A 43,325-nucleotide genomic window follows, 5' to 3' on the forward strand; every position below is an offset into this window, starting at 1 on the left:
CACCTCGAACTTCCTTCGGATGTGCTTCGCCGTCCCGTGCGAAGAGTACAAGGTCAACCCGGTCCTCTCGCGAGCGCTCGACCGGATCTTCATCCTCCACGCTGACCACGAGCAGAACGCCTCGACCTCGACGGTGCGGCTGGCCGGTTCCTCGGGTGCCAATCCGTTCGCCTGCATCGCGGCCGGCATCGCCTGCCTGTGGGGGCCCGCCCATGGCGGCGCCAACGAGGCGGCCCTGAAGATGCTGGCGGAGATCGGCCGGCCTGAAAACGTCGCCAAATACGTCGCCAAGGCCAAGGACAAGAACGACCCGTTCCGTCTCATGGGCTTCGGCCACCGGGTCTACAAGAACTACGATCCCCGCGCTCGCATCATGCAAAGGACGACGCATGAAGTGCTGTCGGAGCTCGGCATCAAGGACGACCCGCTGCTCGACGTCGCGCTCGAGCTGGAGCAGCTCGCCTTGAGGGACGACTACTTCATCGAGAAGAAGCTTTATCCGAACATCGACTTCTATTCGGGCATCACCCTGAAGGCGATGGGCTTCCCGACCTCCATGTTCACCGTGCTGTTCGCGCTCGCCCGCACCGTGGGCTGGATCGCGCAGTGGATGGAGATGATCGAGGATCCGTCGCAAAAGATCGGTCGGCCGCGGCAGCTCTATGTCGGGGCGCCGCGCCGCGACTACCCGACCATGACGAACCGCGCCTAAATCCGTCTTGGTCGAGCCGGGAGAGCCCGGTTCGACCCGGCCCCGGCGGAGACGGCTCCGGCCGGGATCGCGGCCCTGGTCTGGTCGCTCAGACCTGACCGCCCTTCTGCAGGGCGGGCTCAGCTGAGCCGCTTGCCGCCCTGCCAGTCCCGCACGACCTGGAGCACGAGCGCGGCGGCCCGCTCGCTCGGCGTGGTCGGCGCGCCGGCCTCCAGGATCTCCGGCAGGCGCGCGAAGGCGTCGACCTGCCGCCGCCGCTCGGGCGTGTCGGAGAGAAGCGGCATCAAAGCGGCGGCGAGCCTCTCGGGCGTGCAATCCTCCTGCGTGAATTCCGGCACCACGTTCTCCTCGACCACGAGGTTGGCCAGGACGATCGTCGAGGTGGTGATCAGGAACCGGAACAGACCCTCGAGGCGTGACACCTGGTAGGCCACCACCATGGGCACGCCGGCCAGCGCGAGTTCCAGGGTCACGGTGCCAGACGCGGCAAGCGCCGCATGGGCCTCCCGCATGGCGGCGTATTTCGCCGCCTCCCCGTCCACGATGCGCGGCCGCACCGGCCAGGTCTCGGTGAGCCGGCGAATCTCCGGGGCGAGATGGGCCACGGCCGGAAGGGTCGCCTCGATGGGCCGTTCGCTCGCCTGGACGAGCCGGCGCAGCGTCTCGCCGAAATGCGGCAGGAGGCGCGCGATCTCGCCTCGCCGGCTGCCCGGCAGGATGACCAGGCGCAGCGGATCCCGGCCGAGCGGGCTGCGCTCGCCCGGGCCGGGGCTGAGATCGTCCAGCCGCTCGATCAGCGGGTGGCCGACATAGGTGCAGGGCGGACCGCCGAGCCTCAGATGGGCAGCGGGCTCGAACGGCTTCAGCGCCAGCACATGCGCGACGTAGCGGCGCATCTTGGCCGCGCGGCCGGGGCGCCAGGCCCAGACGGTCGGGCTCACGTAGTTGACGATCGGCAGGTCCGGCAGGCGGCGCGCGATCCGGCGCGCGACCGGGTGCGTGAAATCGGGGCTGTCGATGATCACGAGCACATCGGGCCGCGCCGCCACCGCGGCCGCGACGACATCGGATGCGCGCCGCAGGATCAGCGGCAGCTTGCGGACGACCTGAGCAACTCCCATCGCCGTGACATCGGCGAGGGGGAAGATGCTGCGCAGCCCTTCCCGTTGCATGGCCTCTCCGCCCACCCCGGAGAGTTGGACCTCCCCGTGAAGGCGGCGAAGCGCCCGGATCAGGGCGGCCCCGAGCTGGTCGCCGGACAATTCCCCGGCCACCATGAACACCCGCAGCGGCTCAGCCATCCTGCGCTGCGCTCCCCGGCGCGAGGCGGGCGGGATCCACCCCCACCAGAAACAATCCATGCCGATCCAGCCGGGCGATCGTCTCACGTCGGTTCAAGACAAGCGTCAGCCCGCTCGCGACAGCGATCCCGTCGAGCCCGGCCGCCGCAGCGTTCACCACCGTGCGGGGGCCGATGGCCGGCAGATCGACCCGCAGGTCCTGGCCGCGCTTCGGAGCCTTCACGAGGACGCCGCCGGACGTGGCGCGTTTGAACAGGCGGCGGCCGCGCAGGGCCTGCGCCCGGGCCAGCGTCCGATCGGTGCCCTCGGGCCCCTCGATGGCCAGAACACGCTCGTCGGACACCACCACGGCCTGGCCAATATCGAAGGGCGACATGGCATCGAGCACCCGCAGGCCACAGGCGATCGCAGCCTCGTCCTTGGAATCGGGGCCCCTCGCGCCATAGACGATCTGCTCGGCCAGGAGTTCGGGCGCCAGCTCACGGACCCCGAGCACCGGAAATCCGCGGTCCTCGATGAGCTCGACCACCCCGCGCATCAGCGTGTCGTCGCCTCGGGCCACCAGGCGGGCGATCTCGTCCCGGTTGCGGACCAGGGAGAAGGCGCCAGCGAGCGCTGCCGCGGATGGCCGGCTCAATCCCCCGGCCAGCGTCACGGCAGCCGGCTTCCACTCGTCCAGGCAGGCGAAGGCGCGCTGGATGTCGAGCAGGGCCACCACGGCGTCAGCCCGGCCCCGGGTGGCCCGGTCGGAGAAGCCCCGGATGGCCAGGATCCGACACGGACGCCCGGTCGCGGCGAGCCGGTCGGCCAAGAGCAGCGGAAGCTCGCCGCCGCCGGCCAGAATGGCGATCGGCCCGGCGCTCACGAGCCGGGCGGCGACGCTTCGCGCGGCGTGCAGATGGAGCGGTCGTTGCCGTCGCGGATGAAGTCCAGGATCTCGTGCACGGTCGGGTGCTTGGCGAATTCCTCGGCCACGTCCTCGACCCGCTCCGCGAGTGTGCCCTCGTCGGCGAAGAGCAGCCGGTAGGCACGGCGCAGGTCGTGGATCTGCTCGCGCGAAAAGCCGCGGCGGCGCAGCCCGATGATGTTCAGGCCGTGCAGATAGGCCCGGTTGCCGAGCACCATCCCGTAGGGGATCACGTCCTGCAGCACGGCCGAGAGCCCGCCCACGAAGGCGTGCGGTCCGATGCGGACGAATTGGTGCACGCCGGCGCCGCCGCCGATGATGGCGAAATCGCCGATCTTGCAATGCCCGGCCAGCATCACGTTCGACGTCAGGATGACGTTTGAGCCGACCCGGCAATCATGGGCCACGTGCGACTGGGCCAGGAGGAAGCAGCGGTCGCCGACGATGGTGCTGCCGGAGCCTGTGGCTGTGCCGACATTCATCGTCACGCCTTCGCGGATGATGCATTCCTCGCCGATCCGCAGCGTGGTCGGTTCGCCCTTGTAGCGCAGGTCCTGCGGCGCGTGCCCGATGGAGGCGAACGGGAAGATGCGCGTGCGCGGGCCGACCGTCGTGTGACCGGCCACCACGACATGGCTCAGGAGTTCGCAGCCGTCACCGAGCTCCACATCCGGCCCGACCGTGCAGTACGGGCCGATGCTGACGCCGGCGCCAAGGCGCGCGGCGGGGTCAACGATGGCGGTGGGGTGAATTCCGCGCCGGGGTTCGACGGGAACGTTCATTCCGAAACCAGCATCGCGCTCACCTCGGCCTCGGCCACCAGCGCGCCCTCGACCCTGGCCTCGCCGCGATACCACCACATATTGCGGCGGGAGCTGAGCTTGGTCATGTGGTACCGCACCACGTCCCCGGGCTGGACGGGCTTGCGAAACTTGGCCTTGTCGATGGTCATGAAGAAGACTTTGCTCGGCGGCTTGTTCTCGGACAGCTTGGACGCGATGCAGATCGCACCCGCCGTCTGCGCCATGCCCTCGATCAGCAGAACCCCCGGGAAGACCGGCGCCTGGGGGAAGTGGCCCATGAACGGGGACTCGTTGTAGGTCACGTTCTTGATGCCGATGCAGGACTTGTCGCCGTCGATCTCGACGATCCGGTCCACCAGAAGGAACGGGTAGCGGTGCGGAAGCAGTTCCAGGATGCGGCCGATATCAGCCGACTCGAGCTTCGCGATCTCCTCTGACATCCTCATCCTCCGGCCGGGCCCCGGCCCGGCACACGCTTAGGTCGTTTCACGCGCCGGGTGAATGGCCCGTCGTCAGGATGCGTCCGGCTCTCCGCCCTGCCCGCCGCGGCGTGCCGCCAGCGTCTTCAGCGTGGTCATCTCGCGGAACCATTCCCGCACCGGCTTGGCCGGCGTTCCGCCCCACCGCGACCCGGGCGGTACGTCCTTGTTGACGTTGCTGGATCCCGCGATCTGCGAGCCCGCGCCGATCCTGAGATGCCCCACAACGCCCACCTGTCCGGCAAGCACCACGTAGTCTTCCAGTGTCGCCGAGCCCGAAATGCCGGTCTGGGAGACGATGATGCAATGGCGGCCGATCACGACGTTGTGCGCAATCTGGACCAGGTTGTCGATCTTGGTGCCCTCGCCGATCACCGTGTCGCGCGTGGCGCCCCGGTCCACCGTCGTGTTGGCGCCGATCTCGACATCGTCCTGAATCACGACGCGTCCGATCTGCGCCACCTTGAGGTGGCGCCCGCGCCCCAGCGCATAGCCGAAGCCGTCCTGGCCGATCCGCACCCCGGGATGCAGCGTGACCCGGTCGCCGATCAGGGCGTTGAGCACGCTCACCTGTGGGCCGATCGAACAGTCGCGGCCGATGCGGCAGCCCGGGCCGACCACGGCTCCGGCCCCGATCACGCTTCCGCGGCCGATCTCCGTACCGGGCCCGATCACGGCGCCCGGATCCACCGTCACGCCGCTCTCGAGTCGGGCCGAGGGGTGGACCGAACTGCCGGGGCTGATGCCTGAGGCACCGAAGACGGAGCCGGGCCGCAGGGCATCGGGATGGAACCGTCCGAGGACGGCGGCATAGGTCCGATAAGGCTCCGGTACGACCAACGCCACGGTCCCGGACGGGACCTTTGGCGCGAAGCGGGCCGAGACGAGGCACAGCCCCGCCCGCGTCGCGGCGAGCGCGCCGAGGTAGCGCGCATTGTCCATGTAGGAGAGGTCGCGGGGACCGGCCTCCTCGAGGGAGGCAACCCCGTCAACCGAGATCGAGAGCTCGGTGACGGGGGGCTCAATTCCGGCCAGGGCCGCGATTTCGGCGAGCCCCATGGGCCCGCCGCGAGGGGGAAAAAAGAGCGGATCCAAACGCTTGATACCAGCCCGCGCCGACCCGCGACGCGGGTCAGGCGATCAGAACCGGGTGCCGCCCGAGAAGCGGAACGCCTGCGTCTGGTCCTCGCCCACGCGCTGACGCCCGAGCCCGTTGCCGTAATCGACGAACGTGCCGTTGTCCTTGGTGAGGGCGTAGGCGTAATCGAACCGCAGCGGACCGAGCGGCGAGTTCCACAGAATGGAGGCGCCGATCGAGGACCGAATGGTGTTGCGGTCCCGCACCGAGATGCATTCCGGCTGAACGTTCAGGGCCGAGAAGCCGCCATACGCCGCACAGCTCTGCCCGAAGCCCTCGAACCGGCCGTTGCCGTTCACATCCAGCGCCCGCGGACCGCGATAGCCGAACAGCGTACCGGCATCGGCGAACACGGCGCCCTTCAGCCCCAGATCGCGCGGGATCAGCGGGATCGGGAACTGCGCCTCGGCCGAGATGCCGAGATACGTGGTGCCGCCGAGCGCGTTCTGGCTCGCATCCGGGCTCGAGATGTCCCGCGGGCCGATGCCGGCCGGCGCGAAGCCGCGAACCAGCGTCGGTCCAAGGAAGTAGTGGTCGACGAGGCGCAGATCGCCGCCCGCGCTGCGCAGGCCACTGCTGGACCGCGAATTGCCGAGCCCCTCGGTGTGACCGCCCTGGATTTTCAGGACGCCGACGAGATCCTCGACGAACAGCTCGTGATAGGCGCGCGCCTCACCGGACACCCGGAAGTACTTCGAGTCCCCGCCGACACCCGCATAATCCGGCTTGATCTCGGCATAGATGCCGCTGCGCGGGTTCTTGAGGTTGTCGACCGTGTTGTAGGCCAGCGTGAGCCCGACCAGCGAGGTGACTGTGGAACCACGCGATTCCTTCACGGCGATGGAGGCTTCGCCGTCATAGGCGCAGTTCGGATAGGCCGCGGTCACCCCGTCCGGATTGAGCCGCGTGTAGCCGGGCAGCGGCACCGTGCAGTCGTTGAACGGCTGCTTCAGCGTGTTCGGGATCTTGAGATTCTGCTCGTACAGCGAATACCGCAGCGTCAGACCCGACTCCTCCGTCAACGGCAGGCCGAGGCGAAGCTGCCCACCCGTCGTGCGGTTCTCGTAGCGCGAGTACTGGGTCTGGTCCGAGTACTTGGTGAAGATGTCGAAGCCGGCCGCCAGCCGATACCCAAGGAAGTAGGGCTCGGTGAAGCTGAAATCGATGCCGTTCGAGCGCTGGCCGACCTGACCCGCAAGGCGGACGAACTGACCGCGGCCGAGGAAGTTCGACTCGGAGATCGAGACCTCGCCGATGGCGCCGTCGGCCGTGGAATAGCCGCCCGCAATCGAGAAGGCGCCGGTCGCCTGATCCTCGACGTCGATGTTCACGACGACCCGATCAGCGGCGGTGCCGGGCTCGGTCGAGACCCGAACCTTCTTGAAGTAGCCGAGGTTGTTCAGGCGCCGTTCGCCGCGGTCGATCAGGACCTTGTTGAAGGGATCCCCTTCTTCAATGTCGAGCTCGCGCCGGACCACGTAGTCGCGGGTACGGGTGTTGCCCCGCACGATGATGCGCTCGACATAGACCCGCGGACCCTCGTCGACGACGAAGCCGAGATTGACGGTCGAGGTGGCCTGATCCCGGGCGCCGGTCGGCCGCACCTGGACAAAGGGATGCCCGCGGCGGACCGCCGCCTGCGTCATGCCCGTGAGGGTCTTCTCGATCGCCTCGGCGTTGTAGACGTCGCCCGGATCGGTCTGGATCTCGCCGCGCAGGATCTCGGGATCGAGCGACGGCACCCGGGAGTCGAAGCCGACCGCACCGACGCGATACTGCGCGCCCTCGTTGACCGCGATGGTGATGACGTAGCCGCCGCGCTGCGCGTCGAAGCGCACGTCCGTGCCGGTCACCTGGAAGTCGGCATAGCCGTTCTTCAGGTAGTAGCGGCGAATGATCTCCTGGTCGGCGGCGAGCCGGTCCTCGTCATAGACGTCGTTCGTCTTGAGGAAGCTCAGCAGGTTCATCTCGCCCGTCTGCATGAGGTTGCGCAGACGCGTGGACGAGACGGCGGAGTTGCCCGTGAAGTTGATTTCGAGGACGCCGGTCTTGCCGCCCTCCTCGACCGTGAACACGACGTCGACACGGCCGTTCGGCAGGTCGACCACCCGCGACGTCACCGTCGCGTTGCCGCGGCCGATGCGGCGGTAGAATTCACGCAGGCGCTCCGCATCGGCCTCGACGAGGCGGCGATCCAGCGGCCGGCGGGCCTTGGTCTGCAACTCGGAGTCGAGCTGCTCGCGCTTGAACTTGCGATTTCCCTCGATCACGACACGGCTGATCGTGGTGTTCTCGTTGACCGTGACGACGATCTGGGCGCCCTGCCGAACGATGTTGACGCTCGAGAACAGCCCCGTCTGGAGCATGTTGCGGCGGGCCTCTTCGAGGGAGCCCGAACCGGAGATGTAGGAGCGCACGGTCTCAACATCGACGCGGCCATTGCCCCGAACCACGATCTCCTGCGCGGCGGCAGGCCCGCCGACCGCGACTGCGGCCAGCGCGGCGCCCAGCAGGGCTGCGTGAGAACGGGCCGGTCGGAACCGGCGCAACCTCTTCGTCGACATCATTCGCTTTTGCCCGTCTCGTTTCTTGCTTCTTGCGAAGCCAGTTCCCGATCCGGCGGCTACCTCCAGCCGGCCAAATACAGTGTCTGGCTTCCCCTAATCCCGGCCGTCACGCAACCGGGTTAAGCTTAATCAGCCCTCATTCTCGGGCTGCGTGGCGTCCGTGTCACGTCCCGCGGGCTGTAAAAGCTGCGCCAAGGTGAACAATGTCATTCCAGGTCGCGAACAGCATCAGCATCACCACCAGGGCCAGCCCGATTCGGAAGCCGATCTCCTGGGCACGGTCGCTCAGAGGCCGTCCCCTCACCGCCTCCACTCCGTAGAACAGGAGGTGGCCGCCGTCGAGCAGCGGCACCGGAAAGAGGTTCAGCAGCCCGATGGAGACGGACAGGATCGCGATCAGGCCGACCAGCGAGCCAAGTCCGCCCATCGAGGCGACGTCGCCCGAAACCCGCATGATGCCGATGGGGCCCGAGAGCTGCTGCGGCGATTCCCGGCCGACCACGAGCTTGCCGAGGTAGTTGAACGTCCGGTCGATCACGTTCCAGGTTTCGGCGACGCCGGCCCCCAGCGAATCAGCAAGCCCGTAGCTGACATGGACGACGTCGGCGGGATTGCGCGAGCCCTGCAGGCCGAGCTGCCCGATTCGCTGCTTGCCGAATCCCGGCACCTCGACCTCACGGACGGCCGGAACCGCCTCGATCGTGATCCGGCGACCGCCGCGATCGACCACGAATTGCAGCCGGTCGCCGCCGCTTGTGGTGACGAGCCGCTGCATGTCGGCGAAGCTGGTGATCTGCCGGCCGTCGATGGACACGATGACGTCCCCGGCCAGGAACCCGGCGGCCTCGGCCGGGCTGGCGGGCTGCACGGCCTCAATTCGGGCCGGCAGCACGGCGCGGCCGTTGACGTAGGTCATGGCCGCGAAGACGGCGATGGCCAGGAGGAAGTTGGCAATCGGGCCCGCGGCCACGATGGCGGCGCGCTTCCAGAGCGCCTGGTGGTGGAAGCTCACCGCCCGTTCCGAGGGGCTCATCGCGGCCAGGCTCTCGTCGTCCGGCACGCTGGCGCCGTTCATGTCACCCACGAACTTGACGTAGCCGCCCAGCGGGATGGCCGAAATCTTCCAGCGCGTGCCGTGGCGGTCGTACCAGCCCACCAACTCGCGCCCGAAGCCGATCGAGAACGCCTTGACGCCCACGCCGCACAGCCGCCCGACCCAGAAGTGGCCGAGCTCATGGATGAACACCACGATCGTCAGGACGAACAGGAAGGCGGCCGGATAGATCAACATCCCGCCGAGCTTGCCCAGCAACTCCATCACACTCTCCTCGGCGGGCGGCGCTCACCGGAGCGGCTCGCGCCCGCGGCGATTTTCAGCTGCGAGGGCTCACGCCGCTGCAGAAGCTCTGCGGCAAGCGCCCTCGCCTCCCCGTCCAGTGCGAGTGCCTCCTCGATCGTGGCGGGGGCGGCGGCGCCCTGTCCGCTTCTCCGCCGGCAGGTCTCTTCAACCACCGCCGGGATGTCGAGAAAGCCGATCCGGCCGTCGAGGAATGCCTGCACCGCGATCTCGTTGGCGCCGTTCAGGACCGCCGGCATGGCGCCTCCGGCAGCAAGCGCCTCGCGGGCGAGCCGCAGGCAGGGGAAGCGCTCCTCGTCGGGAGCCTCAAAGGTAAAGCTGCCGATCGCGGCGAGATCGAGACGGGGCACCTCGATCGTGAGGCGTCTCTCGACGCCCAGGCAATGCGCGATCGGAATGCGCATGTCCGGCACGGCCATGCCGGCCGTCACGCCCCCGTCGCGCCACTGCACCAGGCCGTGGATGATGGATTGGGGATGCACCACGACGCCCAGCCGATCCGGGCCGACGCCGAACAGGTGGTGCGCCTCGATCAGCTCGAGGCCCTTGTTCATCAGGCTGGCCGAATCGACGTTGATCTTGGCGCCCATCGAATAGGTCGGGTGCTTGGCCGTGTGCGCCGGCGTGGCGCCGGCCATCCTGTCCGACGACCAGGTCCGGAAGGGCCCGCCGGACGCGGTCAGAATCAGGGTCTCGACATCCTCGATGCAGCCGGCCGCCAGGGCCTGCGTCAGGGCATTGTGCTCCGAATCCATGGCCAGAATGGGCACGCCCTGCCGTTTGGCTTCGGCCATGAAGGCCTGGCCGGCCGAAACGAGACTTTCCTTGTTGGCCAAGGCGACGCGCCGGCCGGGTTTCAGTGCGTCCCGGGTCGGGACGAGACCCGCGGTGCCGGAGATGGCCGCCACGACGAGATCGGCGTCGCGGCTGCACGCCTCGTGCACGGCGGAGGGCCCTGCCCCGCAGGCGATCCCCGAGCCCGACAGCTCGGCCCGCAATTCCGCATGCCGCGAGCGGTCCGCCAGGGCCGCGTATTCGGCCCCGAGCTCGCGCGCCATGCGGGCGAGACCGGCCGCATCCTGCCCGGCCACCAGGGCTGAGACACGGAAGCGGTCACGGTGTTGCGACAGGACGTCGGCGGTGGAGCGGCCGATTGAACCGGTCGCGCCGAGAACGGTGATGCGGTCCGTCACGGCAGCGCCCGCCCGGTCGCGAGCTGGAGGCCCGCCAGAACGAGGCCGATCGCGATGGCGACCGCGGCGAAACCGTCCAGTCGATCCATGAAGCCCCCATGGCCCGGGATGAGCGAGCCCGAATCCTTGACCCCGAAACGCCGTTTCATGGCCGATTCTCCGAGGTCCCCGGCCTGGCTGACCATGGAGGCGAGCGCGGACAGGACCGCGACGGCCGGCAGCTCGACCGGAAGAACCACGCCCGCGTTCCGAGCCAGGATGGCGACGGCAAGGCCCGCGAGCGTGGCGCCGGCGACGCCGCCCGCGAATCCCGACCAGGTCTTGCGGGGGCTCACCGCCGGCCAGAGCTTGGGACCTCCAAACCTCCGGCCCGCGAAATACGCCGCGACGTCGGTGGTCCAAACCACCGCAAACAGCCACAGGAGGGCGGCCGTGCCCCCGCTCGGCCGGAAGCGCAGCATCAAGGGCACGAGCACGATGGCGGCAGCGTAGCCGAACCCCGCCAGCATCCAGGCCCGGTCCTGCCCCGAGCGGCCGAGGACCAGGGCTGCCGCGGCCACGACGGCGACGGCGACGGCGCCGACGAGGGTCGAACCCGCCCCATAGGCGAGCAGCAGGGCCGCGAGGCCCGCTGTCGCCACGGCACCGAGAGGCCGGGCGGGCTGCACCCCGGTCATCGCCAACCACTCCGTCAGCACGGCCATCCCGGCGCAGAACCAGAGCGCGGCCAGGATCCAGCCCCCGGTCCAGGCGGTCAGCACGGCCAGAGCCGCGAGCACGAGGGAGGAGGTCGTGCGGAGCCGTAACTCGGATTTGCCCGGACCTGATCCGCCCTGTCCGGTGGCGGTCATATCAGACAGCTTCTGCGCCCCGCCCACCGAACCGGCGATCCCGGCTCATGAACTGGCTGACGGCGGACCTGAACGCCCGGTCGTCGAAATCGGGCCAGAGGTCGGGCAGGAAGACGAACTCCGAATAGGCCGTCTGCCACGGGAGGAAGTTCGACACGCGCATCTCGCCCGACGTCCGGATGACGAGGTCGGGATCGGGAATCTCGGAGGTGTCCAGCGCGGCCGTGATGGCGGCGACATCGATCGCGTCCGGATCGAGCTGGCCGGCCCGGACGAGCCGCGCCAGGGCCCGCATGGCGCGGGCGATCTCCTGCCGCCCCCCGTAATTGAACGCCACCGTGAGCGTGAGCCCGGTGTTGCGGCGCGTAAGGTCCTGCGCCTCATCCAGGAGCGCCAACACGTCGGCCGAGAGGCCGGTGCGATCGCCGATCACGAGGACCCGCACATTGCTGTCGTGCAGTTCGGCGAGGTCGTTGCGAATGAAGCGCTTCAGAAGGCCGAACAGATCGGCGACCTCGGCCGGAGGCCGGCGCCAATTCTCGGTCGAGAAGCCGTACACGGTCAGGTAGCGGATCCCGAGCGCGGCTGCGCACCTCACGGCCCGCCGCACCGCGTCCACGCCGCGGCGGTGCCCCTCGATCCGGGGAAGTCCGCGTCGGGCCGCCCACCGGCCGTTCCCGTCCATGATGATCGCGACATGAGCCGGCGGCGTCCCGGCACAGGGATCGACGCTCGCGCCCAGGTCCGCGAGGGACGTGTCCAGGGCCGTGGAGGGGGGTGACATGCGTGTTGTTCGTCCGCCGCTCAGCCAGACCTTAAACCTGCATGATTTCCTTTTCCTTTGCGGCCACCAGGTTGTCCACCTCCGCAATCGCCTGATCGGTCGCCTTCTGCACCTCGGTGCCGTGCCGCTTGCCGTCGTCCTCGCTGATGTGGGAATCCTTCTCGAGGCGTTTCAACACGTCGAGGCCGTCCCGGCGGACGTGGCGGACGGCCACCCGCGCCTCCTCGGCGTATTTGTGAGCCACCTTCACCATCTCCTTGCGGCGCTGTTCGTTCATCTCGGGAACACGCAGCCGGATCACCTGGCCCTCTGTCTGCGGATTGAGGCCCAGGTCGGACTCCCGGATGGCCTTCTCGACGGCGGACACCATGCCCCGGTCCCACACCTGAACGGACAGGAGTCGCGGCTCGGGCACCGACACGGTCGCGACCTGGTTCATCGCCAGCGATTGCCCGTAGGCATTCACGTGGATGGGCTCCACCAGACTCGGCGTTGCCCGACCCGTGCGCAGGCCGCCGAGGTCCTGCTTCAGGGAGGCGACCGCCCCCTGCATGCGTCGTTTCAGGTCGCTGACGTCAAAGGTCGGGACGGCCATGGCATTGATCCTGATCGGGAATGGCCCGGATTACGCGCGCGCCGGCCCCTCATCAAGAGCCGCCGCCCCGCCGGGCCGGGGCATGTTCAGGGGGCGACGATGGTGGACCGCGCCTCACCGGCCAGGATCGCCGCCACCGAGCTCGGGGCGTGGATCGAGCCCACGATCACCGTGAGGCGGTTCTCGCGGGCGAGTGCGAAGGCGGCCGTGTCCATCACCTTGAGGTCGCGGGCGATCGCCTCGTCATGCGTCAAGCGGTCGTAGCGGGTGGCCGTGGCGTCCTGCTTCGGGTCCGCCGAATAGACGCCGTCGACCTGTGTCGCCTTGAGCACCGCGTGGCAGCGCAGCTCGGCCGCGCGCAGCACGGCGGCCGTGTCGGTCGTGAAGAAGGGATTTCCGGTGCCGCCGGCGATGAGCACGATCTGGCCACGCTGCAGGTGGTGCAGCGCGGGCTGGCGCGCGTAGGTCTCGCAGATGGTCGGCATGGACACGGCGGACATGGTGCGGGCCGTGACCCCGGCGGCGTTCAGCGCCGTTTCCAGGGCCAGTGAATTCATCACCGTGGCCAGCATGCCCATCGAATCGGCCGTCGGGCGGTCGATCCATCCGGCCTGGCTCATCCGGGCGCCCCGGATGATGTTGCCGCCGCCGATCACGATGGCGAGTTCGACCCCGGCGGCCGCCGTGCGGGCGAGATCGTCGGCCAAGGCGGCGAGCGTCTTCGGATAGAGCCAGTACCCATCGGGGGCGACCAGCGCCTCGCCCGAGAGCTTCACGAGAACCCGCCTGCGCCCGTCCGTCAAACCGCCTCTCCCTTGCCTCGCGGCGCATGTTCCGGCTGGGCGGGGCCGGTCAGGACGTCATGTCGCCCGTCACATGGCAACAGGGCGGCCCGTGAGCCGCCCTGCACCGTCTCAGCCGGCCGAGGCGCTGTCGCCGTCCGCCTTCTTGCCGATGCCCGACTGCGCGGCCACCTCGGCGGCGAAGTCGGTCTCCTCGCGGGCGATGCCTTCGCCCAGCGCGTAGCGGACGAAACCCTTGATCGCGACAGGCTTGCCGAGCCGGCCTTCGGCCTCCTTCAGCAGCTGCGTGAAGGTCTTGCCCGCATGGTCCGGGATCACGGAGGGCTGATCGAGCAGCGTGTTCTCCTTGTAGAACGACCGGAGCCCGCTTTCGACGATCTTCGCCAGCACGTTGTCGGGCTTGCCGGCGTTCTTGTCGCGCAGGATGGCGCTTTCCCGCTCAACCGTTGCCGGATCCACGCCCGAGGCGTCGACCGCCACCGGGTTCATGGCCGCGACGTGCTTGGCGATCTGGTTGCCGAGGGTGGCGAGCTGGGCGACGTCGCCTTCGGATTCGAGCGCCACCAGAACGCCGATCTTGCCGAGCCCCTCAGACACGGGGTTGTGGACGTAGTTCGCCACATAGCCGTGCTGCACTTCGAGTCGCACCACGCGGCGCAGCGACATGTTCTCGCCGATGGTGGCGATGAGCTCCTGGAGCTTGTCCTTCACCGTGAGCTGGGAGCCGGGCAGATGCGCGGCCTCCAGCGCGGCCAGGGAGCCGTCGGTCATGAGCGCGATCTTGGCCGCCTCGCGGGCAAACGCCTGGAAGGCGTCGTTGCGGGCCACGAAGTCGGTCTCGGAATTCACCTCCACCATGGCCGCCGAGCGGCCGGGGCTCTCGACGGCGACGAGGCCCTCGGCAGCGGTGCGGCCGGCCTTCTTGGCAGCCTTGGCGAGCCCCTTCTTGCGCAGCCAGTCGACCGCGGCCTCGATGTCGCCGTCGACCTCGTTGAGCGCGCCCTTGCAATCCATCATGCCCGCGCCGGTCTTCTCGCGCAGCTCCTTCACCAACGCGGCGGTGATCGTCGCCATCTCGTTCGTCCTTTCATGAATGAGGAAGCCGGCGGGTTGGCGCCGGCTTCGATCTGTTCAGGCGGTTCGGCCGTCCGGCCCGGGTCAGGCCGCGTCGATGAGCCTGCGCGCCTGGTCGATCCAGCCGTCGCGGCCGATGCGGCCGTTCAGCTTGAGGTCCGAGTCGAGCTTGACCACGTCCTCGGGCTTCATCGCGGCCACCTGCCAGTAGTGGAAGATGCCGGCGTCGTTCAGCTTCTTGTCGAGCTGCGGGCCGACGCCGGACAGCTTGGTGAGGTCGTCCGGGGCGCCGCGGGGCGCCGTCAGAAGCTCGAAGTTCTCGGCCGGGATCTCGATCTCCGGCTCGGCAGGGCTTTCCGCAGCGGCCGCGCCGCCGGCCGCCGAGAGATCTTCCGCCATCGGCTCTTCCGAGGCGCCGACATCGATGCCCTGGAAGCCCTGGCTGCGGCCGATGCCGTCCAGCGCCGCCCGGGCGATGAGGTCGCAATAGAGCGCGATGGCGCGACCGGCGTCGTCATTGGCCGGAACCGGGAAGGCAATGCCTTCGGGATCGCAATTCGTGTCCACGATCGCGGCGACCGGGATGCCGAGGCGCTGGGCCTCCTTGATGGCCAGCGATTCCTTGTTCGTGTCGATCACGAAGATGAGGCTGGGGACGCCGCCCATGTCCTTGATGCCGCCGAGCGCCTTGTCGAGCTTCTCCTTCTCGCGCGACAGCATCAGGCGCTCTTTCTTGGTGAGGCCCGGCCCGCCCGTGGTGAGCGTCTCGTCCAGGGTGCGCAGACGGTTGATCGATCCGGAGATCGTCTTCCAGTTGGTCAGCATGCCGCCGAGCCAGCGCGAATTCACATAGTACTGCGCCGACCGCTTGGCCGCCTCGGCGACCGCGTCGGAGGCCTGGCGCTTGGTGCCGACGAAAAGCACCCGGCCGCCCTTGGCCACCGTGTCGGACACGGCCTGCAGCGCGCGGTGCAGCATCGGCACCGTCTGGGCGAGGTCGATGATGTGGATGTTGTTGCGGGTGCCGAAGATGTAGGTCGACATCTTCGGGTTCCAGCGATGCGCCTGGTGACCGAAATGCGAGCCGGCTTCGAGCAGCTGGCGCATGGAGAAATCGGGAAGAGCCATTGAACACTATCTCCGGTTATGCCGCCGCGGAGCGATGGTCCGGCGAGGGCCGGACACCGGGACGCCTCATTGAATCATGAGGCCAGCTCCGCGTGTGGAATGCGCGGCCATATACGGTCCGGGCCACCGGAAGGCAAGACGCGGGCCGGGTCCCCGGCGAGGTCCCGCCCCCCGCATGCACCTGCCCGAAGGGCCGCCGGGACCTAGGCCCGGGCGACCTCCCAGGTTGTGGTGCCGTCCTTGTTGTCCTTGAGCTGAACGCCCCTCGCCTTGAGCTCGTCGCGGATGCGGTCCGACTCGGCCCAGTTCTTGTCCGCCCGGGCCGCGAGGCGACGGTCGATCGCGGCGGCGATCTCGGCCGGATCGACGGCCGGATCGGGCGCGCCGACATCGCCGGAGAAGCCGAGCGCCCGCAGCGTCCCGGCCAGGGCCTGCCGGTTGCCGGCGCGGGCGAGCCCGTGCAGTTCGGCGAGGGCCTTGGGGGTGTTCAGATCGTCGAGCAGGGCGTCCAGGACCGGCCGGGCGAATTCCGCCGGCGCCTCCCGGAAACCCGGCTCCCGCACCCAGCCGTCCAGCGTGCGGGCGCTTTCCTCGAGCCCCCTCACCGTCCAGTCGATGGGCTGCCGGTAATGGGTCTTGAGCATGTTGAGCCGGACCACCTCGCCCGGCCAGTCGGCCAGCACGTCGCGAATCGTGATGAAGTTGCCGAGCGATTTCGACATCTTCTCCCCCTCGACCTGCAGGAAGCCGTTGTGCAGCCAGTAGGTGGCCATCGCCGGCCTGCCGAAGCAGCAGCGCGACTGGGCGATCTCGTTTTCGTGGTGGGGGAAGATCAGGTCGAGCCCGCCGGCGTGGATGTCGAAGCTCTCGCCGAGATGCTTCCAGGCCATGGCGGAGCACTCGATGTGCCAGCCGGGGCGGCCCTCCGCGGCGATCCCGGCCGGGGACGGCCAGGACGGCTCCCCCGGCTTGGACGGCTTCCACAGCACAAAATCGAGCGGGGAGCGCTTGTAGGGCGCGACATCGACCCGCGCGCCCGCCTCCATCTCCTCCAGCGGCCGCCGCGAAAGGGAGCCGTAATCGGGCATCGACGGCACATGGAACAGAACGTGCCCTTCGGCCGCGTAGGCATGGCCCTGCGCCACCAGCCGGTCGATCAGCCGGCGCATCTCCTCGATATGTTCGGTGGCGCGCGGCTCGATCAGCGCGAGCCGCCCGCCCGGCCGGTTCACATCCTCCGGCATCAGAACCCCGAGGGCGCGGATGTCCTCATGAAACTGCCGTTCCGTCTCGGCCGTCACCCGCCGGATCGCGTCGTTCAGCGGCACGCCGGGAAAATCCCGCGCCGCCCGCGCATTGATCTTGTCGTCCACGTCCGTGATGTTGCGGACATAGGTGACGTGATCGGCACCGTAGAGGTGGCGCAGCAGGCGGAACAGGAGGTCGAAAACGATCACCGGCCGGGCGTTGCCGATATGGGCGAAATCGTAGACCGTGGGCCCGCAGGCATACATCCTGACATGGGCCGGATCCGCCGGAGCAAACGGCTCCTTGCGTCGGGTCAGCGTGTTGGTGAGCCGCAAGCCTTCCGGCATGGCGATCGATCCTCAGCCCCGAGCGGGGCGTCTCTGTCCACGGTGCAAGGCCGCCACACCCCCTCACCAAACCGAGCGGGACCGGCGGGCGCGATTGCCCCACACCCCTGAATCCGTCAAGACGCGCTCGCCTTGCCGACATGACGCTGCAACAAAAATCATCCCGGTGGAAACATTCGGGAAGCTCGGCGGTTTAAGGCTTTGTTGAGGCGTGGGAGACAACAGTCTGCCACATTCGGGGATTGGGTTCAGGATTGGTGATGATGCGCCGAAAGCTTGCCATTCTCGGCTTTGCGACCGCCCTCCTGGGTGGCGCGATCGGTGCGACAGCGCTCCTGACCGATCAGACGCAGGCCGCCACGGCCGCGGCGACGTCCTTTATTATTCCGCTGAACGACGGTTACGGCGTCGCCGATTGCGTCGGCTCGGGCTCGAGCTGCGGCCAGGTGGTGGCCGACGCGTGGTGCGAGGCGCAAGGCTTTGCCCGTTCGGCGTCGTTCGGCCCGGCCGATGTCGAGGTGACCGGCTCCATCGCGCCCGGAAGCAGCCGGCCCATTTCCGTCACCTGCGCCAACTGACGGGCGGGCCGCAGCCGCGCCCTCCCCGAGCGGTCAGTTCTTCACCCACTCCGCGCAGCGCGGCGCGGCGGCCTCCGGCCCCCACGGCATGATCGGCACGCTCGAGGTCGAGTTCTTGGGCGAGCCTTCCACCACCCGGTCCGAATAGACGAGATACACCAGCACGTTGCGCTTGGCGTCGCAGCCGCGCACGATCTGCATCGTCTTGAACAGGAGCGAGCGGCGCTCCTTGATCATCACCTCGCCCTGCTCGAACTTCGCCTTGAACTGGATCGGCCCGATCTGCCGGCAGGCGAGCGAGATGTCCGAGACCTCCTCGGCAAGGCCGAGGCCCCCCTTGATGCCGCCCTTCTCGGGGACCGTGTAGTGGCAGGCCACGCCGCCCACGGCCGGGTCGTCAACGCCGTAGACCGCGAGCTTGTCGTTCGGGGTCAGCGGGCGCCAGACGGTGGACTTCTTGAAGATCGGGTCGGGATCGTCGGCCAGGGCGGGTGAGACCCCGCCGAGACATGCCGCCGCCGCCAGCACAAACCGCATCCGCACCATCACCGCTCTCCCGACCGCACCCTATGTGGGGACTCGGGGGCCCGACGGAAATGGGCGGTCAGGCCGCCTCGCCGCGAAGACGCCGCAGGCTGCGGTCGCGCCCGATCAGTGGCAGAAGCTGCGCCAGTTCGGGCCCGTGATCGCGCCCGGTCAGAGCGAGACGGAGCGGGTGAAACAGGGCCCGGCCCTTGCGGCCAGTGGCCTCGCGCACGGCTGCGGTCCAGTCCCGCCAGGTCTCCTGGCTCCAGGGCTCCTCGGGCAGCAGGTCGGAGGCGGCCGCGGTCAGCGCGGCGTCCTCGATCACGGGCTCGACCGGCCCCTCGATCACCTGCCACCAGCCCGTCACGTCCATGAAGCGGGTGAGATTGCCCCTGACCGCCAGCCAGAAGGCCTCGCCGCCACCGACCTCGAGGGCGCGCAGCCGCTCCTCGGCTTCGGTCCAGGCCAGGCCGTGCAGCACGCGGGCGTTGAGGCTGTCGAGGTCGCTCTCGAGAAACTGCGCCGGCGCCCGCGACACGTGGGCGAGATCGACGAGGCCGCCGAGTTCGGCGAGGTCCGCCACCGGGCGCACGGGCTCGGGCGAGCCCACAAGCACCGCCAGGGCCGCAACCGCCATGGGTTCGAGCCCGCTTTCCCGGAGGCTGCGGAGCGACAGCGCACCCGAGCGTTTGGAGAGCCCCTCCCCGCCCGCGGTGGTCAGCAGATTGTGGTGGCCGAAGGCCGGGATCGACGCGCCGAGGGCCTCCAGGATCTGGATCTGCACGGCCGTGTTGGTGACGTGGTCTTCGCCGCGGATCACGTGCGTGACCCCGAGGTCGGCATCGTCGGCCACAGAGGGCAGCGTGTAGAGATAGCTTCCGTCCTGGCGCACGAGCACCGGATCGGACAGCGAGCCGGTCTCGACGTGGGACGGCCCCCGCACGAGATCGTCCCAACCCACGCGGCGGTCTTCCAGACGGAAGCGCCAATGCGGGCGCCGGCCCTCGGCTTCGAACTGCGCGCGCTCGGCGCCGGAGAGCTCCAGCGCGGCGCGGTCGTAGACGGGGGGCCGCCCTCGGACAAGCTGGATGCGGCGGCGTCGGTCGAGTTCCTCCGCGGTCTCATAGCAGGGATAGAGCCGGCCGAGATCACGCAGCCGCCGGGCTGCTTCGTCGTAGGTGGCGAGCCGCTCGGATTGGCGCACCACGCGGTCCGGCGGGATGCCGAGCCAGCGCAGGTCCACCTCGATCGCATCCGCGTATTCGCGGCGCGACCGCTCGAGGTCGGTGTCGTCGAAGCGCAGAATGAAGGTGCCGCCCTCCCGCCGCGCGAACAGCGCGTTGAGGAGGGCCGTGCGGGCGTTCCCGATATGGATGAATCCTGTCGGGGACGGCGCAAAGCGGACGATCGGGCTCATGGGAAGCCTGTAGCCGGTCGGGGCCGGACTGTCGCCCTTGGCCGGCCTGTGCCCCACACCCTCCTGCAGCCGCGGCGGGAACGATCCCTCCGTCCGGATGGGAACCGCTCAAGCTTGACGCCGTTGTGAAGCTACATACGGTTGGAGGGTTTACATCATGATGAAGGGCGGTCTTCTCTGGCTGATCGGCATCCCGCTGCCGATCATTCTTATCCTGTTCTTCATGGGATACCTGAGCTGAGCCCTCGGAGCTGAGATCAGCAAAGAAGGAGGGGCGGACTTCCGCCCCTTTTTCTATTCCGCCGCCGCCGGGATGGTGACACCGCGCGAGACCCGCTCGCGCTTGATCAGTTCCGCCGTCATGAAGGCGATCTCGAGCGCCTGGTCGGCGTTGAGACGCGGGTCGCAATAGGTGTGATAGCGGTCCTGCAGATCCGCATCGGACACGGCCCGCGCTCCGCCGCCGGTGCATTCGGTGACGTCCTTGCCGGTCATCTCGAGATGCAGCCCGCCGGCATGCGTGCCCTCGGCCTGGTGCACGGCGAAGAAGCTCTCGACCTCCTGAACGATCATCTCGTAGGGCCGCGTCTTGTAGTTGCCCGACTTCACCGTGTTGCCGTGCATCGGGTCGCAGGACCACACCACCGTGCGGCCTTCCCGGACCATGGCCCGGATCAGGCCCGGCAGGTGCTCGCCGACTTTGCGCGCGCCGAATCGGCAGATCAGCGTCAGCCGGCCGGGCTCCCGCTCGGGATCCAGGATGTCGGCGAGGCGGAGCAGCCCGTCCGGCGTCAGCGACGGCCCGCATTTCAGCCCGATCGGGTTGCGGACGCCGCGGGCGTATTCGACATGGGCGTGATCGGGCTGCCGCGTGCGGTCACCGATCCACAGCATGTGGCCCGACGTGGCGTAGGGATCGCCCGTGGTCGAATCGATCCGCGTCAGCGCCTCCTCGAAGCCCAGCAACAGGGCCTCATGGCTGGTGTAGAAGTCGGTGGTCCGCATCTCCTGGTGCATCTCGGGATTGATCCCGATGGCCCGCATGAAGGAGAGCGTTTCCGTGATGCGGTCGGCGAGTTCTACGTAGCGCGAGGCCTGATCGGGATCCCGCGCATAGCCGAGCATCCAGCGGTGCACGTTGTCGAGGTTGGCATAGCCGCCGGTCGCGAAGGCCCGGAGCAGGTTCAGGGTCGCGGCCGATTGCCGGTAGGCCTCGATCTGCCGCCTCGGGTCAGGCCGGCGCGAGGCCTCGTCGAAGCTGATGTCGTTGACGATGTCGCCGCGATAGCTCGGCCATTCCGCGTCGCCGATCCGTTCCGTCGGCGTGGAGCGCGGCTTGGCGAACTGCCCGGCGATGCGGCCGACCTTCACCACGGGCGAGGCGCCCGCGAAGGTCAGCACCACGGCCATCTGCAGGAAGACGCGGAAGAAGTCGCGGATGTTGTCGGCGGAATGCTCGGCAAAGCTTTCGGCGCAGTCGCCGCCCTGGAGGAGGAAGGCCTCGCCCGCCGCCACCTTGCCGAGCGCCGCCTTCAGCTTGCGGGCCTCGCCCGCGAAGACCAGCGGCGGAAATCCGGCAAGCTGTTTCTCGACGGCGGCCAATGCCTCGGCCGGCTCGTAGACCGGCACCTGCTGGACGGGCTTCGACCGCCAGCTTCCGGGACTCCACCGCTCACCCATGACCCTGCCCGTGCATCCTGCCGTATGAACCGGCGGGCGTTATAGGCAGCCCGTCCCGGGAAGGCGAGCGCCGAGGCGTCCTCTCCGGCTCAGGTGCCCGCCGTCACCGCCTCGGTGTGGGCGGCCTGGACGATCAGCCTGCGGTATTCGGCCTCGGGCACGCCGTAGATTCCGGCGCAGAGCTCCACCAGACCCGCGCGGTCGCGGATGATGACGAGGCCGCGCCGCGACCGGATCAGGCCGCAGCCTTCGAGTTCGTGCAGCGCGACGGTGACCCCCGGACGGCGGACCGCCAGCATCATGGCCATGAAGTCGTGCGTGAGCTGCAGCTCGTCGCCGTCAATGCGGTCGTGCAGCATCAGAAGCCAGCGCGCCAGCCGCTGCTGCACGATCGCGACTCCGGCCGCCAGGGCGGTGTGGCTGACCTGGATCGAGAAGGCCTGCACGTAGCGCAGCAGCGCGCGGTGCAGGTCGGGGGAGCGGCGCAGCGCCCCGTTGAGGGCGGCCGCGGAGACGCGTGAGGCAGTTCCGGGCACCTGGACCACCGTTTCGTGCGGGGATCGCCCGGCATCGGTCAGCACCGCGACACCGGACATGCCGTCCCGGCCGAACGGTCCCGCCTCCATGCGCCGGCCGGCCGGGTCCATCACCACAACCGAGGCAATGCCGGATTCGGGAAAGTAGACGGCACCGATCTCGGTGTTCGGCGCCTCCAGCACCTGCCCCTGCAGCAGGGTCACGGAGTCGAGAAGGGGCGCGAGGGCGGCGAGTTCCTCCCCCGGCAGCGAGGCGAGCAACTGGTTGCGGAACGCCGGTCTCGGACTCGTCATGGAGGTCATTCCCGCCTTGGGGCGACATGCTCCGCGCCCGGCAAACTTGAGTATCAGGTCAAGCTTCCGCCGCGGCAATGCGAGAGCGACTTCCGCGCGGATGCGCGAGCCTCTACAGACCGGCCTTCGGGGAGGACGACAATGAGCGAGCAGCACAAGGTAGCCCTGGTCACGGGAGCCGGCACCGGAGTCGGCAAGGCGGCGGTCCTGTCGCTGCTGCGGGACGGCTTCTCGGTCGTTCTGTCCGGGCGGCGGCGCGAGCCCCTGGAGGAGGTCGCGGCGGCAGCCGAGCGGGGCCGCACGCTGGTGGTCCCGGGCGACGTGACCAAGCCCGAGGACGTCGCCGCGCTGTTCGGCCAGACCCAGCAGACCTACGGTCGGCTGGACGTGCTGTTCAACAATGCCGGCCGCGGCGCACCGGCGGTTCCCATCGAGGACCTGCCCCTCGAGACCTGGCGTGAGGTGGTCGACACCAACCTGACCGGCATGTTCCTGTGCATCCAGCACGCGTTCCGGATCATGAAGGACCAGACCCCGCGCGGCGGCCGCATCATCAACAACGGCTCCATCTCGGCCCACGCCCCGCGGCCGTTCTCGATCGCCTACACGGCGACGAAACACGCGGTGACGGGGCTGACCAAGTCGTGCTCGCTCGACGGCCGCGCCTACGACATCGCCTGCGGCCAGATCGACATCGGCAATGCCGATACCGCCATGGGCGGCCGCATGAAGGCCGGCGTGCCTCAGGCCAACGGCCAGATCGCCGCCGAGGCCGTGATGGACCCGGCCGTCGTGGGCGACGCCGTGGCGCACATGGCCTCCCTGCCGCTGGCCGCGAACGTGCAGTTCATGACCGTCATGGCGACCAAGATGCCGTTCGTCGGCCGGGGCTGAGCCGAGGCGGCCCCGGCCTCCGGGCCGCCCCCCTCCGCGGCCGCCTACCCGACCGCGACCGACTTCTTGGTCACGAACGGCGTCCGCATCGTGACGAACTCTTCCGCCGCGGTCGGATGGACCGCGACGGTGCGGTCGAAATCGGCCTTGGTCGCGCCCATGCCGACCGCCACGGCCGCGAGCTGGATCATCTCGCCCGCGTCGTGGCCGAGCACGTGCACGCCGAGCACGCGGTCGGTGGAGCCGTGCACGACGATCTTCATCAGCGTCCGCTCGTCCCGGCCGCTGATCGTGGCCTTCATCGGCCGAAAGCTCGCCTTGAAGATCACCACGTCGCCGCCGTGCCGGGATCGCGCCGTGCTTTCGCTCATGCCTACCGTGCCGATCTCCGGGGTTGAGAAGACGCCCGTCGGGATCAGGCCGTGGTCCACGGCGGTCGGCCTGCCGCCGAAGACGGTGTCGGCGAAGGCATGGCCTTCCCGGATGGCAATCGGCGTCAGGTTCGCCCGGTTGGTCACGTCGCCCACCGCCCAGATCGACGGCACGGCGCTGCGCGAGTGCAGGTCGACCGGGATGGCGCCGATCTCGTCGGTTGCCACGCCCACACCTTCGAGGCCGAGTCCGGCCGTGTGCGGCCGCCGCCCCGTCGCGACCAGGATCGCGTCGAACGGCAGCGTACGGCCATCGGACAGGGTCGCCTGGAGCACGCGGCCGTCGCGCGCGATCCGCTCCAGCGTGGTGCCGAGCGCCAGGCCGATGCCACGCTTCGCATAGGCCTCGCCCAGCCCATCGCGCAGATCCTCGTCGAAGCCGCGCAGCAGCTTGTCGCCGCGGTGGAGTAGCGTGGTTTCCGACCCGAGACCGGCGAAGATGCCGGCGAACTCGACCGCGATGTAGCCGCCGCCGATGATCAGGATCCTGTCCGGCCGGCTCTCGAGGTCGAACACCTCGTTCGAGGTGATGGCGAGCTCCCCGCCGGGAATCGGCGGGTCGAGCGACGGCGTCGCCCCGACCGCGACAAGGATGTGGCGGGCCCGGATGCGCCGCCCGGAGGCGAGCGCCACCGTGTTGGCATCTGCGATGGTGGCCCGCTCCTCATGGATCTCGACGCCGCTCGTCTGCAGGAGGGAGCGGTAGATCCCCTCGAGGCGCCGGATCTCCGTGTCCCTGTTGCGCTTCAGAACCGACCAGTCGAAGCGGGGCTCCCCGACATCCCAGCCGAACCCGCGCGCATCCTCGAACTCGTCCCGAAAGCGGCTGGCATAAACCATCAGCTTTTTCGGAACGCAGCCGCGGATCACGCAGGTTCCGCCCAGCCGGTATTCCTCGGCCAGCGCGACGCTCGCGCCGTGGCCGGCCGCGATTCGGGCGGCCCGCACCCCGCCCGAGCCGCCGCCGATCACGAACAGATCGACCTCGTCCTTCGCCATGTCGCGCCATTCCTCTGGCCAGAAGCGGGCCGCTTAGCGGCTCCCGGGAAGGATGAACAGCGAGGGCGGGCGCCGCGAGTTGCGCACAGGCTCCCCCGCAATCCGCGCCCGCCGCCGTATGGTTCATCGATTGTTAGCGGTTCCGCCTCATGCTTACCGGACTCCTACTCCTGCGCCCGGTGTCCCGCATGCGTGTCCTGCTGATCGAAGACGATGCGATGGTCTCCCGCAGCGTCGAACTCATGCTCCGGGCCGAGAGTTTCAGCGTGTTCGCGACCGACCTCGGCGAGGAAGGCATCGATCTCGGCAAGCTGTACGATTACGACATCATCCTGCTCGACCTGAACCTCCCCGACATGTCGGGCTACGACGTGCTGAAGCAGCTGCGGGTGGCCAAGGTCAGGACCCCGGTGCTCATTCTGTCCGGCATGGCCGGAACGCAGGAGAAGGTGAAGGGACTCGGCTTTGGAGCCGACGACTACCTGACCAAGCCCTTCCACAAGGACGAGCTGGTCGCCCGCATCCACGCCATCGTGCGCCGCTCGCAGGGCCACGCCGAGGCGGCGGTCCATTGCGGCGACCTGACCATCAAGGTCGAGGCCAAGCAGGCGGAGATCGCCGGCAAGGTCGTCAACCTGACGGGCAAGGAGTACCAGATGCTGGATCTCCTCGCCACGCGCCAGGGCTCGACGATCACCAAGGAGATGTTCCTCAACCACCTCTATGGCGGCATGGACGAGCCGGAGATGAAGATCATCGACGTCTTCATCTGCAAGCTGCGCAAGAAGCTCGCGGACGCCTCCGGCGGCAAGAACTATATCGAGACGGTCTGGGGCCGCGGCTATACCCTGCGCGAGCCAGTTCCGCAGAAGCTCGCCGGCTAGTTTCCGGGCGCCCGTCTCCGCCCCGGCGGCAAGCGGGCCGGACGGCGCAAACCCCACCATTCCGGCCACGCCTCGGCGTCGCCCGGCCTCAGCCCCGGTCCCATCAGGAGCCGGGGCTTTACGCATGTGGGCTCTGGATTCCCTTCGCTAACGATGTCCGACATCCCCGTGGAACATTCGCGCCAGGGCGGCATTCGTGACCTGAACGCGCACCCGTGCGGTCGCGCACAGATATCCGACAGTGACGGCCCTACGGCTGTTCCGTCGATCAGGGGAATAAGATGAGCAGATTGCCAGAAGTTGTCGTGCTGATGCTTGGCTCGGCGCTCCTGACGGTCGGCCTCGCCGCGGCGGAAGCCCGGGACGGTCGCGCGGAGCAGGGTGCGGGGCCGGTGATCGAGACCCGCCTCCAGGTCTCTCCCGCCGAAAAGGCCCAGGCCGTTCAGGCCATCGCCGAGCAGATCGTGGACGGCCCCGCCTGCGGCCGCAAGGTCAAGGTCGTCTATGCCGGCTACGGCGAGGGCAACCGCGCGCCCTGCCCGCAGCCGGCCCGCTAAGAAAGCTCGGTTTCGGGCCCTCGGGCCGGACCGGCCCGAAGAACCAGTGCGGGCGCGATCCTGAGCGGCGCGCGCCCGCCCTTCACCGCCGAGACAAGGATGCGGACGGCGTCCCGCTCCGGATCGGACCGGACCGGAACCACGACGGTCGAGCCGAAGGCGGGCGCGAGCGCCGCGAGGCAGGTCTCGAGCGCGTCCGCCCGGTGCACGAGCGTGAGCCGGCCGCGTGGCTTCAGCAGCCAGGCGGCCACGCCGAGCCAGCCGTTCAGACCGCCCCCGCTGAACACATGCGCCGCCCGCCGGCCCGGATCGGGCGAGGGTGGGCTCCCCCCCTCGAAGAAGGGCGGATTGGTCAGCACCGCGTCGGCCATGCCGGCTGACAGGCCGGCCGCCCTCAGCGTGCGGCGGTCCGCGAACAGGTCGACATTCCGCACCTCGGCCTCGGCCTGCCCGTTGCGAACAAGATTTTCGCGCGCCAGCGCGGCGAGCAACGGGTCCCGCTCCACCAGCGTGAGCCGGATCCCGGGCACCCGCGCACCCGCCATCAGGCCCACTGCCCCGCTGGCGCTGCCAAGGTCGACCACGTGGTCGCCCGGCCGGAGATCGGCCTGCCCGGCCAGGAGCACGGCATCCGTTCCGGCCCGGTGACCCCTTCGCGGCTGGAGCAGCCGGACCCGGCCCTCGAGGAGCCGGTCGTCGGTGATCTCCGGCGCGTCGCAAGCCTCACGTGTCACGCAATTCGGCCCCGAGTCCCGCTTCGATCACCAGCCTGCGCGCCTCGTCGGCCCAATCCGCCGGCACCAGGAGGCGCCGCTGAAACGCGCCGATGGACCCTTCCAGCACGCTGATGTGCGCGTCCGCGACCAGGACCGGGATGTCGTCCCCTTCCAGCAGGCGCCGCACGACGTCGAGGAGGACGACGTCGTTGGTGCGGATCAATTCGAGCATGGGCCGAGAAGGATCCCGTGTTGCGGCAAGGCGCACGTTGCGGTGCACCGCGATGACATGCGAGGGAGCATCATCCGGCTGGAGCATCGATCCGGCAACCGGGGACCGTACGTGGGCGTGGTGCTATCGTTCGAGGACAGGACGCAAGGGGCCGCGAGCCTGGACGATCTCGTCGCGCTGGTCCGCGACGACATGGAGCGGGTGAACCGCCTCATCGTCGCCCGGACCGGATCCCGCGTGACGATGATTCCGGAGGTCGCGAACCACCTGATTTCATCTGGCGGAAAGCGCCTGCGCCCCATGCTGACGCTCGCGACCGCATCGCTCGCCGGCTACCAGGGCGACGGCCATGTCGGCCTGGCCGCGGCGGTCGAGTTCATGCACACGGCGACGCTGCTGCACGACGACGTCGTCGACGCTTCGACCATGCGGCGCGGCAAGATCGCGGCCCGGCTGAAATGGGGCAACGAGGCGAGCGTTCTGGTCGGCGACTTCCTGCTCGGCCAGGCCTTCAAGATGATGGTCGAGACGGGCTCGCTTCCGGCGCTGGCCATCCTGTCCGCCGCGGCTTCCACCATCGCCGAAGGCGAGGTGCTGCAGCTCGCGGCCGCGAAGCATGTCGAGACCAACGAGGACGAGTACCTGGCGGTGATCCGGGGCAAGACCGCGGAGCTGTTCGCGGCCGCCTGTGAGGTCGGGCCGGTGATCGCCGGCCGGCCCAAGGCCGAGCTGGCCGCCTGCCGCTCCTACGGCATGAATCTCGGCATCGCCTTCCAGCTCGTCGACGACGCGCTGGATTACGGCGGCACCGCCGCCGCGCTCGGCAAGAACGTCGGGGACGACTTCCGCGAGGGTAAGATCACCCTGCCGATCGTGCTCTCCTACCGCCGCGGCGACGAGGCGGAGCGGGACTTCTGGCGCCGCACGCTGGAACGGGGCGAGATCGGCGGGGACGACGTGGAGCGCGCGGTCGCCATCCTGCGCCGCCATCGGGCCATCGAGGACACGGTCGAGCGCGCCCGCCATTACGGCAAGATGGCGCGGGACGCCCTGGCGCTGTTCCCGCACAGCCCCATGAAGAGCGCCCTGCTCGACGCGGTCGAGTTCTGCATCGCCCGCACGCATTAACCGGGACGAGGCCGTCCGGTCGTCCCGGCCGCCGCAGCGTCGCCGCTCAGCGCAGCAGCGTCGGCTTCACCCACCAGGCGGGTCGGTCGGCCTGGATGACGCGGGCCGCCCGGGCGGCCGCGTGACAATCCGGAAAGAGCCCGAACACGGTGGCGCCTGAACCGGACATCGGGGCCAGCCGGCATTCCGGGGACCGGCTCAGCCGCCCGAGCGCGTCGGCGAGCGCCGGCGCGAGGCCCAGGGCGGGCGCTTCGAGATCGTTGCGGGCGGCGGCCAGCCGGGCGAGCAGGGCCCAGGGCTCGGCCGGCCAGTCCTGCTCCGGCGTCGCGGCCGCGGGCCGGCGCTCGCCGGGCACCAGGCCAAGCGCCCGAAACACGGACGGCGTCGGCACCGCCACGCCCGGATTGACCAGCACCGCGAAGAGAGGCGGCAGCGCGAGCGCCGGGCCGACCCGCTCACCCGCCCCCCGCATCATGCGGGCCGTGGGATCGAGGCAGACCGGGATGTCGGCCCCGGTCGCCCGCGCGGCGTCGGCGACCTCCGGGGCGTCCAGCGCGAGCCCGTTCAGCCGCGCCAGGAGGCGCAGCGCGCCCGCGGCGTCGGAGGAGCCACCACCGATCCCGGCCGCAGCCGGAAGTCTCTTCACCAGGTGAAAGGCGCCGACCCGCAGCCCGGGCCGGCGTTCCACGAGCGCCCGGGCGGCCCGCAGGACGAGGTTGTCCCCGGTCGGTCCCGCCGCATCGGCGCGGGGGCCGGAGACCGCGAGCGAGAGTTCCGGGCCCGGCACCAGACTCAGCCGGTCGTGCACGCCGGCGAACACCACGAGGCTGTCGAGCTCATGGTAGCCGTCCGGCCGGCGGCCGAGCACGTGCAGGGTCAAATTGACCTTGGCCGGCGCGCGCGTCGTCAGCGCCGCCGCGGCGGCATCCCTCATGGTCGGGGCGTCCGCGCAGGAATCGGAGCGGTCAGCCGCCGCTCTTGATCTGCTCGGTCGGGTTGGTCTGCGCCTCGGCCGGCTTCGGCATCTCGGGCAGCCCGCCCTGCAGCTTCTCCTCGATCTTCTTCAGATCTTCCGGCTCCGGACTGGAATCCTTGGCGTGCTGCCACTGGAACCGCGCCTCGAGCCGACGGCCGACCTGCCAATAGGCGTCGCCGAGATGGTCGTTGATGACCGGATCGCCGGATTTCAGCTCCGCCGCCTTTTCCAGTTCGCGCACCGCGTCCTCGAACTGGCCGAGTCGATAATGAGCCCAGCCGAGGGAATCGATGATCATGCCGTCGCGCGGGCTCAGTTCCACGGCCCGCTTGAGCAGCTTGAAGGCCTCGTCGATGTTGCGGCCCGTATCCACCCAGGAGTAGCCCAGGTAGTTCAGCACCTGCGCCTTCCAGACGGTCTGGGTATCGGGGACCAGATCCAGCGCCGTCTTGAGATCGGCCTCGGCCTTGTCCCACTCCTTGGCGCGCTCGTAGCTCGTGCCCCGGTAGTAGAAGAGCGGCCAGCGGCCGCTGTCGCCCTCCTGGGTCAGGGCGATCGCCTGCCCGTAGGTCTCGGCCGCCTCGGCGTATTTCTTCCGCATCCGCTGGATGCCGCCGAGAGCGACGAGAACGTCGCTGTCGTCGGGCCGCTCGGCGCGCAGCTTCTCCAGATGCTGCATCGCCTCGTCACCGCGCCCGAGCTGCTCGAGGCTGAGCCCGACCTGCACGTCGGCGCTGGTCTTGAGCGGCGAAGCCGCAGGCACCCGCCGCAGGGCCGCGATGCCCTGCTCGGTCTGCTTCATGCGCTCGAACACGTCCGCCAGCGTGACGAGCGCGAGCGAGTGCTCCGGATTGAGGTGCAGGGCGAGCCGAAGATAGATCAGCGAGGCGAGCTCATCGCCCTGCTGGCTGCCCGCCGACCCCAGCCCGTACAGAACCTCGGCCGCGCCGTCCTGGGCGCTCTGCACGATGGGCGGAAGCGGCTTGCCGGAGCCGATTTGCGCCATGGCGTTGCGGACAAAGGCATGCCGGGGCGCGACGGCGTCATAGGCCCGGTACACCGCGAGGGCGGCCTCGGTCTTGCCCTGGCGGGCAAGCAGACGGCCGTAAGCATCGACGATCCGGAGCGTGTTCTTTTCGGCGTCGTAGGCTGCCTTGAGCCGGCGCTCGGCCTCCGGCAGGTTGCCCACGAGTTCCGCAATCAGCCCCGCGTGGTAGTCGCGGAAGATCGCGAAGCCCCGTTCCGCCTTGATCGTGTTGACGACCTCCAGCGCGCGCTTGCCGTCGCGCGAGCCGGCATGGGACCAGGCGGTCAGGAGAGTGGCGGTCAGGTCGGCCGCACGCCCGCGCACGCCGCGCGCCAGCGAGGTGCGGGCGGCGGCATATTGCCGTGCCTTGAACGCCCGGGTCGCCAGCGTCAGCTGGGCGAGGCCATTGGTCGGGTCACGGGCCGCGATCCTGTCGGCCGCGCGGGCGGCCGCCTCCACGTCCCCGTCCGCCACGAACGAGATGAAGGCCTTCTCCAGCAGATCGGTGTTGAGCGGGTCGGCCCGCAGCGCCTCGCGATAGAACACCGCGGCCGCGGCCGTGTCCCGGGAGGCACCGGCGATATACGCCGCAAGGAAATTGCCCTCGAGGCTCGCCGCCGGCGCGAAGGGAGAAGTCGACGCCGGCTGGCCGGGAGTGGGGGCGCGGCGCGCCTCGGCCTGGGCCGAGAGCACACAGAGCGCGAATATGGCCGCAGTGGCCCGGCGCGCCGCCGAGCGACGGCGCACAGGCCAGCGAGCCTCAGACAAGACCACCATTACGGCTCCACCTCGGCGACCGCCCGCGTCGCGCGACGCCCTGACTCACTCTGCGGCAGAATGGCCCGGCCGACTCTGCCGGGCAAGACGCCTCGTTGCCGCGTCCTGCCAGCCCGGCACGGCGCGTCCTCTCACATGCCGGCGTAATTCGGCCCGCCGCCCCCCTCGGGCGTGACCCAGGTGATGTTCTGGTTCGGATCCTTGATGTCGCAGGTTTTGCAGTGCACGCAGTTCTGCGCGTTGATCACGAAGCGGGGTTCGGTGCCCTCCTCGAGCCACTCGTACACGCCGGCTGGGCAGTAACGGCCGGAGGGTCCGCCGAAGACGTCGTGCTCCGAGCGCTTCTGCAACTCCATGTCCTTCACCTTGAGATGGACCGGCTGGTCCTCCTCGTGGTTCGTGTTGGACAGGAACACCGACGACAGCCGGTCGAAGGTCAGCACCCCGTCCGGACGCGGGTAGCGGATCGGCGTCACCTCGGAGAGCGGCTTCAGGGACTCGTGGTCGGGCTTGCCGTGCGACAGGGTGCCGAACAGCGAGCTGCCGAGCAGCTCCGTCATCCACATGTCCACCCCGCCGAGGCCGATGCCGACCAGCGTGCCGTAGCGCGACCAGAGCGGCTTCACGTTGCGCACCCGATAGAGATCGTGGCCGATCTCGGAGCCGCGCCAGGCTTCCTCGTAGCCCTCCACCTCGTCCTGCCCGCGCCCGGCGACAAGCGCCTCGAACAGGTGCTCGGCCGCCAGCATCCCGGACAGCAGCGCGTTGTGCGAGCCCTTGATGCGGGGAACGTTCACGAACCCGGCCGAATCGCCGACCAGGCACCCGCCCGGGAAGGTCAGGCGCGGCACCGATTGCCAGCCGCCTTCCATGATGGCCCGCGCGCCGTAGCCGATCCGCTTGGCGCCCTCGAACGTGTCCCGGATCATCGGGTGCGTCTTCACGCGCTGGAACTCGTCGAACGGCGACAGCGTCGGGTTCTCGTAGTTCAGGTGGGTCACGAAGCCGACCGAAACGAGGTTGTCGTCGTAATGGTACAGCCAGGAGCCGCCGCCGGCCTTGTTTGGCAGCGGCCAGCCCATCGAATGCTGCACGAGGCCGCGCCGGAACTTGTCGGGCTGCACCTGCCAGAGCTCCTTGACGCCGAGCCCGTACTTCTGATGGTCGGAGTTCTTGTTCAGCTCGTAGCGGGCGATCGCCTGTTTTGTGAGGCTGCCGCGCGCCCCCTCGGCCAGCACCGTGTAGCGGCCGCGCAGCTCCATGCCGCGGGTGAAGTCGCCCTTGGGCTCGCCGGAGCGGTCGAGTCCCATGTCGCCGGTGGCAACGCCGACGACCTTGCCGTCCTCGATCAGGAGTTCCGAGGCCGGGAAGCCCGGGTAAATCTCGACGCCCAGCGCCTCGGCCTGCCGGCCCAGCCAGCGGGCCACGTTGCCGAGCGAGCCGATGAAGTTGCCGTGGTTGTTCATCAGCCGCGGCAGGGTCACGGTCGGGATCTTCACCCCGCCGCCCGCGCCGAGAAACAGGAACTCGTCCTTCTCCACCTGCGTGGTGAGCGGGCGCTCCGGATCGCCGCGCCATTCCGGCAGCAGCCGGTCGAGGCCGATCGGGTCGATCACCGCCCCGGACAGGATGTGGGCGCCGATCTCGGAGCCCTTCTCGACCACCACGACCGAAAGGTCGGAGCCGGATTCGGCGGCGAGTTGCTTCAGCCGGATCGCGGTCGCGAGGCCCGCGGGACCTCCGCCGGCGATCACCACATCGAACTCCATCGCCTCCCGGGCCGGAATCTCCGTGCTGCCCTCCGCCATCTCGCCTCCAGCCATCTCGATTGTGTGTCAGCGGTAGCGGGCCGCCTCGCCCCGTGGCAAGCGCACAAGCCCCGAGCCGCAGCCGACCCCGCCGGTCGCCCCGACCGCGGTAGGCGGTGAACGGCGCCGCGTCTATAACGTCCTATGCAGACCGCCTTGCCGGGTTCGGCCGATCGCGATGCCCTGATCGCGCTGCTCGAGTTCCATCTCGAAGCCGGCATCGACATCGCCCTGGACGAAGCGTCGCACGACAGGTTCGCCGAAGCGTCCCGAACGGTCCCAACCGCGGAGGCCGCGCCCCAGACTGCGGCCGACCCGGCTCCTGCGGCCGCCGCATCTCCGGATGCCGAAAGCCCTCGGGCGCCGCTCAAGCGCGGCGGGCCGGCGCGGCCTCCCGCCCCCCTGATCCCCCGGGCGACCGCCTCCACCGAGGAGATCGCCGCCGAGGCGCGGCAGCACGCGGCCCGGGCCGCCACGCTGGAGGAACTCGAAGCGCTGGTCGCCGCCTTCGAGGGCTGCGCGCTGAAGGCCTCGGCCCGGTCGCTGTGCTTCGCCGACGGCACGCCGGGATCCCGCGTGATGATCCTGGGCGAGGCGCCGGGCGCGGACGAGGACCGGGTCGGCAGGCCCTTCGTGGGAAGGGCCGGGCAGCTTCTCGACCGCATGCTGGCGGCGGTCGGTCTCGACCGCTCGGCCGTCTACATCGCCAACGTGGTGCCGTGGCGCCCGCCGGGGAACCGCACGCCGACCCCGCAGGAGGTCGCGGTTTGCCTGCCCTTCACCCTTCGGCAGATCGAGCTCGCCCGGCCGGAGATCCTGGTGACGCTCGGCACCCCCGCCACACAGACCGTGCTGGGCAGCCGGGAGGGCATCGTGCGGATGCGCGGGCGCTGGGCCGAACAGAGCGTGGGCGAGGCGCGGATGCGCGTCCTGCCCATGCTCCACCCGGCCTACCTGCTGCGGCAGCCGCTGCACAAACGGCTCGCCTGGCGCGACCTCCTCCAACTCCGCAAGGCGCTGGACGACCGCGCGGAACCCGGGCAGACCGCTCCGGTTTGAGCTTGGCCATTGCGGGCAGCGAGGGCCCGAGGACACGACCATGCGCTGGGAAGATTTTCGCCCGTCCGAATATGTCGAGGACCGTCGCGGAGGCGGAGGCGGCGGGGGCGGCGGCTTCGGGATCCCGATCGGCGGGGGCCGGGGCGGGCTCGGCATCGGCACGGTCATCGTGCTCGGCCTCATCGGCTGGGCCCTCGGCATCGATCCCCGGGTGCTGATCCAGGGCGCGGAGTCCGGCCGCGGCGGCTCCGGCTACGAGCAGCCGGCGCCACGCCAGCAGGGACAGCCGGGACCTCAGCCCCAGCCCGGGCGGGGCGGCCCCATCGCCGACCAGATCGGCCAGTTCGCGCAGCGCGTCCTCGGCAACACGGAGGACGTCTGGAAGGAGGTCCTCCCGGCCCAGGCCAACCGGGCCTACCCGCCGGCCGGCATGGTGCTCTATCGCGCCGGCACCCGATCGGGCTGCGGCAGCGCGCAATCGGCCATGGGGCCGTTCTACTGCCCGCTGGACCGCAAGCTCTATATCGACCTCACCTTCTTCCAAGAGATGCAGCAGAAATTCGGCACGGGCGGGGATTTCGCCTACGCCTACGTGATCGCGCACGAGGTCGGACACCACATCCAGAACGTGCTCGGCATCCTGGGCAAGGTGCAGCGGCGGCAGCAGGACGTGGACGAGCGGGAGGCGAACCAGCTCTCCGTCCGGGTCGAGCTGATGGCCGATTGCCTGGCGGGCGTGTGGGCCAACAAGTCCAACGAGCGCTTCCGGTCGATCGACGACAAGGACATCCGGGAGGCGATCGCTGCCGCGCAGGCCATTGGCGACGACCACCTGCAGCGCAGGGGCGGCGGCGCGGTGATGCCGGACAGCTTCACCCACGGCTCGTCCGAGCAGCGCGTGCGCTGGCTGAAGACAGGGCTGCGGACCGGGCAGGTCCAGAGCTGCGACACGTTCCGGACGAGCCGGCTCTAGCGGCGGGAATCGATATGGCCGGGCTGGACACCTCGCGGAGCTTCGTTCCCCTCCGGATCGCCGTTCTGACCGTCTCCGACACGCGCCGGCCGGAGGACGACCGCTCGGGCGATACGCTGGTCGAGCGGCTTGGCCGAGCCGGCCACGAACTCGCCGGCCGGGCCATCGTGCAGGACGACGTCGAGGCGATCAGGAGTGCGGTGCGGCGCTGGATCGAGGATCCGGCCGTGGATGCGGTGATCACCACGGGCGGCACCGGCTTCACCGGCCGCGACGTCACGCCCGAGGCGCTGGAGCCGCTGTTCGAGAAGCGCATGGACGGCTTCTCGGCGGTGTTCCACCGCATCAGCTACGACAAGATCGGCACCTCCACCCTGCAGTCGCGCGCCACGGCCGGCGTCGCCGGCGCCACCTACATCTTCGTTCTGCCGGGCTCGCCCGGCGCTTGCCGGGACGCCTGGGACGGGATCCTCGAGGCGCAGCTCGATTACCGGCACCGGCCCTGCAACTTCGTCGAGATTATGCCGCGCCTCGATGAGCACCTGCGGCGCGGCGGCGGCTGAACCGCGGCGGCGGCCGACAAGCTATCCACAGCCGACAGGGGTTATCCACAGCGCCCTCCGGAACGAAACAGGTACGCCCCGCTTGCCGACCTGAACGACGCTTGACCGCTCGGGCTGCCTGGGGGTGTTGCGAAGTTCCTGTTTTGTTCTAGTTTGACCCAGCGCCGAATCGGCGCGGCTTCGGAGGGCGCCATGGCGAGCGCACAGATCAGGTCACGTCGCGACGGAGAGCCGGCCCGGGTTGCGTCACGCGTGCCGGCCGCGCCGGTCGACCGCCGGCGGCCGGAGCTGCGCAGCTATCAGGGGGTGGACGCCGAGCGGCGGCACGGCCGCGGGGCGGCCGGCAATCCGGACGGCCGCTTCGAGCCGATCCAGCGCGAGCAGATCTTTGACGGCTGGGACCTCGAGGAGGAGCCGCACCCGATCCGCACCGAGGTGACGCTCGAGAAGCCCCGCACCATCATCACCCGCAACGACTCGCCGGATATCGGCTTCGACCGCTCGGTGAATCCGTACCGCGGCTGCGAGCACGGCTGCAGCTATTGTTTCGCGCGGCCGAGCCACGCCTACCAGGGCCTCTCGCCGGGGCTCGATTTCGAGACCAAGCTGTTCGCCAAGCCCAACGCGGCCGAACTGTTGAAGAAGGAGCTCGGCGCCAAGGGCTACGACCCGCAGGTGCTGGCAATCGGCACCAACACCGATCCCTATCAGCCCATCGAGCGGACCTACCGGATCACGCGCAGCATTCTCGAGGTGCTCGACGCCGCGAACCACCCGGTCGGCATCGTGACCAAGTCGGCGCTCGTGACGCGGGACATCGACATCCTGTCGTCCATGGCTGCGCGCGGCCTCGCCAAGGTCGCCGTGTCGGTCACGACCCTCGACCCGAAGCTCGCCCGCCGCATGGAGCCGCGCGCCGCCTCGCCGACCAAGCGGCTCTCGACCATCCGCATGCTGGCTGAAGCCGGCATCCCCGTCACCGTCCTGAACGCTCCGATCATCCCGGCCATCAACGACCACGAGATCGAGGGCCTGCTGCGGGCCGCCTATGCGGCGGGGGCCCGGGAGGCCGGCTACGTGCTGCTGCGCCTGCCGCATGAGCTGAAGGGGCTGTTTCGCGACTGGCTGGCCGAGCATTATCCCGACCGCATGGCGCATGTGCTGTCGCTGGTAGACGGCACCCGGGGCGGCAAGCTGTACGACTCGGCTTGGGGCCAGCGGCAGACCGGCGTCGGGCCCTATGCCTGGATGATCGGCCGGCGGTTCGAGACGGCGGCGAAGCGCATCGGCTTCAACACCGAACGGCGGCAGCTGCGCACGGACCTGTTTCGGCCGCCCGTGAAGGAGGCCGCGCAGCTCGCCTTGTTCTGAGGGCGACTCGACACCGGGGCGTCTCGGGTCGGAGAAGGGTGGCGTCTCCGAATCAGCGCCATGCCCCCGCCCCTCCTGAAACCCACCCGCGAGCGTCAGCTCATTCGTTGCGGCCACGGCACCGTGGCGGGGCTGGACGAGGTCGGGCGTGGGCCGCTCGCCGGTCCGGTGGTGGCGGCGGCCGTGGTGCTGGACCTGAAGCGCATCCCCAAGGGCCTCGCCGATTCCAAGGTGCTGAGTGCGGAGCGGCGGGAGGAGCTGTTTCTGGAGATCCTGGCCAGTGCCGCCGTCGGCATCGCCTCGGTGCCGTCCGGCGAGATCGACCGGCGCAACATCCGACAGGCCTCGCTCCACGCCATGTGCCGGGCCCTCGACGCCCTGCCCTGCCGGCCCGACGCGGCGCTGGTTGACGGCAACGATGCGCCGCGCCTGCCCTGCCCGGTCCACACCGTGATCAAGGGCGACGCCTCGGTGCCGTCCATTGCGGCCGCGTCCATCGTGGCCAAGGTGGTGCGCGACCGCATGATGCGGCGGCTCGCCGAGAGCTTTCCCGCCTACGGCTTCGGCAGCAACGTCGGCTATTCGACGGCCTTCCACCTCGCCGCCCTGGCCGATCGGGGCCCCTGCCCGTTCCATCGGCGCAGCTTCGCGCCCGTGCGGCTGGCAGAGGCTGGTCTGCGGCCGGAGGCCGTGGGCGCCGTCGAGGCCTGAGGCCCGCCGCGGCCCGACCCGGCAGATTCTGCAGCCCCAAAACGGGACGCACAGAACATCGGCCGCAACACCCGGCTTTTACCGCCTTCCAGCATGATCCGGGTCGTTCAGTTGCGTAACCGGTGTTTGGCCAATGGGTACCCAGCGTACCGCGGCCGCCGGCGCCTTCGCCCGGAAACTTGTCTCGCGTACCGGGTCGATCGCGCCGGCGCCTCGGATTGGGCGCGTCTTCCCGACTGCCGTCGGGACCACGCGTGACAAGATCATCGAGAGCGATTGCCTCACCGCCCTGCGGAGCCTTCCGTCCGCGAGCGTCGACCTCGTCTTCGCCGATCCTCCCTACAACCTGCAGCTCGAAGGGGCGTTAAGCCGCCCCGACCAGTCGGTGGTCGATGCCGTCGACGACGACTGGGACAAGTTCGCGAGCTTCGCCGCCTATGACGCGTTCACCCGCGCCTGGCTCGGCGAGGTCCGCCGGGTGATGAAGCCCAACGCCACCCTCTGGGTGATCGGCTCCTACCACAACATTTTCCGGGTCGGGGCGACCCTTCAGGACCTTGGCTACTGGATCCTGAACGACGTCGTGTGGCGCAAGGCCAACCCGATGCCGAATTTCCGTGGGCGCCGCTTCACCAATGCCCACGAAACCCTGATCTGGGCGTCCAGAAGCGCCGAGGCGAAGGGCTACACCTTCCATTACGAGGCCATGAAGGCCGGCAACGACGACCTGCAGATGCGGTCGGACTGGCTGTTTCCGCTCTGCACGGGCGACGAGCGGCTGAAGGACGAGGCGGGCCGCAAGGCCCACCCGACGCAGAAGCCCGAGGCGCTGCTGAGCCGGATCCTCCTCGCGGCGTCGAATCCCGGGGACCTGGTGCTCGACCCGTTCTTCGGCACCGGCACCACCGGGGCCGTGGCCCGTCGCCTCGGGCGGCATTTCGTCGGCATCGAGCGCGAGCCGGCCTATGCCGAGGCGGCGCGCCGGCGCATCGCGGCGATCGAGCCCCTGGCGGCCGACGCCGTTGCGGCGGCCCCGGCCAAGCGCAACGAGGTTCGCATCCCCTTTCTGTCGGTCATCGAGGCCGGCCATCTCAGCCCGGGCGAGGAACTCTCCTGCGCCAGCGGCCGCCACCGCGCCCTGGTGCGGGCCGACGGCACGCTGCTGGCCGGGCCCGCCATCGGCTCGATCCATAAGATCGGCGCCCTCGTCCAGGGCCTCCCGGCCTGCAACGGCTGGACCTTCTGGCACGCCGAGCGCGGCGGCACCCGGCAGGTGATCGACACGTTCAGGGCGGAGGTCCGAAACAGCCTCCAGGCTCAGCTCTGATGCGCCGGGTCCGGCTCCGCCGCTGAGCCGCGGCGGGGCGGCGGTCAGGGCGGCCCATCGAGGGCCAGCGCCAGCACCTTCTTCATCACGTTCGGCAGCGGCTCCTGGGCCAGCTTCTCGCGGGGGGTCCAGCGCATCCCGTCCGGCGCCGGGGTGCCCCGCGCCACCCGGGCCGACAGCACCGCGAGTTCCAGCGGAAAGTGGGTGAAGACGTGCCGGACGGTTCCGGCGAGCCGTCGCCAGCGCGCGTCCAGAGGCGCATCCAGCATGGCGGCGGCGCTGTCGTAATCGGGGGCCCAGGCGCTGGTCGGCACCTCGGCCATGCCGCCCAGCAGCCCTCGCGGCGGCCGCGTTCCGAGGAGGACGGCCCCGTCCGCCCTGAGCGCCACGAAGGCCGCACCCCGCCGCAAGACCCCTTCCCGCTTCGGCAGCTTGCGGGGAAACAGCTCCTGCTGGCCGGAGGCCCGCGCCCGGCACGGCTCCATCCAGGGGCAGAGCGCGCAGGCCGGCCGGCGGGGCGTGCAGATGGTTGCGCCGAGGTCCATCAGCGCCTGAGCGAAATCGCCCGGGCGGTCGAGCGGAACGAGCGCCAGCACCGCATCCCGGATCTCGGGTCTCGCGGCCGGGAGCAGCGTCTCGATCTCCCGCAGCCGCGACACCACCCGTTCGACGTTGCCGTCCACCGCAGCGGCGGGCCGGCCAAACGCGATGGCGGCGATCGCCGCCGCCGTATAGGGCCCGATGCCGGGCAGCGTCCGCAGCCCCGCCTCAGTGTCCGGAAAGCTGCCGCCCGCCGCAGCCACGGCCTTGGCGCAACTGTGCAGGTTGCGGGCCCGGGAATAGTAGCCGAGCCCGGCCCACGCGCCCATCACGGTTTCCACCGGCGCCTCGGCCAGTGCCTCGACGCTCGGAAACAGCTCGAGGAAGCGGGCGTAAAATGGTCTTACGGCTGCAATAGTGGTCTGCTGCAGCATGATTTCGGACAGCCACACCCGGTACGGGTCCGCCGTTTCGCCAGGCTTCGCCCGCCAGGGAAGCTCGCGCCGGTGCCGGTCATACCAGCGCAAGAGGTCGGCCGCCTTCGCCTCGCCCGGGCCAGGCTTGGCCGGGCTCGCGGCGGAGGTTAGGGGCTTCGCGGCGGCTGGACGGGCGGGCACGGACGAATCGGGTGGTGGCGTGTGCAAGGTTCTAGCCGGAACGGCCCGCCCGGGTCAGGAGCGCCGATGCGCATCGCCCTGCTGACGCTGGAAGCCGTGGCGGCGTCGCGGGCCGTGCGCCGCTTCGTGGCTGCCGAAGCCGGCCGCATCGCGCTGGTCGGCCTGTCCGACCCCTACCGAGGGAGCGCCGGGGGCGCCTCCGGCCAGCTGCTGCGCCGGCTGCGCTTGTCGGGTCCCCGCATCCTGCCCTATCTGGCCGCGAATTTTACGGCGCCGCGGCTCGCCGGCCTCCTCCGCCGCCCGCCGGCGGATGATGGCCTCGCCTGCCCCCTGCCGCTCACCTGCCGCCGCCTCGGCATCCCGGTCCTCGTGGTGGATGACGTGAACGGCCCTGCCTTCCGGCAGGCGCTGGCGCAATCGGGCGCGGACCTCCTGGTCAGCTTCCACTTCGACCAGATCCTCTCGGCGGAGCTGATCGCGGCGCCGCGGCTCGGTGGGATCAACGTGCATGCTGGCCTGTTGCCCGACCATCGCGGGCCGGTGCCGACCATCCACGCCCTGCTCGACGACCCGGTCCGCTTCGGAGTCTCCGTGCATCGGCTCGCGCCCCGGATCGACGCCGGGGCCCTCCTGGCTCAGGCGGAGATGGGGGACGAACCGGGCCTCAGCGCCCTGTCCGCCGCCGCCCGGCTGCACGAGGCCGCCCTGCCCCTCCTCGCCCGGGTCCTGGCGGATCTCGAAACCGGGCGGGCGGCGGAGCGCCCCCTTCCCCTGCAGCCTTACCGGCCCTTTCCCACCGGGGCCGAGTTGCGGAGGCTGGCCCGCAAGGGACGCCGCCTCGCCGGGTGGCACGATCTGGCCGAGGCCTGGCGCCTGCCGGTCCGCGACCGCGCTTGAGCCGGCCCGCCGCCCCGGGCTAGAGTCGTCCATGGCCCGCACGAAACCTCTCGCGGATCTCGTCGTCCGGCTGCTCGGGCCGTCCATGGCTGCCCAGGGCTTCACCGGGGCGGACGTGGTCGCGTCCTGGCCGGAGATCGTGGGCGAGCGGCTCGCCGAGGCGTCCCGGCCTCTGCGGGTCGATTGGCCGCGCCGACGCGGCCGCGACGAAGAGCGGCCGGAGCCCGCGACCCTGGTGGTTCGGGTGGAAGGCGCCTTCGCGCTGGAACTGCAGCACATGGCGCCGGTGGTGCTGGAGCGCATCAACGCGGTCTATGGCTGGCGCTGCGTCGGCAAGCTGGTCCTAAAACAGGGGCCCGTGGGTAGTCGAAACCCGGTCCGGCGGCCGCCTCCGCCGCTGGGCGAGGCCGAGTTGCGGCGCATCGCCGAGGCCGTCCAGGGGCTCGAGGCACCGCCGCTCCGGCTCGCCCTGGAGCGGCTGGGCCGGGCGATGGCGTCGCGGCCCGCGGAGAGCGACGCGCCCGGCATGTCCTTGTCAGGCCCGCCTGCGCGCCATAGCTGACGGGCAGTCTTTCAGGAGCCTCCTCATGATCACCCGGCGCGACATGATCGCCCTTGCGGCCGCCACGGCTGGCGCAGCCTCCCTCGGCGTCGGACCCGCCTTCGCCCAAAACGTGTCCGCGGCGGAACTCGCCAAGCCCGGGCCGCTGGGCGACGTCTGGGTCGGCCCCGAGACCGCCAAGGTCACGATCATCGAATACGCCTCGCTGACCTGCTCGCATTGCGCCACGTTCCACACCACGACATGGCCCGAGCTGAAGAAGCGCTGGATCGACGGCGGCCAGGTTCGCTTCGCGCTGCGCGAGTTCCCGCTCGATCCGCTGGCCACCGCCGGCTTCATGCTCGCCCGCGCCGACCAGTCGGCCAAGTATTACGCCGTGGTGGATCTCTTGTTCGAAACGCAGCGGAGCTGGACGACCGCACCGAAGCCGCTCGACGCACTTCGGCAGACCATGCGGCAGGCCGGGTTTTCACAGGAAAAATTCGACGCGATCTTGCGTGATCAGGCGCTTTATGACGCCGTCAATGCCGTGAAGACGCGGGCGGCCGAGACATTCCGGGTCGAGTCGACGCCGACCTTCTTCATCAACGGGCAGCGGAAGGCCGGCGCGCAGTCGATTGAGGAACTCGAGAAGATCATCAAGCCGATCCTCGGCGCCTGACCGCCTGCGGCCTGGGCCGGATCTGTCCGGGCCGCGCGGCCGCGCGGCTCCACCGTGAGGCTGACCAAGCTCCGCATCGTCGGGTTCAAGACCTTCGTCGAACCGACCGAGGTTCCGATCGAGCCGGGGCTCACCGGCGTGGTCGGGCCGAACGGCTGCGGCAAATCCAACCTCGTCGAGGCCCTGCGCTGGGTCATGGGCGAGAGCTCGCACAAGAACATGCGGGCCGCCGGCATGGACGAGGTAATCTTTGGCGGCTCGGCCACCCGGCCGGCCCGCAACACCGCCGACGTCACACTCGCGCTCGACAACGAGGACCGGAGCGCGCCCGCGGCCTTCAACGACGCCGACGTGCTGGAGGTGTCGCGCCGCATCGAGCGGACGCACGGGTCGAGCTATCAGGTCAACGGCCGTGAGGCGCGGGCCCGCGACGTCCAGCTCCTGTTCGCCGACGCGGCCACGGGCGCCCGCTCGCCCGCCATGGTCCGGCAGGGGCAGATCAGCGAGCTGATCGCCGCCAAGCCCCAGGCGCGCCGTCGCATCCTGGAAGACGCGGCCGGCATCGCGGGCCTTCATGCGCGCCGGCACGAGGCCGAGTTGCGGCTGCGCCAGGCGGAGGAAAACCTGTCCCGCCTCGAGGACGTGTTGCACGGCATCGAGGCTCAGGCCGACGGGCTGCGCCGGCAGGGCCGTCAGGCCGGCCGCTACCGGGCCCTCTCCGCCGCCATCCGGACGCTCGAGCTGCAGCTCGCGGCCTCGGGTTGGCGGCGCGCCGAGACGGAACGGCTCGCCGCTGAGGCGGAGGGTCGCGAGGCGCTCAGGCTGGTGGCCGACCGCACCGCCGCGCAGAGCGAGGCCGCGCGCGCCGAGGCCGTGGCCCGGCACGAGGTGGCGCCGTTGCGGCAGGAGGAGATCTCCGCTGCGGCCGGCTTGCGGCGGCTGCACCAGGCCCGCACCGACCTCGAGGGCGAGGAGCGCCGCGCCGCCGAGCGGCTGGCCGAATTGCGCCGCCGCGCCGCCGAGCTCGACCGCGATGCGGCCCGGCAGCAACAAGCCAGCCGCGACGCCGAGACCACGCTCGCCCGTCTCGCTGCGGAGGGGGAGGCGCTGGCCGGAACCGAGACGGCGGGCGTGGCCGAGCGCGCCCGGCTTCAGGCCGCGCTCGCCGAAGCCGAGTCGGTGCTCACCGGCGCCGAAGCCGAGCTCGCCGAGGCGCAGCAGAGCGTCGCGGACCAGGCCGCTCGCCATGCCGCGCTGCGGCGCGAATGCGAGGCCGAACTCGAACGGGCGCAAAGGGC

At 69.9% G+C, this 43,325-nt stretch carries 42 protein-coding genes; 16 read left to right on the forward strand and 26 right to left on the reverse strand.

Translation table 11 applies throughout. From position 1 onward, the window contains the following. A partial coding sequence (locus tag JWR86_RS08210; RefSeq protein WP_299563433.1) for a citrate/2-methylcitrate synthase occupies positions 1–712 on the forward strand: 712 nt, incomplete at its 5' end. Positions 713–831: 119 nt separating this feature from the next. Here the strand turns inward: JWR86_RS08210 and lpxB are convergent. The 15 genes from lpxB to cysS form a co-directional block, all read right to left on the reverse strand. Then, positions 832–2,013, reverse strand: coding sequence for a lipid-A-disaccharide synthase (gene lpxB, locus JWR86_RS08215; protein WP_299563436.1), 1,182 nt, complete (start codon positions 2,011–2,013; stop codon positions 832–834). Beyond that, positions 2,006–2,878 (reverse strand): UDP-2,3-diacylglucosamine diphosphatase LpxI, encoded by an 873-nt coding sequence (lpxI, locus tag JWR86_RS08220; RefSeq protein ID WP_299563439.1) that lies wholly within the window; start codon positions 2,876–2,878, stop codon positions 2,006–2,008. The genes lpxB and lpxI overlap by 8 nt, the downstream gene beginning before the upstream one ends. After that, complete coding sequence (gene lpxA / locus JWR86_RS08225) at positions 2,875–3,702, reverse strand: acyl-ACP--UDP-N-acetylglucosamine O-acyltransferase (RefSeq protein ID WP_299563442.1); 828 nt, start codon at positions 3,700–3,702, stop codon at positions 2,875–2,877. Before lpxA ends, lpxI begins: the two co-directional genes overlap by 4 nt. Further along, on the reverse strand, positions 3,699–4,163 hold the full coding sequence (fabZ, locus tag JWR86_RS08230; protein ID WP_299563444.1) for a 3-hydroxyacyl-ACP dehydratase FabZ: 465 nt from the start codon (positions 4,161–4,163) through the stop codon (positions 3,699–3,701). The genes lpxA and fabZ overlap by 4 nt, the downstream gene beginning before the upstream one ends. 72 nt (positions 4,164–4,235) lie before the next feature. Next, positions 4,236–5,261, reverse strand: a complete 1,026-nt coding sequence (gene lpxD / locus JWR86_RS08235) for a UDP-3-O-(3-hydroxymyristoyl)glucosamine N-acyltransferase (protein ID WP_299563447.1) — start codon at positions 5,259–5,261, stop codon at positions 4,236–4,238. Between the two features lie 81 nt (positions 5,262–5,342). Next, the gene (gene bamA / locus JWR86_RS08240; RefSeq protein WP_299563450.1) at positions 5,343–7,907 is read right to left on the reverse strand and encodes an outer membrane protein assembly factor BamA; all 2,565 of its coding nucleotides are present in this window, start codon (positions 7,905–7,907) and stop codon (positions 5,343–5,345) included. 163 nt (positions 7,908–8,070) lie between these two features. Beyond that, positions 8,071–9,225, reverse strand: a complete 1,155-nt coding sequence (gene rseP, locus JWR86_RS08245) for an RIP metalloprotease RseP (RefSeq protein WP_299563453.1) — start codon at positions 9,223–9,225, stop codon at positions 8,071–8,073. Beyond that, positions 9,225–10,457: a 1-deoxy-D-xylulose-5-phosphate reductoisomerase gene (gene dxr / locus JWR86_RS08250; protein WP_299563456.1), complete on the reverse strand. Its 1,233-nt coding sequence runs from the start codon at positions 10,455–10,457 to the stop codon at positions 9,225–9,227. Before dxr ends, rseP begins: the two co-directional genes overlap by 1 nt. Beyond that, entirely contained in the window at positions 10,454–11,308 is an 855-nt protein-coding gene (locus tag JWR86_RS08255) for a phosphatidate cytidylyltransferase (protein ID WP_299563459.1), read from the reverse strand. The genes dxr and JWR86_RS08255 overlap by 4 nt, the downstream gene beginning before the upstream one ends. Before the next feature lies 1 nt (position 11,309). Next, positions 11,310–12,092, reverse strand: a complete 783-nt coding sequence (locus JWR86_RS08260; RefSeq protein ID WP_299563462.1) for an isoprenyl transferase — start codon at positions 12,090–12,092, stop codon at positions 11,310–11,312. A 31-nt stretch (positions 12,093–12,123) separates the two neighbouring features. After that, positions 12,124–12,687 (reverse strand): ribosome recycling factor, encoded by a 564-nt coding sequence (gene frr, locus JWR86_RS08265; protein WP_299563465.1) that lies wholly within the window; start codon positions 12,685–12,687, stop codon positions 12,124–12,126. Between the two features lie 86 nt (positions 12,688–12,773). Next, positions 12,774–13,490, reverse strand: a complete 717-nt coding sequence (gene pyrH, locus JWR86_RS08270; RefSeq protein ID WP_299563468.1) for a UMP kinase — start codon at positions 13,488–13,490, stop codon at positions 12,774–12,776. Between the two features lie 111 nt (positions 13,491–13,601). Next, positions 13,602–14,564 (reverse strand): translation elongation factor Ts, encoded by a 963-nt coding sequence (gene tsf, locus JWR86_RS08275; protein ID WP_299563471.1) that lies wholly within the window; start codon positions 14,562–14,564, stop codon positions 13,602–13,604. A gap of 84 nt (positions 14,565–14,648) precedes the next feature. Continuing rightward, positions 14,649–15,692: a 30S ribosomal protein S2 gene (locus JWR86_RS08280; RefSeq protein ID WP_299563473.1), complete on the reverse strand. Its 1,044-nt coding sequence runs from the start codon at positions 15,690–15,692 to the stop codon at positions 14,649–14,651. Positions 15,693–15,895: 203 nt separating this feature from the next. Beyond that, the gene (gene cysS, locus JWR86_RS08285; RefSeq protein WP_299563476.1) at positions 15,896–17,287 is read right to left on the reverse strand and encodes a cysteine--tRNA ligase; all 1,392 of its coding nucleotides are present in this window, start codon (positions 17,285–17,287) and stop codon (positions 15,896–15,898) included. Between the two features lie 263 nt (positions 17,288–17,550). On the opposite strand from cysS, the gene JWR86_RS08290 reads away from it, so the two are divergent. Continuing rightward, positions 17,551–17,865 carry a hypothetical protein gene (locus JWR86_RS08290; RefSeq protein WP_299563479.1) on the forward strand — a complete coding sequence of 105 codons (315 nt, stop codon included), beginning with the start codon at positions 17,551–17,553 and terminating at the stop codon, positions 17,863–17,865. Between the two features lie 33 nt (positions 17,866–17,898). Here the strand turns inward: JWR86_RS08290 and JWR86_RS08295 are convergent, their stop codons facing one another. The 4 genes from JWR86_RS08295 to JWR86_RS08310 all read right to left on the reverse strand — a co-directional run bounded on the left by JWR86_RS08295 (position 17,899) and on the right by JWR86_RS08310 (position 22,317). Continuing rightward, on the reverse strand, positions 17,899–18,402 hold the full coding sequence (locus JWR86_RS08295; protein ID WP_299563545.1) for a CreA family protein: 504 nt from the start codon (positions 18,400–18,402) through the stop codon (positions 17,899–17,901). Between the two features lie 67 nt (positions 18,403–18,469). Beyond that, positions 18,470–19,807 (reverse strand): glutamate--tRNA ligase, encoded by a 1,338-nt coding sequence (gltX, locus tag JWR86_RS08300; RefSeq protein ID WP_299563482.1) that lies wholly within the window; start codon positions 19,805–19,807, stop codon positions 18,470–18,472. Between the two features lie 294 nt (positions 19,808–20,101). Beyond that, on the reverse strand, positions 20,102–21,487 hold the full coding sequence (locus JWR86_RS08305) for a class II 3-deoxy-7-phosphoheptulonate synthase (protein ID WP_299563485.1): 1,386 nt from the start codon (positions 21,485–21,487) through the stop codon (positions 20,102–20,104). A gap of 89 nt (positions 21,488–21,576) precedes the next feature. Further along, a complete protein-coding gene (locus JWR86_RS08310) occupies positions 21,577–22,317 on the reverse strand; it encodes a Crp/Fnr family transcriptional regulator (RefSeq protein ID WP_299563488.1) in 741 nt (246 codons plus the stop codon). 141 nt (positions 22,318–22,458) lie between these two features. On the opposite strand from JWR86_RS08310, the gene JWR86_RS08315 reads away from it, so the two are divergent. Beyond that, on the forward strand, positions 22,459–23,211 hold the full coding sequence (locus JWR86_RS08315) for an SDR family oxidoreductase (protein ID WP_299563491.1): 753 nt from the start codon (positions 22,459–22,461) through the stop codon (positions 23,209–23,211). Positions 23,212–23,255: 44 nt separating this feature from the next. Here the strand turns inward: JWR86_RS08315 and gor are convergent, their stop codons facing one another. Continuing rightward, positions 23,256–24,641: a glutathione-disulfide reductase gene (gene gor / locus JWR86_RS08320; RefSeq protein ID WP_299563494.1), complete on the reverse strand. Its 1,386-nt coding sequence runs from the start codon at positions 24,639–24,641 to the stop codon at positions 23,256–23,258. Between the two features lie 188 nt (positions 24,642–24,829). Here gor and ctrA point away from each other — a divergent pair, with 188 nt between their 5' ends. Together ctrA and JWR86_RS08330 are read left to right on the forward strand one after the other, a co-directional pair. After that, the gene (gene ctrA, locus JWR86_RS08325; RefSeq protein WP_299563497.1) at positions 24,830–25,525 is read left to right on the forward strand and encodes a response regulator transcription factor CtrA; all 696 of its coding nucleotides are present in this window, start codon (positions 24,830–24,832) and stop codon (positions 25,523–25,525) included. Positions 25,526–25,806: 281 nt separating this feature from the next. Next, positions 25,807–26,082 (forward strand): hypothetical protein, encoded by a 276-nt coding sequence (locus tag JWR86_RS08330; RefSeq protein WP_299563500.1) that lies wholly within the window; start codon positions 25,807–25,809, stop codon positions 26,080–26,082. Here JWR86_RS08330 and JWR86_RS08335 read toward each other — a convergent pair. Further along, positions 26,079–26,816 (reverse strand): methyltransferase, encoded by a 738-nt coding sequence (locus JWR86_RS08335; RefSeq protein WP_299563503.1) that lies wholly within the window; start codon positions 26,814–26,816, stop codon positions 26,079–26,081. The genes JWR86_RS08330 and JWR86_RS08335 overlap by 4 nt on opposite strands. Further along, entirely contained in the window at positions 26,806–27,030 is a 225-nt protein-coding gene (locus JWR86_RS08340; RefSeq protein ID WP_299563506.1) for a DUF2007 domain-containing protein, read from the reverse strand. Before JWR86_RS08340 ends, JWR86_RS08335 begins: the two co-directional genes overlap by 11 nt. Before the next feature lie 111 nt (positions 27,031–27,141). Here JWR86_RS08340 and JWR86_RS08345 point away from each other — a divergent pair, with 111 nt between their 5' ends. Then, the gene (locus tag JWR86_RS08345; protein WP_299563509.1) at positions 27,142–28,158 is read left to right on the forward strand and encodes a polyprenyl synthetase family protein; all 1,017 of its coding nucleotides are present in this window, start codon (positions 27,142–27,144) and stop codon (positions 28,156–28,158) included. A gap of 46 nt (positions 28,159–28,204) precedes the next feature. Here JWR86_RS08345 and JWR86_RS08350 read toward each other — a convergent pair whose 3' ends face one another. From JWR86_RS08350 to JWR86_RS08360, 3 genes are all read right to left on the reverse strand, one after another. Continuing rightward, on the reverse strand, positions 28,205–29,092 hold the full coding sequence (locus tag JWR86_RS08350) for a 4-(cytidine 5'-diphospho)-2-C-methyl-D-erythritol kinase (protein ID WP_299563512.1): 888 nt from the start codon (positions 29,090–29,092) through the stop codon (positions 28,205–28,207). 31 nt (positions 29,093–29,123) lie between these two features. After that, entirely contained in the window at positions 29,124–30,938 is a 1,815-nt protein-coding gene (locus tag JWR86_RS08355; RefSeq protein WP_299563515.1) for a tetratricopeptide repeat protein, read from the reverse strand. 131 nt (positions 30,939–31,069) lie between these two features. Then, positions 31,070–32,746, reverse strand: coding sequence for an electron transfer flavoprotein-ubiquinone oxidoreductase (locus JWR86_RS08360; RefSeq protein ID WP_299563518.1), 1,677 nt, complete (start codon positions 32,744–32,746; stop codon positions 31,070–31,072). A gap of 144 nt (positions 32,747–32,890) precedes the next feature. On the opposite strand from JWR86_RS08360, the gene JWR86_RS08365 reads away from it, so the two are divergent. The 6 genes from JWR86_RS08365 to JWR86_RS08390 all read left to right on the forward strand — a co-directional run bounded on the left by JWR86_RS08365 (position 32,891) and on the right by JWR86_RS08390 (position 38,750). Further along, positions 32,891–33,805: a uracil-DNA glycosylase gene (locus JWR86_RS08365; protein WP_299563521.1), complete on the forward strand. Its 915-nt coding sequence runs from the start codon at positions 32,891–32,893 to the stop codon at positions 33,803–33,805. Between the two features lie 40 nt (positions 33,806–33,845). Further along, positions 33,846–34,778, forward strand: coding sequence for a neutral zinc metallopeptidase (locus JWR86_RS08370; protein WP_299563524.1), 933 nt, complete (start codon positions 33,846–33,848; stop codon positions 34,776–34,778). Between the two features lie 14 nt (positions 34,779–34,792). Further along, positions 34,793–35,341 (forward strand): molybdenum cofactor biosynthesis protein B, encoded by a 549-nt coding sequence (moaB, locus tag JWR86_RS08375; RefSeq protein ID WP_299563527.1) that lies wholly within the window; start codon positions 34,793–34,795, stop codon positions 35,339–35,341. A 192-nt stretch (positions 35,342–35,533) separates the two neighbouring features. Then, on the forward strand, positions 35,534–36,712 hold the full coding sequence (locus JWR86_RS08380; protein ID WP_299563529.1) for a PA0069 family radical SAM protein: 1,179 nt from the start codon (positions 35,534–35,536) through the stop codon (positions 36,710–36,712). A gap of 60 nt (positions 36,713–36,772) precedes the next feature. After that, complete coding sequence (locus JWR86_RS08385) at positions 36,773–37,423, forward strand: ribonuclease HII (protein WP_299563532.1); 651 nt, start codon at positions 36,773–36,775, stop codon at positions 37,421–37,423. Positions 37,424–37,556: 133 nt separating this feature from the next. Beyond that, on the forward strand, positions 37,557–38,750 hold the full coding sequence (locus tag JWR86_RS08390; protein ID WP_299563534.1) for a site-specific DNA-methyltransferase: 1,194 nt from the start codon (positions 37,557–37,559) through the stop codon (positions 38,748–38,750). Between the two features lie 44 nt (positions 38,751–38,794). On the opposite strand, the gene JWR86_RS08395 is transcribed toward JWR86_RS08390, so the two are convergent. After that, complete coding sequence (locus JWR86_RS08395) at positions 38,795–39,817, reverse strand: A/G-specific adenine glycosylase (RefSeq protein ID WP_299563548.1); 1,023 nt, start codon at positions 39,815–39,817, stop codon at positions 38,795–38,797. A 156-nt stretch (positions 39,818–39,973) separates the two neighbouring features. Between JWR86_RS08395 and JWR86_RS08400 the strand changes: the two genes are divergently transcribed. The 4 genes from JWR86_RS08400 to JWR86_RS08415 all read left to right on the forward strand — a co-directional run. Then, complete coding sequence (locus JWR86_RS08400) at positions 39,974–40,804, forward strand: formyltransferase family protein (RefSeq protein ID WP_299563536.1); 831 nt, start codon at positions 39,974–39,976, stop codon at positions 40,802–40,804. Between the two features lie 31 nt (positions 40,805–40,835). Then, positions 40,836–41,366: a DciA family protein gene (locus JWR86_RS08405; RefSeq protein WP_299563539.1), complete on the forward strand. Its 531-nt coding sequence runs from the start codon at positions 40,836–40,838 to the stop codon at positions 41,364–41,366. Positions 41,367–41,391: 25 nt separating this feature from the next. Beyond that, the gene (locus JWR86_RS08410) at positions 41,392–42,027 is read left to right on the forward strand and encodes a DsbA family protein (RefSeq protein ID WP_299563540.1); all 636 of its coding nucleotides are present in this window, start codon (positions 41,392–41,394) and stop codon (positions 42,025–42,027) included. 54 nt (positions 42,028–42,081) lie between these two features. Next, positions 42,082–43,325 (forward strand): AAA family ATPase (locus JWR86_RS08415; protein WP_299563543.1); only part of this gene is annotated, 1,244 nt, incomplete at its 3' end.

The organism is Enterovirga sp. (assembly GCF_028290205.1).
GTDB lineage: Bacteria > Pseudomonadota > Alphaproteobacteria > Rhizobiales > Beijerinckiaceae > Enterovirga.

Bases quoted from the DNA above. Each gene is read 5' to 3' on its own strand.
- JWR86_RS08310 (WP_299563488.1), bottom strand. From the start codon at position 22,317: ATGACGAGTCCGAGACCGGCGTTCCGCAACCAGTTGCTCGCCTCGCTG.
- JWR86_RS08405 (WP_299563539.1), top strand. From the start codon at position 40,836: ATGGCCCGCACGAAACCTCTCGCGGATCTCGTCGTCCGGCTGCTCGGG.
- JWR86_RS08355 (WP_299563515.1), bottom strand. From the start codon at position 30,938: ATGGTGGTCTTGTCTGAGGCTCGCTGGCCTGTGCGCCGTCGCTCGGCG.
- rseP (WP_299563453.1), bottom strand. From the start codon at position 9,225: ATGGAGTTGCTGGGCAAGCTCGGCGGGATGTTGATCTATCCGGCCGCC.
- JWR86_RS08295 (WP_299563545.1), bottom strand. From the start codon at position 18,402: ATGCGGTTTGTGCTGGCGGCGGCGGCATGTCTCGGCGGGGTCTCACCC.
- JWR86_RS08370 (WP_299563524.1), top strand. From the start codon at position 33,846: ATGCGCTGGGAAGATTTTCGCCCGTCCGAATATGTCGAGGACCGTCGC.
- JWR86_RS08255 (WP_299563459.1), bottom strand. From the start codon at position 11,308: ATGACCGCCACCGGACAGGGCGGATCAGGTCCGGGCAAATCCGAGTTA.
- lpxB (WP_299563436.1), bottom strand. From the start codon at position 2,013: ATGGCTGAGCCGCTGCGGGTGTTCATGGTGGCCGGGGAATTGTCCGGC.
- bamA (WP_299563450.1), bottom strand. From the start codon at position 7,907: ATGATGTCGACGAAGAGGTTGCGCCGGTTCCGACCGGCCCGTTCTCAC.
- JWR86_RS08350 (WP_299563512.1), bottom strand. From the start codon at position 29,092: ATGAGGGATGCCGCCGCGGCGGCGCTGACGACGCGCGCGCCGGCCAAG.
- JWR86_RS08260 (WP_299563462.1), bottom strand. From the start codon at position 12,092: ATGTCACCCCCCTCCACGGCCCTGGACACGTCCCTCGCGGACCTGGGC.
- ctrA (WP_299563497.1), top strand. From the start codon at position 24,830: ATGCGTGTCCTGCTGATCGAAGACGATGCGATGGTCTCCCGCAGCGTC.
- JWR86_RS08330 (WP_299563500.1), top strand. From the start codon at position 25,807: ATGAGCAGATTGCCAGAAGTTGTCGTGCTGATGCTTGGCTCGGCGCTC.
- JWR86_RS08390 (WP_299563534.1), top strand. From the start codon at position 37,557: ATGGGTACCCAGCGTACCGCGGCCGCCGGCGCCTTCGCCCGGAAACTT.
- lpxD (WP_299563447.1), bottom strand. From the start codon at position 5,261: ATGGGGCTCGCCGAAATCGCGGCCCTGGCCGGAATTGAGCCCCCCGTC.
- JWR86_RS08290 (WP_299563479.1), top strand. From the start codon at position 17,551: ATGCGCCGAAAGCTTGCCATTCTCGGCTTTGCGACCGCCCTCCTGGGT.
- JWR86_RS08400 (WP_299563536.1), top strand. From the start codon at position 39,974: ATGCGCATCGCCCTGCTGACGCTGGAAGCCGTGGCGGCGTCGCGGGCC.
- cysS (WP_299563476.1), bottom strand. From the start codon at position 17,287: ATGCCGGAAGGCTTGCGGCTCACCAACACGCTGACCCGACGCAAGGAG.
- JWR86_RS08360 (WP_299563518.1), bottom strand. From the start codon at position 32,746: ATGGCGGAGGGCAGCACGGAGATTCCGGCCCGGGAGGCGATGGAGTTC.
- frr (WP_299563465.1), bottom strand. From the start codon at position 12,687: ATGGCCGTCCCGACCTTTGACGTCAGCGACCTGAAACGACGCATGCAG.
- gor (WP_299563494.1), bottom strand. From the start codon at position 24,641: ATGGCGAAGGACGAGGTCGATCTGTTCGTGATCGGCGGCGGCTCGGGC.
- JWR86_RS08410 (WP_299563540.1), top strand. From the start codon at position 41,392: ATGATCACCCGGCGCGACATGATCGCCCTTGCGGCCGCCACGGCTGGC.
- JWR86_RS08365 (WP_299563521.1), top strand. From the start codon at position 32,891: ATGCAGACCGCCTTGCCGGGTTCGGCCGATCGCGATGCCCTGATCGCG.
- moaB (WP_299563527.1), top strand. From the start codon at position 34,793: ATGGCCGGGCTGGACACCTCGCGGAGCTTCGTTCCCCTCCGGATCGCC.
- JWR86_RS08315 (WP_299563491.1), top strand. From the start codon at position 22,459: ATGAGCGAGCAGCACAAGGTAGCCCTGGTCACGGGAGCCGGCACCGGA.
- JWR86_RS08305 (WP_299563485.1), bottom strand. From the start codon at position 21,487: ATGGGTGAGCGGTGGAGTCCCGGAAGCTGGCGGTCGAAGCCCGTCCAG.
- lpxA (WP_299563442.1), bottom strand. From the start codon at position 3,702: ATGAACGTTCCCGTCGAACCCCGGCGCGGAATTCACCCCACCGCCATC.
- fabZ (WP_299563444.1), bottom strand. From the start codon at position 4,163: ATGTCAGAGGAGATCGCGAAGCTCGAGTCGGCTGATATCGGCCGCATC.
- gltX (WP_299563482.1), bottom strand. From the start codon at position 19,807: ATGAGCCCGATCGTCCGCTTTGCGCCGTCCCCGACAGGATTCATCCAT.
- JWR86_RS08385 (WP_299563532.1), top strand. From the start codon at position 36,773: ATGCCCCCGCCCCTCCTGAAACCCACCCGCGAGCGTCAGCTCATTCGT.
- JWR86_RS08380 (WP_299563529.1), top strand. From the start codon at position 35,534: ATGGCGAGCGCACAGATCAGGTCACGTCGCGACGGAGAGCCGGCCCGG.
- JWR86_RS08280 (WP_299563473.1), bottom strand. From the start codon at position 15,692: ATGGCTCTTCCCGATTTCTCCATGCGCCAGCTGCTCGAAGCCGGCTCG.
- JWR86_RS08340 (WP_299563506.1), bottom strand. From the start codon at position 27,030: ATGCTCGAATTGATCCGCACCAACGACGTCGTCCTCCTCGACGTCGTG.
- tsf (WP_299563471.1), bottom strand. From the start codon at position 14,564: ATGGCGACGATCACCGCCGCGTTGGTGAAGGAGCTGCGCGAGAAGACC.